The 56,810-nt window shown below is 73.5% G+C and carries 53 protein-coding genes, 2 tRNA genes and 1 riboswitch (1 of these 56 running past the window's edge); of the genes, 34 read left to right on the top strand and 21 right to left on the bottom strand.

From position 1 onward, the window contains the following. Positions 1-1,247, top strand: the 3' portion of a protein-coding gene (locus tag LPA54_RS26970) for a dipeptidase (protein ID WP_228982346.1). The gene continues 160 nt to the left of window position 1, outside the view; only the last 1,247 of its 1,407 coding nucleotides appear in the window; the start codon falls outside the window, past its left edge; its stop codon occupies positions 1,245-1,247. Positions 1,248-1,297: 50 nt separating this feature from the next. Continuing rightward, positions 1,298-2,248: an NAD(+) diphosphatase gene (gene nudC, locus LPA54_RS26965; RefSeq protein ID WP_228982344.1), complete on the top strand. Its 951-nt coding sequence runs from the start codon at positions 1,298-1,300 to the stop codon at positions 2,246-2,248. A gap of 218 nt (positions 2,249-2,466) precedes the next feature. Here nudC and LPA54_RS26960 read toward each other — a convergent pair whose 3' ends face one another. Beyond that, positions 2,467-2,724, bottom strand: a complete 258-nt coding sequence (locus LPA54_RS26960; protein WP_228982342.1) for a mycoredoxin — start codon at positions 2,722-2,724, stop codon at positions 2,467-2,469. Positions 2,725-2,877: 153 nt separating this feature from the next. Between LPA54_RS26960 and LPA54_RS26955 the strand changes: the two genes are divergently transcribed. The 5 genes from LPA54_RS26955 to LPA54_RS26935 all read left to right on the top strand — a co-directional run bounded on the left by LPA54_RS26955 (position 2,878) and on the right by LPA54_RS26935 (position 6,751). Next, entirely contained in the window at positions 2,878-5,058 is a 2,181-nt protein-coding gene (locus LPA54_RS26955; protein WP_228982341.1) for an ATP-dependent DNA helicase UvrD2, read from the top strand. Between the two features lie 171 nt (positions 5,059-5,229). Next, positions 5,230-5,577 carry a hypothetical protein gene (locus LPA54_RS26950; RefSeq protein WP_228982339.1) on the top strand — a complete coding sequence of 116 codons (348 nt, stop codon included), beginning with the start codon at positions 5,230-5,232 and terminating at the stop codon, positions 5,575-5,577. 169 nt (positions 5,578-5,746) lie between these two features. Continuing rightward, on the top strand, positions 5,747-6,115 hold the full coding sequence (locus LPA54_RS26945; RefSeq protein WP_228982338.1) for a WhiB family transcriptional regulator: 369 nt from the start codon (positions 5,747-5,749) through the stop codon (positions 6,113-6,115). Continuing rightward, a complete protein-coding gene (locus tag LPA54_RS26940; RefSeq protein ID WP_228982336.1) occupies positions 6,112-6,438 on the top strand; it encodes a hypothetical protein in 327 nt (108 codons plus the stop codon). The genes LPA54_RS26945 and LPA54_RS26940 overlap by 4 nt, the downstream gene beginning before the upstream one ends. A 115-nt stretch (positions 6,439-6,553) precedes the next feature. Continuing rightward, positions 6,554-6,751 carry a hypothetical protein gene (locus LPA54_RS26935; RefSeq protein ID WP_228982335.1) on the top strand — a complete coding sequence of 66 codons (198 nt, stop codon included), beginning with the start codon at positions 6,554-6,556 and terminating at the stop codon, positions 6,749-6,751. A gap of 98 nt (positions 6,752-6,849) precedes the next feature. On the opposite strand, the gene LPA54_RS26930 is transcribed toward LPA54_RS26935, so the two are convergent. Further along, complete coding sequence (locus LPA54_RS26930) at positions 6,850-8,199, bottom strand: AarF/ABC1/UbiB kinase family protein (protein WP_228982332.1); 1,350 nt, start codon at positions 8,197-8,199, stop codon at positions 6,850-6,852. Positions 8,200-8,260: 61 nt separating this feature from the next. Beyond that, on the bottom strand, positions 8,261-9,403 hold the full coding sequence (locus tag LPA54_RS26925) for a ThiF family adenylyltransferase (RefSeq protein ID WP_228982330.1): 1,143 nt from the start codon (positions 9,401-9,403) through the stop codon (positions 8,261-8,263). 227 nt (positions 9,404-9,630) lie between these two features. Here LPA54_RS26925 and LPA54_RS26920 point away from each other — a divergent pair, with 227 nt between their 5' ends. From LPA54_RS26920 to LPA54_RS26905, 4 genes are all read left to right on the top strand, one after another. Beyond that, positions 9,631-10,161, top strand: a complete 531-nt coding sequence (locus LPA54_RS26920; protein WP_228982374.1) for a M48 family metallopeptidase — start codon at positions 9,631-9,633, stop codon at positions 10,159-10,161. A 119-nt stretch (positions 10,162-10,280) separates the two neighbouring features. Further along, a complete protein-coding gene (locus tag LPA54_RS26915) occupies positions 10,281-12,083 on the top strand; it encodes a TerD family protein (RefSeq protein WP_228982328.1) in 1,803 nt (600 codons plus the stop codon). A 13-nt stretch (positions 12,084-12,096) separates the two neighbouring features. Next, the gene (locus LPA54_RS26910; protein WP_228982326.1) at positions 12,097-12,777 is read left to right on the top strand and encodes an AIM24 family protein; all 681 of its coding nucleotides are present in this window, start codon (positions 12,097-12,099) and stop codon (positions 12,775-12,777) included. Between the two features lie 22 nt (positions 12,778-12,799). After that, positions 12,800-13,555 carry an AIM24 family protein gene (locus LPA54_RS26905; protein WP_228982323.1) on the top strand — a complete coding sequence of 252 codons (756 nt, stop codon included), beginning with the start codon at positions 12,800-12,802 and terminating at the stop codon, positions 13,553-13,555. A gap of 149 nt (positions 13,556-13,704) precedes the next feature. Here LPA54_RS26905 and LPA54_RS26900 read toward each other — a convergent pair whose 3' ends face one another. Further along, positions 13,705-14,220: an NUDIX hydrolase gene (locus LPA54_RS26900; RefSeq protein WP_228982322.1), complete on the bottom strand. Its 516-nt coding sequence runs from the start codon at positions 14,218-14,220 to the stop codon at positions 13,705-13,707. Next, on the bottom strand, positions 14,217-15,737 hold the full coding sequence (locus LPA54_RS26895; RefSeq protein WP_228982320.1) for a zinc-dependent metalloprotease: 1,521 nt from the start codon (positions 15,735-15,737) through the stop codon (positions 14,217-14,219). The genes LPA54_RS26900 and LPA54_RS26895 overlap by 4 nt, the downstream gene beginning before the upstream one ends. A 191-nt stretch (positions 15,738-15,928) precedes the next feature. Here LPA54_RS26895 and LPA54_RS26890 point away from each other — a divergent pair, with 191 nt between their 5' ends. From LPA54_RS26890 to LPA54_RS26875, 4 genes are all read left to right on the top strand, one after another. Further along, on the top strand, positions 15,929-17,038 hold the full coding sequence (locus LPA54_RS26890) for an SDR family oxidoreductase (RefSeq protein WP_228982318.1): 1,110 nt from the start codon (positions 15,929-15,931) through the stop codon (positions 17,036-17,038). Positions 17,039-17,142: 104 nt separating this feature from the next. Next, the gene (locus tag LPA54_RS26885) at positions 17,143-17,604 is read left to right on the top strand and encodes a molybdenum cofactor biosynthesis protein MoaE (RefSeq protein WP_228982317.1); all 462 of its coding nucleotides are present in this window, start codon (positions 17,143-17,145) and stop codon (positions 17,602-17,604) included. A 366-nt stretch (positions 17,605-17,970) separates the two neighbouring features. Beyond that, complete coding sequence (locus LPA54_RS26880) at positions 17,971-18,141, top strand: hypothetical protein (protein WP_228982315.1); 171 nt, start codon at positions 17,971-17,973, stop codon at positions 18,139-18,141. A 63-nt stretch (positions 18,142-18,204) separates the two neighbouring features. Next, positions 18,205-19,293 (top strand): PDZ domain-containing protein, encoded by a 1,089-nt coding sequence (locus LPA54_RS26875; RefSeq protein ID WP_228982313.1) that lies wholly within the window; start codon positions 18,205-18,207, stop codon positions 19,291-19,293. A gap of 198 nt (positions 19,294-19,491) precedes the next feature. Here LPA54_RS26875 and LPA54_RS26870 read toward each other — a convergent pair whose 3' ends face one another. Beyond that, complete coding sequence (locus LPA54_RS26870) at positions 19,492-20,049, bottom strand: PPA1309 family protein (protein ID WP_267487668.1); 558 nt, start codon at positions 20,047-20,049, stop codon at positions 19,492-19,494. Positions 20,050-20,201: 152 nt separating this feature from the next. Here LPA54_RS26870 and LPA54_RS26865 point away from each other — a divergent pair, with 152 nt between their 5' ends. The 4 genes from LPA54_RS26865 (at position 20,202) to LPA54_RS26850 (ending at position 25,639) form a co-directional block, all read left to right on the top strand. Beyond that, positions 20,202-23,243 carry a UPF0182 family protein gene (locus LPA54_RS26865; protein WP_228982364.1) on the top strand — a complete coding sequence of 1,014 codons (3,042 nt, stop codon included), beginning with the start codon at positions 20,202-20,204 and terminating at the stop codon, positions 23,241-23,243. Positions 23,244-23,343: 100 nt separating this feature from the next. Next, positions 23,344-23,417: transfer RNA gene (locus LPA54_RS26860), tRNA-Met, on the top strand. A 197-nt stretch (positions 23,418-23,614) separates the two neighbouring features. Continuing rightward, positions 23,615-25,516: a tetratricopeptide repeat protein gene (locus LPA54_RS26855; protein WP_228982311.1), complete on the top strand. Its 1,902-nt coding sequence runs from the start codon at positions 23,615-23,617 to the stop codon at positions 25,514-25,516. A 49-nt stretch (positions 25,517-25,565) separates the two neighbouring features. Further along, positions 25,566-25,639: transfer RNA gene (locus LPA54_RS26850), tRNA-Met, on the top strand. A gap of 292 nt (positions 25,640-25,931) precedes the next feature. On the opposite strand, the gene LPA54_RS26845 is transcribed toward LPA54_RS26850, so the two are convergent. Further along, positions 25,932-26,348, bottom strand: coding sequence for a Fur family transcriptional regulator (locus tag LPA54_RS26845; RefSeq protein ID WP_058940667.1), 417 nt, complete (start codon positions 26,346-26,348; stop codon positions 25,932-25,934). A gap of 143 nt (positions 26,349-26,491) precedes the next feature. On the opposite strand from LPA54_RS26845, the gene LPA54_RS26840 reads away from it, so the two are divergent. Then, positions 26,492-27,943 (top strand): catalase, encoded by a 1,452-nt coding sequence (locus tag LPA54_RS26840; protein ID WP_228982309.1) that lies wholly within the window; start codon positions 26,492-26,494, stop codon positions 27,941-27,943. Between the two features lie 84 nt (positions 27,944-28,027). Here the strand turns inward: LPA54_RS26840 and LPA54_RS26835 are convergent, their stop codons facing one another. Both LPA54_RS26835 and hisN read right to left on the bottom strand, forming a co-directional pair. After that, positions 28,028-28,444 carry a cyclic nucleotide-binding/CBS domain-containing protein gene (locus LPA54_RS26835; RefSeq protein ID WP_228982307.1) on the bottom strand — a complete coding sequence of 139 codons (417 nt, stop codon included), beginning with the start codon at positions 28,442-28,444 and terminating at the stop codon, positions 28,028-28,030. Positions 28,445-28,780: 336 nt separating this feature from the next. Beyond that, a complete protein-coding gene (hisN, locus tag LPA54_RS26830; protein ID WP_228982305.1) occupies positions 28,781-29,605 on the bottom strand; it encodes a histidinol-phosphatase in 825 nt (274 codons plus the stop codon). A gap of 97 nt (positions 29,606-29,702) precedes the next feature. On the opposite strand from hisN, the gene LPA54_RS26825 reads away from it, so the two are divergent. Next, entirely contained in the window at positions 29,703-30,422 is a 720-nt protein-coding gene (locus LPA54_RS26825) for a TetR family transcriptional regulator (RefSeq protein WP_228982303.1), read from the top strand. Here the strand turns inward: LPA54_RS26825 and LPA54_RS26820 are convergent. The 4 genes from LPA54_RS26820 to LPA54_RS26805 all read right to left on the bottom strand — a co-directional run bounded on the left by LPA54_RS26820 (position 30,388) and on the right by LPA54_RS26805 (position 33,991). Next, positions 30,388-30,711, bottom strand: a complete 324-nt coding sequence (locus LPA54_RS26820) for a multidrug efflux SMR transporter (protein ID WP_058940672.1) — start codon at positions 30,709-30,711, stop codon at positions 30,388-30,390. The two genes, LPA54_RS26825 and LPA54_RS26820, sit on opposite strands and share 35 nt — an antisense overlap. Before the next feature lie 182 nt (positions 30,712-30,893). Next, entirely contained in the window at positions 30,894-31,907 is a 1,014-nt protein-coding gene (gene rsgA / locus LPA54_RS26815; RefSeq protein ID WP_228982301.1) for a ribosome small subunit-dependent GTPase A, read from the bottom strand. A gap of 5 nt (positions 31,908-31,912) precedes the next feature. Beyond that, complete coding sequence (gene aroA / locus LPA54_RS26810; RefSeq protein WP_228982300.1) at positions 31,913-33,259, bottom strand: 3-phosphoshikimate 1-carboxyvinyltransferase; 1,347 nt, start codon at positions 33,257-33,259, stop codon at positions 31,913-31,915. Between the two features lie 27 nt (positions 33,260-33,286). Then, a complete protein-coding gene (locus tag LPA54_RS26805; protein WP_228982297.1) occupies positions 33,287-33,991 on the bottom strand; it encodes a M50 family metallopeptidase in 705 nt (234 codons plus the stop codon). 50 nt (positions 33,992-34,041) lie between these two features. Here LPA54_RS26805 and LPA54_RS26800 point away from each other — a divergent pair, with 50 nt between their 5' ends. The 9 genes from LPA54_RS26800 (at position 34,042) to LPA54_RS26760 (ending at position 42,764) form a co-directional block, all read left to right on the top strand. Continuing rightward, a complete protein-coding gene (locus LPA54_RS26800) occupies positions 34,042-34,857 on the top strand; it encodes an SOS response-associated peptidase (RefSeq protein ID WP_228982296.1) in 816 nt (271 codons plus the stop codon). Between the two features lie 127 nt (positions 34,858-34,984). After that, positions 34,985-35,626, top strand: coding sequence for an alpha/beta family hydrolase (locus LPA54_RS26795; RefSeq protein ID WP_228982294.1), 642 nt, complete (start codon positions 34,985-34,987; stop codon positions 35,624-35,626). Between the two features lie 267 nt (positions 35,627-35,893). Next, positions 35,894-36,550, top strand: coding sequence for a sigma-70 family RNA polymerase sigma factor (locus LPA54_RS26790; RefSeq protein WP_058940678.1), 657 nt, complete (start codon positions 35,894-35,896; stop codon positions 36,548-36,550). Beyond that, positions 36,547-36,900 (top strand): mycothiol system anti-sigma-R factor, encoded by a 354-nt coding sequence (gene rsrA, locus LPA54_RS26785; protein WP_228982292.1) that lies wholly within the window; start codon positions 36,547-36,549, stop codon positions 36,898-36,900. The genes LPA54_RS26790 and rsrA overlap by 4 nt, the downstream gene beginning before the upstream one ends. A 241-nt stretch (positions 36,901-37,141) precedes the next feature. Continuing rightward, positions 37,142-38,680: an HD-GYP domain-containing protein gene (locus LPA54_RS26780; RefSeq protein ID WP_228982290.1), complete on the top strand. Its 1,539-nt coding sequence runs from the start codon at positions 37,142-37,144 to the stop codon at positions 38,678-38,680. Between the two features lie 41 nt (positions 38,681-38,721). After that, the gene (locus LPA54_RS26775) at positions 38,722-39,918 is read left to right on the top strand and encodes an HD domain-containing protein (protein ID WP_228982288.1); all 1,197 of its coding nucleotides are present in this window, start codon (positions 38,722-38,724) and stop codon (positions 39,916-39,918) included. A 97-nt stretch (positions 39,919-40,015) separates the two neighbouring features. Further along, positions 40,016-40,996 carry a hypothetical protein gene (locus LPA54_RS26770; RefSeq protein ID WP_058940697.1) on the top strand — a complete coding sequence of 327 codons (981 nt, stop codon included), beginning with the start codon at positions 40,016-40,018 and terminating at the stop codon, positions 40,994-40,996. Between the two features lie 73 nt (positions 40,997-41,069). Beyond that, positions 41,070-41,720: a peptide deformylase gene (def, locus tag LPA54_RS26765; protein ID WP_228982287.1), complete on the top strand. Its 651-nt coding sequence runs from the start codon at positions 41,070-41,072 to the stop codon at positions 41,718-41,720. A gap of 306 nt (positions 41,721-42,026) precedes the next feature. Beyond that, positions 42,027-42,764, top strand: coding sequence for a D-Ala-D-Ala carboxypeptidase family metallohydrolase (locus tag LPA54_RS26760; protein WP_228982285.1), 738 nt, complete (start codon positions 42,027-42,029; stop codon positions 42,762-42,764). A 4-nt stretch (positions 42,765-42,768) separates the two neighbouring features. Here the strand turns inward: LPA54_RS26760 and LPA54_RS26755 are convergent, their stop codons facing one another. The 7 genes from LPA54_RS26755 to LPA54_RS26725 all read right to left on the bottom strand — a co-directional run bounded on the left by LPA54_RS26755 (position 42,769) and on the right by LPA54_RS26725 (position 50,715). Next, positions 42,769-43,173 (bottom strand): DUF2809 domain-containing protein, encoded by a 405-nt coding sequence (locus tag LPA54_RS26755; RefSeq protein WP_228982363.1) that lies wholly within the window; start codon positions 43,171-43,173, stop codon positions 42,769-42,771. Further along, positions 43,170-44,183: a ribonucleotide-diphosphate reductase subunit beta gene (locus LPA54_RS26750; RefSeq protein ID WP_228982283.1), complete on the bottom strand. Its 1,014-nt coding sequence runs from the start codon at positions 44,181-44,183 to the stop codon at positions 43,170-43,172. Before LPA54_RS26750 ends, LPA54_RS26755 begins: the two co-directional genes overlap by 4 nt. Next, positions 44,183-46,546, bottom strand: a complete 2,364-nt coding sequence (locus LPA54_RS26745) for a ribonucleoside-diphosphate reductase subunit alpha (RefSeq protein WP_228982282.1) — start codon at positions 46,544-46,546, stop codon at positions 44,183-44,185. Before LPA54_RS26745 ends, LPA54_RS26750 begins: the two co-directional genes overlap by 1 nt. A gap of 145 nt (positions 46,547-46,691) precedes the next feature. Beyond that, positions 46,692-46,829: riboswitch (cobalamin riboswitch) on the bottom strand. 188 nt (positions 46,830-47,017) lie between these two features. Further along, positions 47,018-47,761, bottom strand: coding sequence for a hypothetical protein (locus LPA54_RS26740; protein WP_228982281.1), 744 nt, complete (start codon positions 47,759-47,761; stop codon positions 47,018-47,020). A 96-nt stretch (positions 47,762-47,857) separates the two neighbouring features. Then, positions 47,858-49,480 carry a monocarboxylate uptake permease MctP gene (gene mctP / locus LPA54_RS26735; RefSeq protein WP_228982280.1) on the bottom strand — a complete coding sequence of 541 codons (1,623 nt, stop codon included), beginning with the start codon at positions 49,478-49,480 and terminating at the stop codon, positions 47,858-47,860. Beyond that, entirely contained in the window at positions 49,477-49,740 is a 264-nt protein-coding gene (locus LPA54_RS26730; RefSeq protein WP_058945426.1) for a DUF3311 domain-containing protein, read from the bottom strand. Before LPA54_RS26730 ends, mctP begins: the two co-directional genes overlap by 4 nt. Positions 49,741-49,929: 189 nt before the next feature. Beyond that, positions 49,930-50,715, bottom strand: a complete 786-nt coding sequence (locus LPA54_RS26725) for a GntR family transcriptional regulator (RefSeq protein WP_228982362.1) — start codon at positions 50,713-50,715, stop codon at positions 49,930-49,932. Positions 50,716-51,006: 291 nt separating this feature from the next. On the opposite strand from LPA54_RS26725, the gene LPA54_RS26720 reads away from it, so the two are divergent. The 4 genes from LPA54_RS26720 (at position 51,007) to LPA54_RS26705 (ending at position 55,822) form a co-directional block, all read left to right on the top strand. Continuing rightward, positions 51,007-52,284 carry an extracellular solute-binding protein gene (locus LPA54_RS26720; protein WP_228982279.1) on the top strand — a complete coding sequence of 426 codons (1,278 nt, stop codon included), beginning with the start codon at positions 51,007-51,009 and terminating at the stop codon, positions 52,282-52,284. Positions 52,285-52,368: 84 nt separating this feature from the next. Next, positions 52,369-53,379 (top strand): carbohydrate ABC transporter permease, encoded by a 1,011-nt coding sequence (locus LPA54_RS26715; protein WP_228982277.1) that lies wholly within the window; start codon positions 52,369-52,371, stop codon positions 53,377-53,379. Positions 53,380-53,501: 122 nt separating this feature from the next. Then, positions 53,502-54,290, top strand: coding sequence for a carbohydrate ABC transporter permease (locus LPA54_RS26710; RefSeq protein ID WP_228982361.1), 789 nt, complete (start codon positions 53,502-53,504; stop codon positions 54,288-54,290). An 8-nt stretch (positions 54,291-54,298) separates the two neighbouring features. After that, positions 54,299-55,822, top strand: coding sequence for a glycoside hydrolase family 3 protein (locus LPA54_RS26705; RefSeq protein WP_228982275.1), 1,524 nt, complete (start codon positions 54,299-54,301; stop codon positions 55,820-55,822). Between the two features lie 77 nt (positions 55,823-55,899). Here LPA54_RS26705 and nagB read toward each other — a convergent pair whose 3' ends face one another. Continuing rightward, entirely contained in the window at positions 55,900-56,685 is a 786-nt protein-coding gene (nagB, locus tag LPA54_RS26700) for a glucosamine-6-phosphate deaminase (RefSeq protein WP_228982360.1), read from the bottom strand. Between the last annotated feature and the right edge of the window lie 125 nt (positions 56,686-56,810).

Below are 56,810 nucleotides of genomic sequence, written 5' to 3'. Positions count from 1 at the left end.
CCGCGCGGCTCAAGGGGACGGGCTTCCCGGTCGCCGAGGTCTGGGAGACGGACGGCGCCCCCGCGGTCTTCGCCGAGTGGCCCTCCGACGACCTCGGCGCCCCCACGGTCCTCGTCTACGGCCACCACGACGTGCAGCCCGCCGCGCGCGAGGACGGCTGGCACACCGACCCCTTCGAGCCGGTCGTCCGCGACGGACGGCTCCACGCGCGCGGGGCGGCCGACGACAAGGGGCAGGTGTTCTTCCACACCCTCGGCGTCCGCGCCCACCTGGAGCTGACCGGCCGCACCGCCCCCGCCGTCAACCTCAAGCTGCTCGTCGAGGGTGAAGAGGAGTCCGGCTCCGCGCACTTCCGCGCCCTGGTCGAGCACCACCGCGACCGTCTCGCCGCCGACGCCGTGATCGTCTCCGACACCGGCATGTGGAACGAGACGACGCCCACCGTCTGCACCGGCATGCGCGGCCTCGCCGACTGCGAGATCGAGCTGTACGGGCCCGACCAGGACGTCCACTCCGGTTCCTTCGGCGGCGCCGTGCCCAACCCGGCCACCGTCGCCGCCCGCCTGGTCGCCGCCCTCCACGACGAAAACGAGCGGGTGACCGTCCCCGGCTTCTACGACGGCGTCGCCGAGCTCTCCGCGACGGAGCGGGAACTCATCGCCGAGCTGCCCTTCGACGAAGCGGCGTGGCTCGCCACCGCCCGCTCCCACGGCACCCTCGGCGAGGCGGGCTACTCCACCCTGGAGCGCGTCTGGGCCCGCCCGACCGCCGAGGTCAACGGCATCGGCGGCGGCTACCAGGGCGCCGGCGGCAAGACGATCATCCCCTCGTCCGCCCAGCTGAAGCTCTCGTTCCGGCTCGTCGCCGGACAGGACCCGGACCGGATCGAGCAGGCGGTGCGCGACTGGGTCGCCGCCCGCGTCCCGTCGGGCATCCGCCACCGGATCACCTTCGGCGCGGCCACCCGCCCCTGCCTGACGCCCCTCGACCACCCCGCCCTGCGGGCCGTGGCCCGCTCCATGAGCCGCGCCTTCGACGGGGCGAAGATCCGCTACACCCGGGAGGGCGGCTCCGGACCCGCCGCCGACCTCCAGGACGTGCTGGCCGCGCCCGTCCTCTTCCTCGGCATCTCCGTGCCGTCCGACGGCTGGCACGCGCCGAACGAGAAGGTCGAGCTGGACCTGCTCCTCAAGGGCGTGGAGACCACCGCCCACCTGTGGGGCGAGCTGTCCACCGCACTCCGCTGAAGACCACGCCTGACGGACACCCATCACACCCGGGGGAGTTGGAAGCACCAGTGAGCACCATCAGCAACGAGGCCGGTCACCGCCCGATCGGCTTCACCGCCCCGAGCGGTATCGACCGCGCCGCCCACCACCGCCTGGACGAGGCGTGGCTCGCGGCGGCGTGGAGCCACCCCACCACGCGCGTGTTCGTGGTCTCCGGTGGGCAGGTGCTGGTCGACGACACCCCCGACGGCCGGACCGAACTGGTCATGACGCCGGCCTTCGAGGCACCGCTCACGGAGACCCACCGCTACTTCCTCGGCACGGACACCGACGGCGTCAGCTACTTCGCGCTGCAGAAGGACGCGCTGCCCGGCCGGATGGACCAGTCGGCGCGCCCCGCCGGACTCCGCGAGGCCGGCCTCCTGCTCGACGGGCGCGACGCCGCCCTGATGGTGCACGCCGTCGCCCTGGAGAACTGGCAGCGCCTCCACCGCTTCTGCTCCCGCTGCGGCGAGCGCACCGTGATCGCCGCGGCCGGCCACATCCGCCGCTGCCCGGCCTGCGGCGCCGAGCACTACCCGCGCACCGACCCGGCCGTGATCATGCTGGTGACGGACGAGCACGACCGCGCGCTGCTCGGCCGGCAGGTGCACTGGCCCGAGGGCCGCTTCTCGACGCTCGCCGGCTTCGTGGAGCCCGGCGAGTCGATCGAGCAGTCCGTCGTCCGCGAGGTCTTCGAGGAGGCGGGCGTCACCGTCGGCGCGGTCGAGTACGTCGCCAGCCAGCCCTGGCCGTTCCCCTCCAGCCTCATGCTGGGTTTCATGGCGCGTGCCACGTCGTCCGAGATCGACGTCGACGGCGACGAGATCGAGGAGGCGCGCTGGTTCTCCCGCGAGGAGCTCACCGCCGCCTTCGCCTCCGGCGAGGTCCTGCCGCCGTTCGGGATCTCGATCGCGTCGCACCTGATCGAGCTCTGGTACGGCAGACCGCTGCCGAAGCCGGGCGGCCCCGCGGCCTGACCCCGCTCCGCGCGCCGGGCGCCCCGGCGCCCGAGCACGCACCGCGGCGCCGGGCTGCCCCGCGGCCCTGGCCGTACCGCGTCGGGCGACCCCGCGGCCGGAGCTCCCACCGCGCCGGGCTGCCCCGCGGCCCGAGCCCGCCCCCTCCGGTACGCACGCGGACGCCCCCGCCGGTCGGTCGGCGGGGGCGTCCTGTCAGGGGAGCGGCGCGGCGGCCGTCAGCCGGCCAGCGCCTGCTGGACCTGCTTCAGGCTCGGGTTGGTCATGACGACGTCCTCGCCACCGCCGGTCGGCGCCACGAGCACCGTCGGGACGGTCTGGTTGCCGTTGTTGACCTTCTCCACGAACGCGGCGGACTCCGGGTCCAGCTCGATGTTGATCTCCGTGTAGGCGATGCCCTCGCGGTCCATCTGGCTCTTCAGCCGTCGGCAGTAGCCGCACCAGGTGGTGCTGTACATCGTCACAGAACCCTGCATCGTCTCTTCCGCTCCTCGGATCGCTGGAGTGCGTGATCGCACCCGGGAGAACGTACGGGGAGCCGCCGGGCATTCCCACCCCCGGTATGACCGGCGTCGCACCCCTGTGGACGGCCGGGCCGCGCCCCTCCGCCGACCTGGCAGCATGGCAGGGTGACACCAGCGACGCACTCCACCCTCTTCCCGCAGGTCCCGGACTCGGCCGACGCGGTGCTCGACGGGCTCGACCCGGAGCAGCGCGAGGTCGCCACGGCCCTGCACGGACCGGTGTGCGTCCTGGCCGGCGCGGGCACGGGCAAGACCCGGGCCATCACCCACCGCATCGCCTACGGCGTCCGCGCGGGCATCCTCCAGCCCTCCAGCGTGCTGGCCGTCACGTTCACCAACCGCGCCGCCGGGGAGATGCGCGGCCGGCTGCGGCAGCTCGGCGCGGGCGGCGTCCAGGCCCGCACGTTCCACTCGGCGGCCCTCCGCCAGCTCCAGTACTTCTGGCCGAAAGCCGTCGGCGGCGACCTGCCCCGGCTCATCGACCGCAAGGCCCAGCTCGTCGCCGACGCCGCCACCCGCTGCCGCGTCCGGCTCGACCGCTCCGAGCTGCGGGACGTCACCGCGGAGATCGAGTGGGCGAAGGTCACCCAGACCGTCCCCGCCGACTACCCGGCGGCCGTCGCCAAGACCCAGCGCACGGCCCCCCGCGCCCCGGCCGAAACCAGCCAGATCTACGCCATGTACGAGCAGCTGAAGCGGGAGCGCGACGTCCTCGACTTCGAGGACGTCCTGCTGCTCACGGTCGGCATCCTCCAGGACCGCCACGACATCGCCGACCAGGTGCGCCGCCAGTACCAGCACTTCGTGGTCGACGAGTACCAGGACGTCTCCCCGCTCCAGCAGCGCCTCCTGGACCTGTGGCTCGGCGACCGCGACAGCCTCTGCGTCGTCGGCGACGCCAGCCAGACGATCTACTCCTTCACCGGCGCCACCCCCGACTACCTGCTCGACTTCCGCACCCGCCACCCGCGGGCGACGGTCGTCAGACTCGTCCGCGACTACCGCTCCACCCCGCAGGTCGTGCACCTGGCCAACGGCCTCCTCGCCCAGGCGTCCGGCCGCGCCGCCGACCACCGGCTGGAACTGGTCTCCCAGCGCGAGACCGGACCCGAGCCCGCCTACGCGGAGTACGGCGACGAGCCGACCGAGGCCGAGGGCACCGCCCGCCGCATCCGCGACCTGATCGCCTCCGGCGTCCCGGCCGGCGAGATCGCCGTGCTGTACCGCATCAACGCCCAGTCCGCCGTCTACGAGCAGGCCCTCGCGGACGCCGGCGTGCCCTACCAGCTGCGCGGCGCCGAGCGCTTCTTCGAGCGGCAGGAGGTGCGGGAGGCGGGCGCCGCCCTGCGCAGCGCCGCCCGGTTCGGCGCGAACGACCCGCTCCTCGACGACGTCGTCGACCTGCCCTCGCAGGTCCGCGCCGTCCTGTCGACCAAGGGCTGGACGACGGAGCCGCCCGCCGGGTCCGGGGCCGTCCGGGACCGCTGGGAGTCGCTCGCCGCGCTGGTCCGCCTCGCCGAGGACCTCACCCGCGCCCGCCGGGACGCCACCCTCGCCGACCTCGTCACCGAGCTGGACGAGCGGGCCGCCGCCCAGCACGCCCCCACCGTCCAGGGCGTGACGCTGGCCTCCCTCCACGCGGCCAAGGGCCTCGAATGGGACGCCGTCTTCCTCGTCGGCCTCGCCGAGGGCACGCTGCCCATCACGTACGCGCGGACCGACGAGCAGATCGAGGAGGAGCGGCGCCTCCTCTACGTCGGCGTGACGCGCGCCCGCCGCCACCTGAGCCTGTCCTGGGCGCTGTCCCGCTCGCCGGGCGGCCGGGCGCACCGCGAGCCGTCGCGGTTCCTGAAGGGGCTGCGTCCCGGCAGCGGCGGGCAGACCGCCCGGGTCCCGCACGCGGGCGGGGTCGACCGGGCGCCCGCCGCGGGCGCCCGGGCCCGGCGCGCCCGCGGGCCGGTGCGGTGCCGGGTGTGCGGCACGACGCTGACGGCCGCCGGCGAGATGAAGCTGATGCGCTGCGAGGACTGCCCCTCCGAGATGGACGAGGGCCTGTACGAGCGGCTCCTCGCCTGGCGCGCCCACCAGGCGCGCCGCACCGGCCAGCCCGACTACTGCGTCTTCACGGAGAAGACGCTGATCGCCATCGCGGAGACCGTCCCGTCCACCGACGGCGAGCTCGCCGCCATCCCCGGCGTCGGCGTCCGCAAGCTCAATCGTTTCGGCGCCGATGTCCTGGCCATCTGCGCAGGTCAGGAAGGCGTCGGGGACGACGCCGAAGACTGATCGCAACTCGTCGCAAAAATAGTTTGCGCCCGCCCCGGGGAGCCCCATAGGTTCTTAACCACGCGAACAGCGGCTTCCTCGAAGCCCTGTCCTCGTGCTGTACTTATCCGAATACGTGCGGGACCGGCTCCGGTCGATCCCCCCCCGAGACGCCGAGAGGAGGCGATTCCAGTGATCAGCATCAAGACCCGCTTCGTCAGCACCGCCAAAATGACCGATCGCTCGGTCGTCGCCTCCACCTGCTCGCTCGGCCTCTCCGGTTCGGCGTTCCCCGGCACCGGTCTGTGCGGTCTCCGGGCCGTCCGTCCGTCGTCCTCCCTGGCGGCTCTCCCCGTCATCGAGGTCTTCGCGGCCAATGAGCGACCGACCAAGGCACTGGAAGCAGGAGTAGCAGCGGCGCAGGCCCCGGCCTATGCCCTTGCGGCGACCGGTGCCGACCTGATGGAGCAGACGCAGCAGCACCAGCACCACACGATGTGGGCCTTCCGTGGGCTCGAACCCTGGAGTGATCCAGCCTGATCCAGCATCAGGCCGGCGCCTTCAGGGCCGCGGAACCCCACCCGGGATCCGCGGCCCTTCTGTTTTGCCCGAACGGGCGGACCAGAGCGAAGGGGCCTCGGGACCAGCAGAACCCGGTACCAGCCCACCGGCACACCCGCCGGACCGACAGACGAGGAAACACACCACCGTGCATCTCGAAGCGCACGCCCCGTCCGTACCGCCTTCCGACACGATCTCCCCGCCCGGCCTGATGAAGGACCACGACGTGACCGCCCTCACCGCGCTCACCGCGCTCGACGACGCCATCGAGAACCTCGGCGTACCCGTACCGTGCCGCTCCTACGACCCGGAGGTCTTCTTCGCCGAGTCGCCGGCGGACGTCGAGTACGCCAAGTCCCTCTGCCGCACCTGCCCGCTCATGGCCGCCTGCCTCGCGGGCGCCAAGGAGCGCCGCGAGCCGTGGGGCGTCTGGGGCGGTGAGCTCTTCGTCCAGGGCGTGGTCGTCGCCCGCAAGCGGCCGCGCGGCCGCCCGCGCAAGAACCCGGTCACGGCATGAACACCGGCACCGGAACGATCGACCGCCCCCTCACGCACGAACCCCAGAAGCAGGCCCCGATGACCTCTTCCACCAACGAGCCCCTGGGCTCCGCGACTTCTGACGTCACCACCCTCGGTGCGCACGCCGCGCGCCAGAACAGGACCCGAGAAATGCAACTCATCCCAGAAGCCCTGGCACGTGCACATATGCACGACCGCCTCCGGGAGGCCGACGACCAACGGGCGGGTGCCCGCCTGATCGCGGCCCGGCGCATGCAGAGGCGTGCGGAGCGCGCCTCACTCCGTGCGCGCCGCGCGCTGGCCATGGCGGTCATGCAGTAGCCGACCGGCCGCGGCACCCGTAACCCCAGCCCTTCCCACGGGGGCCGGTCCACCGACCGGCCCCCGCGGTGCGTCCGTCCGCGGATCCGGCGGCCGGTGGGGTTATCGTCTCGTGGTGAACGAGCGGACACCCGAACCCGCGCAGCCCCGCACGCCCACCACGGTGTGCTCACGCTGCGGCACGACCGCCGGCGGCCTCCCCGTCACCTGGACCTGCTCCGTCGAGAACGGCACCCGGCTGTACTTCTGCGAGACCTGCGCCCGCGACCACCTGCGGTCCATCGAGAGCAGGCTCGACTCGGCCTGGTGGTGACCCGGCGGGCCCCCACCCCCGCACCGGTCCACGGCTCGCACGCCGCGACCGGCCACCGGCCGCCGCGGCCATCCCCGGCCGCCGCCACGGCCGTCGTGTCAGGCCGGCTCCTCCACCGGCTCTTCCGGCAGGAATCCCGGCAGCCACTCCTCCAACTCGTCGCGCAGCCGCACCGACGCGTTCAGCTGGCACAGCACACCGATCGTGCTCAGCGTCACCCGGTGGATCAGCAGGTACGCCGGCGGCAGGTTCAGCTGCTTTCCCAACTGGTGTGCCGGGGAGCGCGGGTCGGCTATCCGCGCCGCCTGCGAACGGATCCACTCGCGGGTGAAGAGGAACTCGTCCGCCTCGGCCGGCTCGATGATGGGCAGCAGGTATTCGAGCACCGCCTCCGGGTCCAGCTCTATGGACTCCTTCACGAAGCCCTCGTCGCACAGCAACTCGTAGACGGTCTCGGCCTCACCTTCCAGGGCCATGCGCAGACACACGCCGATGGTCTCCGGCAGCCCGCCCGGGAGCCGGTCCACCGTCCCGAAGTCCAGCACCCCCAGCCGTTCCTGCCCACCGTCCTCGCCGGGCAGCAGCCGGAAGTTCCCCGGGTGCGGGTCGGCGTGGAGGAGGCCCGTCCGGGCCGGACCCGAGAACAGGAACCGCGCCAGCAACTGGCCCGCCCGGTCCCGCTCCTCCGGCGTGCCGTCCGCTATGACCTGCGACAGCGGCACCCCGTCGATCCACTCCGTCACCAGCACCTGGTCCGACTGGTGCACCACGTCCGGCACCACCACGTCGGGGTCGTCCGCGAACTCCGCGGCGTGCTCCCGCTGCGCCCGCGCCTCCAGGTCGTAGTCCAACTCCTCCGACACCCGCTCGCGCATCTCCGCGATCAGCGGCTTGATGTCCATGCCCGGGACCAGCGGCCCCAACAGCCGAGCGAACCGGCTCAGCTGCGCCAGGTCCGACAACAGCGCCTCACCCGCCCCCGGGTACTGCACCTTCACGGCGACCTCGCGCCCGTCGTGCCACACCGCCCGGTGCACCTGCCCGATCGAGGCGGCGGCCGCCGGCTTCTCCTCGAACTCCAGGAACAACTCCCGCCAGTCCTCGCCCAACCGCTCGGCGAGCGCGGCGTGCACCGCCTTCGTCGGCATCGGGGGCGCCGCCTCCTGGAGCTTGGTCAGGGCGGCCCGGTACGGCCCCGCGACCTCCTCGGGCAGCGCCGACTCGAAGACGGACAGCGCCTGCCCCAGCTTCATCGCACCGCCCTTCAGCTCACCCAGCACCTTGAACAGCTGGTCGGCCGTGCGCTGTTGCAACTCCCGCGCGACGATCTCGGCGGACTTGCCCCCGATCCGCTTGCCCAGCCCCCACGTGGCCCGTCCCGCGAAACCCAGTGGCAGAGCGGCCAACTTGGCGGTCCGGGTGACCGCCTTCCGGGGAAGATCAGACATACGCCCCTCCAAAGCCCAGACTCCCGTGCCGCCTTGCCCTGACACGCGCCGCCGACGGCGGTTACCCCGCCATTGTGTCCTGCCCGCCGCGGACCCCCGAGGGCCGCTCCCGTTCCCCCTCCGACGGCGCCCGGTCCGCCGCTCCGCACGGGCATCCCCCGTGCGGCGGCAGCAGCCGCGCCCGCCACTCCAGCAGAGGCGACGACACCTCCCACCGCGCCCCCGCGCTGGCCGCCACCTCCCCGTCCAGGAACGCCAGCGCGTGCGCCGCGGCCAGCCCCGCCACGGCCGCCGCCAACCCCACGTCCCCGGCCGGTACCGCACCGCGGCGCCCCGACCGCCACTGCGCCAGCAGACGAGGCCACGCCGGATCCGCGTCCGTCCGCCCCAGATCCACGCACCGCGCACACGCCGTCTCGCCCGGCAGGACCAGCGGCCCCAGCACCCCGGTGGCCTCCAGCACCCCGGCGAACAGATGCGGCGTGCCCGTGCCCACCCAGGTGTCCGCCGTCACCGGGTCCGGCGCGTACGCCGCCAGACCGTCCCGGGGCGCGACCACCATCAGTGACAGACCGGGCTCCGGTCCGGTAGGCGTACGGGGTGCCCGTCCGCCCGGCGCCGACCGCCCCACCAACCGCCGGGCCGCCGCGTCCCGCCGCTCCCCGACCGCCTCCGCCGGGAAGCCGCCAGGAGCCACGTCCCACGGCTCGACCCGCCCGCCGTCCACCACCTCCACCCGGCCGACACCGGCCGCCGAGAGCAGTCCGGCCACCGTCGCCCCCACCCGGCCCGCACCCCTCACCTGCACCCGCATGCCGCGGCGCGCGGCCAGGCGCCGTATCGCACCGCCCGGCTCACGGTGCACCACCGAGAGCGATCCGAGGTCGGCACGCATCCGGTCGAGCACGCCGGCCTCCTGCCGGATCGCCTCCACCGCCCGGTCGCCGGGAGCCGTGTCGTCCAGCAGGCCCGCCGCGGCCAGCCGATCGAGCAACGCCTCCAGCCAGCCGTCCGGCACCCCGAGCGCCCGCGCCTCCTCCCGCAGCAGACCCACCCCGCGCGTGCCGTCCAGCAGCGCCAGCAGGCTCCCGGTCGTCGTGTCCACCGGGCCCACCACCACCGCGTGCGCGGGCGCCACCCCGAACTGCACGTACTGCAGATCACGCCATGCGCGCCGCAGTGCCGGCTTCACCATCGGATGCATCCTCGCCACCTCCCTCGCTCGTCACGTGGATGCAGCATGCCGCCGTCGGCGCCATCACCTCCGGTCGTCGTCCACAGGGAGGCCGATCAGTCATACGAATGCTGCGGGCTGTGGACGGACCGCCGGGGTCACCGCCGCCGAGTGGCTTCAATGAGCCGGTCGGCAGGTACCGTCGGGTCGTGCCCGCCGACCCCCAGCCCACCCCCACCACCAGCGACCCGTCCCGCGTGGACCGGACACCCGCCGTCGAGGTGCGCAGGAGCACCCGCCGCCGCAGGACCGTCTCGGCCTACCGCGAGGGCGACCGCACCATCGTCCTCATCCCCGCCCGGATGTCGCAGGCCGAGGAGCGGCGCTGGGTGACCCAGATGCTCGACAAGCTCGCCGCGCAGGAGAGCCGCCGCCGCCCCGGCGACTCCGAGCTGGCCGAGCGCGCCGAGCGGCTGTCCGCGCAGTACCTCGGCGGCCGGGCCCGGCCGGCGTCCGTCCGCTGGGTCACCAACCAGAACACCCGCTGGGGCTCCTGCACCCCGGCCGAGGGCAGCATCCGGTTGTCCCACCGGCTCCAGGGCATGCCCGAGTACGTCGTCGACTACGTGCTGCTGCACGAGCTGGCCCACCTGCTCGTCCCCGGGCACGGGCCCCGGTTCTGGCAGCTGCTCGACGCCTACCCGCGGACCGAGCGGGCGCGCGGCTACCTGGAAGGGGTGGTCGCCGCCGGCCGCCTGCCGCACCCTCCGTATCCGTCCGGCGACTGACCTCACCGATCCTGTACCGAGTACGTACCGAGGCGGTCGCCGACATGGTTCACCGTCGTGGCCAGCCGTTAGCCTGGCGCGACGCACACACATTCCGGGATGGGGGACGGTCTTCACGCATGGCCAGGGAATTCCAACGGGGCCACAAGGCCCGGATCAGTGACCTGACAGCCGGGACCGATCTGTACGTCGGCGTGCAGATCGCGGGGCCGGGACTGTCCTTCGACATCAGCTGCTTCGGTCTCGACGCCGACGAGCGGCTCTCGGACGACCGTTACTTCGTCTTCTTCAACCAGCCCAAGTCCCCCGAGGAGTCCATTCAGCTGCTCGGCGCGCAGGCCGGCGACACCGAGTCCTTCCGCGTCACGCTGGACCGGGTGCCCGAGGGCATCCGGAGGCTGTCCTTCACCGCCACCATCGACGGCTCCGGGCAGATGTCGCAGGTGGGGCCCGGTTACCTCCGGATCGTCGCGGGCGGCGAGGAGGTGGCCCGGTACGCGTTCAGCGGCTCCGAGTTCACCACCGAGCGAGCGGTGATGCTGGGTGACTTCTACCGCAAGGACGGCTGGCGCTTCGCCGCGGTCGGGCAGGGCTTCGACGGCGGTCTCGACGCGCTGCTGAAGAACTTCGGCGGCGAGGTCCTGGAGGAGGAGCCCCAGCAGCCGCAGCCCCCGCAGCCCTCACAGGCCGCACCGTCCTTCGCGCCACCCGCCGGTCCGGCCGCCCCGGCTCCGCCCGCGCCGGCCTTCGCCGCCCCGGGGGCCGCACAGCCGGCCCCGGTCCCCACCCCCGCTCAGCAGCCGCAGCCGCAGCCGATGCACGCGGCTCCCACGATGGCCGCGCCCCTGGGGGCCGTGGCCCCGCAGCCGCCGACACCCCAGGCCCAGGCGCCGGCCCCGCAGGCGCCGACGCCGCCGCCCGCACCGTACGGCCAGCAGCAGCCCAGCCCCTATGGGCAGGTTCCCGGGCAGACGCCTCCGCACGGTGCCCCCGCCCCGGGCCCGTACGGGCAGACGCCTCCGCACGGTGCCCCCGCCCCGGGCCCGTACGGGCAGACGCCTCCGCACGGTGCGCCCGTCCCGGGCCCGTACGGGCAGACGCCTCCGCACGGTGCGCCCGCCCCGGGCCCGTACGGTCAGGCGGCCGGGTACGGGCAGCCGGCGCCCGGCGCGTACGGGCAGCAGCCCCCCATGGGGATGCCGCCCGTCGGTGCCCCGCCCGCCGTCCCGCACGGCGGCGTCCCGCACGGCGCCCCGCAGGGGGCCGGGCTGGGGGCCGCGCTGCAGAAGTACCGCGAGACGCCGACCGGGCAGCGCTGGACCTCGCAGAACCCGCAGCTCATGCGGGTCGACCTCGCCATGGGCCAGACGCCCGTCCTCGCCCGGCAGGGCAGCATGGTCATGTACCAGGGCAAGGTCGACTTCAGCTACAAGGGCGCCGGCTTCGCCGGGCGCATCGTCGGCAACGCCACCGGCCAGGAGATGCAGCTCATGCGCTGCACCGGCCGCGGCCAGCTCTTCCTCGCCGAGAACAACGCGCAGCTGCACCCCATCGAGCTCCAGGGCGACGGAATCTGCGTCTCCGCCGAGAACGTCCTCGCCTTCGACGAGTCGCTGCACCACGAGGTCCGCCGCATCGAGGGGCACGGCATCCCCGGCGGGGCGCTGTTCACGATGCTCTTCCAGGGCACCGGCACCGTCGTCGTGAAGACGCAGGGCACCCCGGTGGTCCTGCCCGTCACACCTACCACCTTCGCCGACTGCAACGCGGTCGTCGCCTGGTCGGCCGCCTCCCAGGTGGTGCTCTCCACCCAGGTCCGGCTGCGCCGCAACGCCTACCCGGGCCACAGCGGCGAGACCGTGAACCTGCAGTTCCGGGGAGCCCCCGGCAACTTCATCGTCGTCCAGCCCTACGAGGTCTGAGGGAGCCCGAAGAATGAACCAGCAACTCGCGGGCTACGCCCCGACCCCCGTCACGGCCCGCATGGAGAACCACGGCAACGCCATGCTGAAGGTCGCCATGGCCACCGGACAGGACCTGTTCGCCCGCACCGGTTCCGTCGTCGCCTACGAGGGCTTCGTCCAGTACGAACCGAACCCGCCGGCCGTGCGGCAGATCGCCTCCTCCTGGGTCACCGGTGAGGGCGCGCCCCTGATGAAGTGCTCCGGCGACGGACTGCTCTACCTCGCCGACTACGGCGCCGACGTCGTCGTCGTGCACCTGGACGGCGACGCCCTGTCCGTGAACGGCACCAACGTCCTCGCCTTCGACGCGCACCTCCAGTGGGGCGTCGAGCGGGTCAAGGGCATGGCGAAGTTCGCCGGCCAGGGCCTGTGGAACGTCCAGATCGGCGGCACCGGCTGGGTCGCGCTCACCTCCCGGGGCACGCCCGTCGTCGTCGACTGCGGCCGGGGTGACGACGAGACGTACGTCGACCCGGACGCGCTCATCGCCTGGTCGCCCTCGTTGAAGGTCAAGGGCAAGCGGAGCTTCAAGGCGTCCTCCCTCATCGGGCGGGGCAGCGGAGAGGCGTACCAGATGGCCTTCTCGGGCCAGGGCATCGTCGTCGTACAGCCGAGCGAGGACAGCACCGACCGGCTTCGGGTCCGGAACTGAGCCGGGGGAGCGAGAACACACCATGCAGAGTCCGCTTTTCAGCCACACGGAACAGCAGAGCCAGGACCGGTACACGGTGCAGAATCCGCAGCTGCTGCGGGTCTCCCTCACCGGTCACGACGACGTCCTCGCCCGCAAGGGGGCCATGGTCGCCTACCAGGGGCTGATGGACTTCGACGGCGAGATCCAGAACCAGAGCCAGCGCACGGCCCACGCCCACACCGGCGAGGGGCTCGACCTGATGCGCTGCTCCGGGCAGGGCACCGTCTACCTCGCCAACCTGGCCCAGTACATCCACGTCGTCGACGTCGACCAGGACGGGTTGACCGTCGACAGCGCGTACGTGCTGGCGCTCGACTCGACGCTGCACACCGAGGTCATCGCCGTGGACAGCCAGTACGGCATCTCCGGCTCCGGGAAGTACCAGCTGAACATCTCCGGCCGCGGCCAGGTCGCCCTGATGACCTCCGGGCAACCGCTGATGATGCAGGTCACCCCCGACAAGTACGTCAACGTCGACGCCGACGCGATCGTCGCCTGGTCCTCGTCGCTGCGGGTGCAGATGCAGGCCCAGACGCACTCGTCGAACGTCCGCCGACGGCGCGGCAACACCGGCGAGGGCTGGGAGCTGAACTTCCTCGGCCAGGGCTTCGCCCTCGTCCAGCCCAGCGAGGTCATGCCGCCGCAGGGCGCGCAGATCGGGCAGGGCGTGGCGGCGCAGTTCGGCGTCGGCCAGCACGGCGCGCACGCGCAGAACCAGAACAACGCCTGGAACTGAAAGCGCGCACCACCGGCCGGGCCGGGCAGTACGCGCGCGAAGGGCGCCCGCCTCCACGGCGGGCGCCCTCCCGACTCCGGCTCCCCGGACTCCCCGGCTCCGGCCGGCGCCAGAGCGGCTCCGGCCGGCCCCAGAGGGCCCGGCTGCGGCTACAGCCGCGTCAGCGTCCGTTCGACGAGCCGGACCACCGACGCGTCGGCCACGTCCGCCACGTCGTCGTACGCGTACCAGCGCAGGTCCAGGGACTCGTCGCTGATGGCCTCGACGGCGCCGGGCGGCGCCACCGCCGCGTACTGCACGTCGAGGTGCCAGGCGCAGGGCGTGGCGTGCCGGTCCAGCCGGACCGGACCGCCCGGCAGCAGGGCCAGCCCCGGGACGCCGGACTCCTCCGTCGCCTCCCGCAGCGCGGCCTCCGCCACCGTCCGGTCACCGGGCTCGCAGTGCCCGCCCATCTGCAGCCACATGCGCAGCTTGCGGTGCAGGGTCAGCAGCACCCTGCCGCGCTCCGGGTCGACGACCAGTGCGCTGGCGGTGAGGTGGCCCGCGGCGCACGCCTTCCACATCGCGTCCTCGTGCGCGGCGAGGTGGTCGAGGTACGTACGGCGCAGGTCGTCCTGGTCCCCGTACCCCTCCAGTACGCGGACCGCGTCCGTGTGCAGGCTCACTTGTCCTTGTCGCCCTGCCCCGAGGCGCCGCCCTCACCGGAGGCGTCGTCGCCCTGCCCCGCGCCGCCGTCGCCCTGCCCCGAGGCGCCGGCCCCGCCCGAAGCGCCGGCCTCGCCCGGTGCGCCGCCCTGACCGGGGGCGCCCTCGGAACCGCTGCCGTGGGGCCGGCCGGCCGCCTCGCCGAGCATCTTGTCGAGCTCGGAGAAGTCCATGTGCTCCCGGTGGACGAAACCGTCCGGGTCGTCCAGGTCGGAGGCGGTGGGCAGCATGTCGGGGTGCTCCCACAGCGCGTCCCGCCCGTCGACGCCGCGCGCGTCGGTGAGCGAGGCCCACAGCCGAGCGGCGTCCCGCAGCCGCCGCGGCCGCAGCTCCAGGCCGATCAGCGTCGCGAAGGTCTGCTCGGCGGGGCCGCCCGAGGCGCGGCGCCGCCGCAGCGTCTCGCGCAGCGCGTCCGCCGACGTCAGCCGGGATCCGGCCGCGGCGTGGACCACCGCGTCCACCCACCCCTCGACCAGGGCGAGCGCGGTCTCCAGACGGGCCAGCGCCGCCTTCTGCTCCGCCGTGTCCTCGGGCTGGAACATGCCCTGCTGGAGCGCCTCCTGCAGCTGCTCCGGGCTGCTCGGGTCGAGCTGCGCGACCGCGTCCTCCAGCTTCGAGGTGTCGACCTTGATCCCGCGCGCGTACCCCTCGACCGCGCCGAACAGGTGCGAGCGCAGCCACGGCACGTGGGCGAAGAGCCGCTGGTGGGCGGCCTCCCGCAGCGCCAGGTAGAGCCGCACCTCGTCCTCCGGGACGCTGAGGTCCCGGCCGAACGCGGCCACGTTGAGCGGCAGCAGCGCCGCCTTGCCGGCCGGGCCGAGCGGCAGCCCGACGTCCGTCGAACCGACGACCTCGCCGGCGAGCGCGCCCACGGCGTGGCCGATCTGCTGGCCGAACATGGCGCCGCCCATGGAGCGCATCATGCCGATCAGCGGGCCCGCCATGGCCTGCATCTCCTGCGGCAGCACGTCGCCCATGGCCGTGCCGACGCGCTCCGCGACCGGGTCCACGAGCTGCTGCCACGCCGGCAGCGTCGCCTCGACCCACTCCGCCCGCGACCAGGCGACGGCGCCGGCCGCACCGGACGGCAGCGACGTGGCGCCGTCCAGCCAGAGGTCGGCCAGGCGCACGGCGTCCTCGACGGCCTTCCGCTCGGCGGGGCCCACGCTGCTGTCCTTGCTGCCGTCGGGCGCGCCCTGGGCGACGGTCTGCCGGGCGATCTGCTTGGCCATGTCCCAGTTGACGGGGCCGCCCTCGTAGCTCAGCATCTGGCCGAGCTGCTGGAAGGCCGCGCCCAGGTCGGCGGGGTTGAAGGACCCGAACATGGCGGCGAACGGATTGTCCGCGCCGCCCTGGCCGCCGGGCAGCCCGCCGAACCCCCCGAAGGGGTTGGCACCACCCTCGGGCTTCTTCTTGCCCTGGTCGCCGTCGTCCGGCTCCTCCGGGGGAAGGCCGAATCCGAATGGGGTGTCGCTCACGGGTTTCCTCGGCTCGTTGGGCCGCCGGCTTCCTGCCGGCGGCGGCTGCCCTGCATCACACCCAGCGTAGACATCCGGGCCGGGTCTGGGCCTCGGTGCTCCACTGGCGCAGTGCCTGCGGCAGGATGGACGCCACCTGGTGCGTGCGCGTTGACCGCGTACGTACTGAAGACAACCGCTGGAGACGCCTGGTGAGTTCCCCAGATCCGCAGGTTCGCGCAGCGCGAAACCGTTCAACCCCGTCCGCCGCCCGGGGCCCCGTCGTCGCGGTCACGGGCGCCGCGTCCGGCATCGGCGACATGCTGACCCGGCGCCTGGCCGCCTCGGAGGAGATCCGGCAGGTCATCGCCATCGACGAGCGCCGCGGCGAGGTGGCCGAGGCGCAGTGGCACATCCTGGACGTACGGGATCCGGCCATCGCCGAGAAGCTGCGCGGCGCGGACGTCGTGGTGCACCTCGCCCTCGACCTGGACCTGGAGACGGACGCCGCCGCCCGTACCGCCTACAACGTGCGCGGTACGCAGACCGTGCTGACCGCCGCCGCGGCCGCGGGGGTCCGCCGGGCGGTGCTGTGCACCTCCGCCATGGTCTACGGCGCCCTCCCGGACAACGACATCCCGCTGTCCGAGGACGCCGAGCTGCGGGCGACGGCCGAGGCGACCGGCGTGGGCGACCTCCTGGAGATCGAGCGCCTGGCCCGCCGGGCACCCCGCGCCCACCCCGGCCTGCACATCACGGTCGTGCGCCCCGCCGTGCTCGTCGGCGGCACCGACACCGCCCTCACCCGCTACTTCGAGTCGCCGAGGCTGCTCGTCGTCGCCGGGTCCCGCCCCGCCTGGCAGTTCTGCCACGTGGAGGACCTGGTCAGCGCCCTGGAGTACGCGGCGCTGGAGAAGGTCGAGGGGGAGTTCGCGGTCGGCTGCGACGGCTGGCTGGAGCAGGAGGAGGTCGAGGAGCTGAGCGGCATCCGCCGCATGGAGCTGCCGTCGGCCGTCGCGCTCGGCGCCGCCGCCCGGCTCCACCGCATCGGGCTCACCCCCTCGCCGGCCGGTGACCTCGCGTACACGATGCACCCGTGGGTGGTGAGCGTGGGCCGGCTCCACGACGCCGGCTGGCGGCCGAGCTGGACGAACGAGGAGGTACTGGCCGCGCTCCTGGAGGAGGTCGCGGGCCGCCACACCGTCGCGGGCCGCCGCCTCGGGCGCAAGGACGCCACGGCGGCGGGCGCCGCGGGCGCCACCGTCGCCCTGCTCGGCACGGCCGCCCTCGTCCGCCGCGCCCGCCGGCGCCGCGGCCTGTAGCGACCGACGTCCGGCGCCCGCTGTAGGAGGCTCCAACGCGGGGGCGCGTCCACCGGTCGAACAGGCAATACCGCGTCGCCGGGGTGTGCGGCACGATGGGTGGCATGGCACCCACCCATGACCACCCCGGCGAGCGGGCCGCCGACGACCCGATCCGGTTGCTGGCCGTCCGCGACACCCCGCTCTCCCTGGACGAGGTGTTCCGGGCCGTCGGCGACGACGCCGCGGGCGGTACCGCGCTCTTCGTGGGGACCGTGCGCAACCACGACGGGGGCGCCGACGTCGACGCCCTCGGCTACTCCGCCCACCCCTCCGCCGAGGCGGAGCTGCGGCGGGTCGCCGAGAAGGTCGTCGCGGAGTACCCGGTGCGCGCCCTGGCCGCCGTGCACCGGGTGGGCGACCTGGCCGTCGGCGACCTCGCGGTCGTCGTCGCCGTGTCGTGCCCGCACCGCGCGGAGGCCTTCGCGGCCTGCCGCAAGCTGATCGACGACCTCAAGCACGAGGTGCCCATCTGGAAGCACCAGCGCTTCTCGGACGGCACCGAGGAATGGGTCGGCTCCTGCTGACCGGCTGACCGGCTGACCGGCTGACCGGCTGACCGCGGGTTCACCGGTCCGGCGGTACCCGTCGGAGCGGCGACGGCCCCTTGGCAGCGCCACCGGCCTGCCGCACCGTCCGCGGCCCAGGGCCTGCCGGCGGCCTCCCCGCCATGGGTCCGGTCCGTCGACAGGGCCGCGGCGGGGCGGCACTCGGCCCTGTCGGCGAGCCCCCGACCGGGCGGCGCCCACCCGGGGCAGCACCGCCCCCGGTACCGGCCCCGTGACCGCGGGTCAGCCGATTTGCGTAACCGCCTCCCCGGTACGAGCGTGGGTAGCGCAGACCGTTAATCTGCTCATCGTCACTTGCTTCGCTCTAGGGGACGGGAGGCCGCGATGGCAGCGCTCGCCTGGTTGCTCATCCCGCTGTTCGCCGCCGTCGGCGCCGCGATATGGGGCGTATGGGCCGCGCGTAGCCGCACGACCGAGGACATAGCCGAGCTCGCCGGGTACGCGCGTTTCCGCGACGCCATGGACCGGACCCACTCGCGCGGCGAATCGGTCTGACGATCACCACGGACGGACCGGCCCCGCGAGTGCACTGACAGACCCGTCCCGTACTGTCGTTCCATGCCACGCCGCACCGTGACGATGCTCGCAGCCACCCTCTCGCTCATCGCGCTGCTCTGTGCGGGCGTCCTCATCCCGGTGCCCTACTCCGAGATGAGCCCGGGCCCCACCGTCAACACGCTGGGTGACGCGCGGGGCGAACCGGTGCTGCGGATCTCCGGCCACGAGACCTACCCGACCTCGGGCCACCTGAACATGACCACCGTCAGGGTCACCGGTGCGGAGTACCGGATGAACCTCGTCGAGGCCGTCGCGGGATGGCTCGCCGAGGACGCCGTGGTCGTACCGCACGACACGCTCTACCCCGACGGCAAGACGGCGGAGCAGTCCACGCAGGAGAACGCCGAGGAGTTCAGCCAGTCCCAGGAGAGCGCCCGCGTCGCCGCCCTCCGCCAGCTGGACATCCCCGTCTCCGCGCGGGTCGTGGTCTCCTCGGTGCAGAAGGACAGCCCCGCCGAGGGCAGGCTCCACGCCGGCGACGTGATCAAGACCGTCGACGGCACGCCGGTGCGAGACCCCCAGGACGTGGCGAAGATCGTCACCAAGCGGCGGCCGGGCAAGCCGGTCGCCTTCACCATCGTCCCCGCGAAGGACGCCGCCGCGGCGGAGAAGGCGGGCCGCGCGCCCACGACCACCGAGACCGTCACGGTCCCCACCAAGCGGGCGCCCGACGCGGACCGGGCGATCGTCGGCATCCAGGCGGGCCGGGACCACACCTTCCCGTTCGCGATCGACATCAAGCTGGAGGACGTGGGCGGCCCGAGTGCGGGTCTGATGTTCGCGCTCGGCATCGTCGACAAGCTGACGCCCGGCGCGCTGACCGGGGGCCGCTTCGTGGCCGGTACCGGCACCATCGACGACACCGGCAAGGTGGGCCCCATCGGCGGCATCGAGATGAAGCTCGTGGGGGCGCGCGAGGCCGGCGCGCGCTACTTCCTGACGCCCGCCGCCAACTGCCCCTCCGCCGCGACGGCCACCCCCGAGGGCCTCACGCTCATCAAGGTCGACACCATCGCCGACGCTGTGAAGTCCCTGGAGAAGGTGCGCAAGGGCGACACGGCCGGCCTTCCCGCCTGCTCCAGGGGCTGACGCCCACCGCGGCGGCACTCTTGCCGGGCAGCCGCTTGGAAGCGAGCGGGCCGGCACAGGGATGCGGGCCGGCAGGGGAGCGGGCCGGCAGGGGTGCGGGCCGGCAGGGGTGCGGGCCGGGCCGGGGCCGTCTCCCCCGCGGCCCCGGCCCGCCCGCCCCACGGTCGTGCGGCGGTCAGCGCCCCCCGTACCCGGCGGTCAGCCCTCGAACGTGGCCGCCAGCGCCTCCGCGAGGCCCGGCACCAGGTCGGCGCCGGTGAGGACCTCCGTCGGGGAGTCCTTCTCCCGGAGCCGGATGGCCGACTCGCGGGCGCCGTCCCGCAGCACGGCCACCGTCATGCGGACCTCCTGGCGCTTGGGGTGGGAGGCGACCCACCGGGCGAGGCCGGCCTCGTCGAGGCCGTCCGGGACGGAGCCCTCGGCGGACGGCGGCAGCATGAGCCGCTCCACGGTCAGGGCGCAGCCGGTGACGGCGTCGGGCCAGGCGACCGTGGCGAGGAACTCGTCGAGCGGCGCCCCGGAGGGCAGCTCGTCCTGCTCGACGGGGGTGAGGGGGGCGGCGTCCGCGTCGCCGCCGAGACCGAGCTGTGCCGCCAGCTCCGGCTCGTCGGCGCGCAGCCTGACGGTGTCGACGAGGGCGAAGAGGCGGGCCGGCTGGTCCCAGCCGAGGCCGGCGGCGTACTCGTCGATCTCGAGGACCGCGCGGGTGAGCGGGCTTGCGGCCATCGGAGGGCCGGAGGGAGAAACATTGGGCATGGTCAATATCCTGCCTCTTCTCGACCCGGAGACGGGAACCAGGTAAAGCTTCAGTAAGTTGCATCAGTGGGGCTCCGGAAAATCCGGGGCCACAGCACGACACCCGCAGCACACACGACGCGAACTTCGAGGGGCGCACGTTGGCTTTCCAGATGCCGGACCGCGGCGGAGGCCCGACCGGGCCACGGATCAGAGTCGGCCGGCCGTCCCGGCGGGCCCGCACCCTGCTCATGACGCTGGGGGTGCTGGCCGTCCTGGCCATGCTCTTCGTCATGTTCGCCGGGTTCTGGACGGACTGGTTGTGGTACCGGTCCGTCGAGTACTCGTCGGTCTTCACCACCACCCTGTGGACGAAGGTCGGCATGTTCGCCGTCTTCGGCTTGCTGATGGCCCTGGCCGTCGGGCTGAACATCTGGCTCGCGCACCGGCTGCGGCCGCCGCTCAGCGCCATGTCGCTGGAGCAGCAGAGCCTCGACCGGTACCGCATGGGCGTGGCGCCGTACAAGAAGTGGGTGCTGCTCGGGATCACGGCGCTCGTCGGCCTGATCGCCGGCGCCTCGGCCTCCGGCCAGTGGCGCACCTGGCTCATGTGGGTGAACGGCGTCGCCTTCGGCCAGAAGGACCCGCAGTTCGGGATGGACGTGTCGTTCTTCGCGTTCGACCTGCCCTGGTACCGGTTCCTCCTCGGCTTCGGCTTCGCGGCCACGGTGCTCTCGCTGATCGCCGCCGCGCTCACGCACTACCTGTACGGCGGGCTGCGCGTCACGAGCCCCGGCGCGCGCGCCACCGCGGCGGCCACCGGCCACCTCTCCGTGCTCCTGGGCGTCTTCGTGTCGCTGAAGGCCGTGGCGTACTGGCTCGACCGGTACGGCCTCGCCGTGAAGTCCAGTGACTTCAAGGCGGCGGGCAACTGGACGGGCCTGCGGTACGTCGACGCCAACGCCTACCTCCCGGCGAAGACGATCCTGTTCTGCATCGCGGTCATCTGCGCCCTGCTGTTCTTCGGGACGCTGTGGCGGCGCACCTGGCAGCTGCCGGTGATCGGCTTCGGTCTGATGGTGCTGTCGGCGATCCTGATCGGCGGCCTCTACCCGGCGATCGTGCAGAAGTTCCAGGTCCAGCCGAACGAGCAGGCCAAGGAAGCGCCGTACATCAAGAAGAACATCGAGGCGACGCGCAAGGCGTACGACATCGACCGGACCGTCCCGGAGAACTACTCGGGCAAGGCGACGGTCAAGTCGAAGGAGAAGCTGCGCGCCGACGCGACGACCGCGGCCAGCTACCGGCTCGTCGACCCGAACATCGTCTCGCCGACGTTCCAGCAGCTGGAGCAGCGGCGGAAGTACTACCAGTTCCCGGTGACCCTCGACGTCGACCGGTACAAGGGCCAGGACACGGTCGTCGGCCTGCGCGAGCTCAACATCAAGGGCATCCCGAAGCGGAACTGGATCAACGACCACTTCACCTACACCCACGGCTACGGCGCGATCATGGCCGCGGGCACCTCGGTGGACTCCACGGGCGCGCCGCAGTTCACCGAGAGCGGCCTGCCCACCACCGGCACGCTGCCCAAGTACGAGCAGCGGATCTACTACGGCGAGAAGACCGAGCAGTACTCGATCGTCGGCGGCCCGCAGAAGGAGCTCGACTACGAGGCCAACGGCGAGCGGATGACGAGCTACAAGGGCGACAGCGGCGTCAGCCTCGGCAACGCCTTCAACCGCGCCGCGTACGCCGTCGCGTTCAGCGAGCCGCAGATCCTCTACTCGGGGGCGATCGGGGACGGTTCGCGGATCCTGTACAACCGCACGCCCAAGCAGCGCGTCGAGGCGGTCGCCCCGTGGCTGACCATCGACGGCGACGCCTACCCGGCGGTCGTCGGCGGCCGCGTCCAGTGGATCGTCGACGCCTACACGACGACGAACGGCTACCCGTACGCGTCGCGGACGACGCTCGGCGACACCACCGCCGACTCGCTGACCGCGGGCAACCAGACCCGCACGGTCGTCGCCCAGCAGAACCAGGTCAACTACATCCGCAACTCGGTGAAGGCCACCGTCGACGCGTACGACGGCTCGGTCAAGCTGTACCAGTGGGACACCGAGGACCCGGTACTGAAGACCTGGATGAAGGCGTTCCCCGGCACCGTGGAGCCGAAGAGCGCCATCAAGGACGAGCTGAAGTCGCACCTGCGCTACCCGCAGGACATGTTCAAGGTCCAGCGCGAGCTGCTGACCCGCTACCACGTCCGGGACGCCGCGCAGTTCTACAGCGGCAGCGACGCCTGGCAGGTCCCCGCCGACCCGACGAAGAAGGACGGCAACGCGGTCCCGCCGTACTACCTGAGTCTGAAGATGCCCGGCGACGAGCAGCAGCGGTTCTCGCTGACGACGACGTTCACGCCCAACGGGCGGCCCAACCTGGGCGCCTTCATGGCCGTCGACGCCGACGCGACCAGCAAGGACTACGGCCGTATAAGGCTGTTGCGCGCCACGTCGGACGTGCCCGGCCCGGCGCAGGTGCAGTCGAAGCTGAACAGCCTCCCCGACGTGGCGACGTTCGTGCGCGACATGAAGGGCGCCGACTCGGAGATCGAGTACGGCAACCTCCTGACGGTGCCGATGGACGGCGGGTGGCTGTACGTCGAGCCCGTCTACGCCCAGGGCCGCAGCGCGCTCTACCCGCTGCTGAAGAAGGTGGCGGTCTCGTACATCGACGCCAGCAAGCCGGAGGGCGACGCGACGAAGGACACCACCCGGTTCGAGAACACCCTCGGGGAGGCGCTCAACGCGGTCTTCGGCGTGGACGGCGAGTCCCCCACCCCGGAGCCGCCGTCGACGGACCCGGACCCGGATCCGACGAAGCCGCCGGCGACGGGCGAGGCCGCCCTGAAGCAGGCCATCGCGGACGCCCAGAAGGCGTTCACGGACGGCGAGGCGGCGCTCAAGCGCGGTGACTGGCAGGCGTACGGCAAGTCCCAGCAGGAGCTCGCCAAGGCGCTCGAGCGCGCCGCGGCGGCCGACGCCCAGCGCAAGGCCGGCGGGCAGACGCCTCCGGCGAGCACCCCGACGCCCGCCCCGGGTGCTTCGGCGCCCGCTCCCGGCGCGTCGAAGCCGGCCGCGTCGGCGGCACCGGACGCGTCGAAGCCGGCCGCGCCCGCCGCGTCGCCGCCCACGGCGCCGGACGCCGGCTGACCCAGCCCTGACCGGCCCCCGGAACCGGGGGCCGGTCAGGGCGGCCGGTCGGGTGGCGGAGAGCCCGTCCCGCGCCGTGGTACGGTGGATCACACAACGGCGCGGGGTGGAGCAGCTCGGTAGCTCGCTGGGCTCATAACCCAGAGGTCGCAGGTTCAAATCCTGTCCCCGCTACTGAAAGACCAGGGCCCGGATCCTTCGAGGATCCGGGCCCTGGTCATGTGTACGGCCGGCCCAAGGCCGTGTCCGGGGTGGGGAGTTGACACGCCTTGTGTTTGACTTGTCTCTCTGTGGGCATGTCGACAAAACGCTGAAGTGACCTCACTGGGCTGCGGTATACCAGGTGTACGCGGGTTGCGGGTGGTGCGACGATGGGACGTATGGGGGACAGGGCGACGCTGTTGGAGAGTGGGCGGTACGAGCGACAGCACGCCGGCCCGGACGCGGAGGCGTTCGACGAGGCCGACGCGGCACCCGACCTCACGGGCGCGTGGAACACGGCCGGCGTGGACTTCGTGGAGGCCGCCGCCGACACCGTCGAGGCCGAGGCACGGCACCGCCGCGCCGCCGACGGCGGTGACACCGCGGCCATGAGCGTCCTCGGCGCCATGCTGCTGCGCCGCGGCGACCTCGACGCCGCCGAGCCCTACCTGCGCGCCGCGACCGCCGACGGCGACCGCGCCGCCGCGAACAACCTCGGCGTCCTCCTCCACCAGCGCGGCTACCCCGACGAGGCCGCCGGCTGGTGGCGGGTCGCCGCCGTCGCCGGCTCGGCCGCCGCCGCGCACGCCCTCGGCCGCCACCACCGCGAGCGCGGCGACGAGCCCGCCGCCGAGTACTGGCTGCGCCAGTCCGCCGAGCAGGGCCACGCCCTCGGCGCGTACGCCCTCGCCGACCTCATGGAGCACCGCGGGGACGCCGGCGCCGAGCGGTGGCTGCGCGCCGCCGCCGAGCAGGGGCACCGCGAGGCCGCGTACCGGCTGGCCCGCGCCCTGGAGAAGCGGGCCCCGCGGGAGGGCGCCGAGCCCGCCGCGACCGAGCAGCCGACCGAGTCCGGCGCCGCCGGCGCGGACGGCGCCGAGCAGTGGTACCGGCAGGCCGCCGCGCGCGGCCACCGCAGGGCCGCCCTGCACCTGGGGGCGATCCTGGAGAAGCGAGGAGAGCTCAAGGAGGCCGGCCGCTGGTACCTGATGGCCGCCAAGGGCGGCGAGCCCCGCGCCGCCTGCGCGCTCGGCTTCCTGCTGCGCGACGCCGGCGACGAGGACAGCGCTGCCGTCTGGTGGCTGCGCGCCGCGCAGGAGGGCGACGGCAACGCCGCCAACGCGCTCGGCGCGCTGCACGCCGCGCGCGGCGAGTACCAGACCGCCGAGCGCTGGTACCGCGCCGCCACCGACGCGGGCGACGTCAACGGCTCGTACAACCTCGGCCTGCTCTTCGCCGCCCAGGGCCGCACCGCCCAGGCCGAGCAGTGGTACCGGCGCGCCGCCTACGCCGGGCACCGCGAGGCGGCCAACGCCCTGGCCATCCTGCTCCTCCAGGCCGACGACCCGCACGGCGCCGAGCCGTGGTTCTCCAAGGCGGCCGAGGCGGGCAGCGTGGACGCCGCCTTCAACCTCGGCATCCTCTACGCGGGCCGCGACGACGACCGCGCGGCGCTCGGCTGGTACGAGCGCGCGGCGGCGGCCGGCCACACCGAGGCGGCGCTCCAGGTCGGCATGGCCCGGCTGCGCGACGGCGACGAGCGGGAGGCCGAGCGGCACCTGCGGTGCGCCGCGGGCGGCGGCAGCGCCGAGGCGGCGTTCCGCCTGGCCACCGTCCTCGACGCCCGGCAGCCCCGGCCCGAGCCGCACACCCTCGGCCAGCCGCAGACGCCGAAGAGCGAGTGCGAGGAGTGGTACGAGCGCGCCGCCGAGCAGGGCCACCGGCGCGCCCAGGTCCGGGTCGGCATGCTCGCCGCCGCGCGCGGCGACGTCGCCGAGGCGGCGCGCTGGTACCGCGAGGCCGCCGAGGCGGGCAGCCGCAACGGCGCCTTCAACCTCGGCCTGCTGCTCGCCCGTGACGGCAACGAGCGCGAGGCCGCCCTGTGGTGGAGCCGCGCCGCCCGCGCCGGGCACGGCCGGGCCGCCCTGCGCCTGGCGCTGCTCGCCGCCCGCCGGGGCGAGCTGGCCGAAGGGCGACGCTGGTGCGCCCGCGCGGTGGAGCTCGGACCCGCCGAGGTGGCGGAGCGCGCGGCGCGGCTGAGCGAGGCCCTGCACCAGGAGCTGACCGCGTGAGAACGGATTTGCGCTGGTCCACGCCGTCCCGTAAAGTGGTGTTCACCGACGCGGGGTGGAGCAGCTCGGTAGCTCGCTGGGCTCATAACCCAGAGGTCGCAGGTTCAAATCCTGTCCCCGCTACTGAAGGCCCAGGGCCCGGATCATCAGATCCGGGCCCTGGGTGTTTTCCGGCCATCAGGCGCAGGGGTCGGTCGAGCCGGTCGCCACGGACCGGCCACCCGTCACCGCCGCCCCCTCGCCGCCGTCCGTCACCGTCACCCCTCAGCAGCCACCCCTCATCAGCCGCCGGTCAGTCGCCGGGGGCTGCCCGCGCGTGGCGGGTACGGCGGGAAGCCCCCGGCGCGTTCTGCGCCGGGGGCTTCGCCGTGCGGGGTGACGGGTGGCCGGGGTGTCGGTGTCCGGGCGGCGGACCTCAGGCGGTCGCGCAGTGCGGGCAGAGGCCGCGGTAGGTGACCTCCACGTCCGAGACCGTGAAACCGAAGCGCTCCGAGTCCGGCAGGTCCGCCAGCGGGTTTCCCTGCGGGTGGACGTCCCGTATCGCGCCGCAGCGGGCGCACACCAGGTGGTGGTGCGGACGGTGGGCGTTCGGGTCGTACCGCTTGGCGCGGCGGTCCGTGGAGACCTCGAGGATCTCGCCCAGGCTGACCAGCTCACCGAGCGTGTTGTACACGGTCGCGCGGGAGATCTCCGGGAGCCGCTCCGCCGCCCGGGCGTGGACCTCGTCGGCGGTCAGGTGGACGTGCTCTCCGTCGAGGACCTCCGCCACGACGCGCCGCTGTGCGGTCATCCGCCAGCCGCGGCCGCGCAGGCGCTCCAACAGGTCACTCATGCGATTCAGCCTAACAGGCGGGGGACTCAGTCCCGAACGGGTGTGGCTTTGGATGCGGGCTTGACTTAGACAATGTCCATTGTAGGATCGGGAATGGCTTTGGCCAAGGGACAGGATTGAGTGCTGAGACGCAGGAGGCGCACGTGACGCAGGGACCCCTCACCACGGAGGCCGGCGCGCCGGTCGCCGACAACCAGAACAGCGAGACCGCGGGCGTCGGCGGTCCGGTTCTGGTGCAGGACCAGCTCCTGCTGGAGAAGCTCGCGCACTTCAACCGCGAGCGCATCCCGGAGCGCGTGGTCCACGCCCGCGGCGCCGGGGCGTACGGCACCTTCACGGTGACCGGCGACGTCACCCCCTACACCCGGGCGCACTTCCTCGGCGAGGTGGGCCGGCAGACCGAGGTCTTCCTGCGCTTCTCGACCGTCGCGGGCAACCTCGGCTCGGCGGACGCGGTCCGCGACCCGCGGGGCTTCTCGGTGAAGTTCTACACCGAGGAGGGCAACTACGACCTCGTCGGCAACAACACCCCGGTGTTCTTCGTCAAGGACGCCATCAAGTTCCCCGACTTCATCCACACCCAGAAGCGCGACCCGTACACCGGTTCGCAGGAGGCGGACAACGTCTGGGACTTCTGGGGCCTCTCGCCGGAGTCCACGCACCAGGTGACCTGGCTCTTCGGTGACCGCGGCATACCCGCGAGCTACCGCCACATGGACGGCTTCGGCTCGCACACGTACCAGTGGAACAACGAGGCCGGCGAGGTCTTCTGGGTCAAGTACCACTTCAAGACCGACCAGGGCATCAAGAACCTCACCCAGGACGAGGCCAACCGGCTCGCCGGCGAGGACCCGGACTCCCACCAGCGCGACCTGCGTGAGTCCATCGAGCGGGGCGAGTACCCGACCTGGACCGTCGGCGTGCAGATCATGCCCGCCGCGGACGCCGCGACCTACCGCTTCAACCCGTTCGACCTGACCAAGGTGTGGCCGCACGCCGACTACCCGGTCATCGAGTTCGGCAAGCTGGAGCTCAACCGCAACCCCGAGAACGTCTTCGCCGAGGTCGAGCAGTCGATCTTCTCCCCGGCGCACTTCGTGCCCGGCATCGGCCCGTCGCCCGACAAGATGCTCCAGGGCCGGCTCTTCGCCTACGGCGACGCCCACCGCTACCGCGTCGGCATCAACGCCGACCACCTGCCGGTGAACCGCCCGCACGCCACCGAGGCGCGCACCAACAGCCGGGACGGCTTCCTCTACGACGGCCGCCACAAGGGCGCGAAGAACTACGAGCCGAACAGCTTCGGCGGTCCGACGCAGACCGGCCGCCCGCTGTGGCAGCCCGTCCCGGTGACCGGGGTGACCGGTGACCTGGAGGCGCCCGTGCACGCCGAGGACAACGACTTCGTCCAGGCCGGCAACCTCTACCGGCTGATGACGGAGGAGGAGAAGGAGCGTCTGATCTCCAACCTGGCGGGCTTCATCGCGAAGGTCTCGCGCGACGACATCGCCGAGCGGGCCATCAACAACTTCCGCCAGGCGGACGCTGACTACGGCAAGCGGCTGGAGGCCGCGGTCCAGGCCCTGCGCGGCTGACAGCACTGGATCGCCTGCCGTGGACGGAGGGCCGGCTCCCCGGAGGGGGGCCGGCCCTCCCGCGCGTCCGTACCGGCCGGCCCCTCAGCCGGCCACCGCGGCCGCCGGGACGACCGCCGCGCGCCGGCGGACCGGGGCCCAGCAGCGCAGCAGGTCGCGGACGGAGACGACGCCGACCGGGCCGGTGTCGTCCAGGACGACGAGGTGCCGGAAGCCGCCGTGCGTCATGGCGGCCGCCGCCTCGTCCAGGGTCCAGTCGGGCGCCGCGAACACGACGTCCGTGGTGGTGTGCGCGCTGGCGGGCTCCAGGTCCGGATCCTGCCCGGCGCCCAGGGAGTTGAGGATGTCGCGCTCGGTGAGGATGCCGGGCTGGCTGCTGTCGTGGTCGAGGACGATGGCGGCGCCGACGCGGCGCGCCGACATCAGCGTCGCCGCCTGGCGCAGGGTGTGGGCCGGGCCGATGGTGAGGACCAGGGTGCTCATGGCGTCGCGGACGAGCATGGGGGAGCCACCTCCTTGGTGATCCCTTGCATGCGAAGGGATTCACAAGAGCACAAGCGGGGGGATGCCCAGAGTGGCAGGGACGGGGTGGCCCGACAAGGGGGCGCGGCACGGCTCGCGCACCGCCGCCGGCACCCCGCCGCACACCGAGCGCCGGGCCCGGTACGCCGGGCGCCGAGGCCGTACCCCGGGCGCCGTACACCGAGCGCCGGGCCCCGTACGCCGTACGCCGCGCACCGAGGGTCGTACGCGCCGCCCCCCGGGCGCCGCGCACCGCCGCATCGCGCGCCGTGACACCGCGCCCCCGCCCGGGCGTCGTCGGGGCCGGCCCACGGGTCAGTGCCGGTCGTCGCCCAGGTACCCCAGCAGGTCCGCGTGGAGCAGACCGTTCGACGCGGCGGCGTTCCCGCTGTGCGGTCCCTCGCGGCCGTCCAGGCCGGTGAAGCGGCCGCCCGCCTCCTGCACGACGACGGCGGTCGCGGCCATGTCCCAGAGCGACAGCTCCGGTTCGGCGCAGAAGTCCACCGCACCCTCGGCGACCAGCATGTACGGCCAGAAGTCGCCGTAGGCGCGGGTGCGCCAGCAGGCGCGCGTGAGGTCGAGGAAGCCGTCGAGGCGGCCGCGCTCCTCCCAGCCGCTCAGCGAGGAGTAGGCGAACGACGCGTCGGACAGCTCCGCGACCCCCGACACGTGGATGCGTGTCGCCGAGGTGAGGCTGCGGCCCGTGTACGCGCCCAGCCCCTCGGCCGCCCACCAGCGGCGGCCCAGTGCGGGGGCGGAGACCACGCCGACCACCGGGCGGAAGCCGTCGCCGCCGTCCCCCGGGTCCTCGTCGGTCTGCTCCATGAGGGCGATCAGCGTCGCCCAGACGGGGACGCCCCGCACGTAGTTCTTCGTCCCGTCGATCGGGTCGACGACCCAGCGGCGCGGCCCCGAGCCCTCCACGCCGTACTCCTCGCCGAGGATCGCGTCCCGCGGCCGGGCCCGTTGCAGGTGGCCGCGGACCAGCTCCTCGGCGGCCCGGTCGGCCTCGCTGACGGGGGTCATGTCCGGCTTCGTCTCGACCTTGAGGTCCAGCGCCTTGAACCGTTCCATCGTGGCGGCGTCCGCGGCGTCCGCCAGTACGTGGGCGAGGCGCAGGTCATCGTGGTAATCGGCCATGCGCCCGACTCTATCCCGCAGGCTGGTCCGCGCCCTTGACAGCCCGTGGGGGCGACCCGACCCTGGCCCCCAGTGCTGCCTGCCCCGGGAGGCGCCGGTGCCCACCGCGCGAGAGGCCCTGCTCGACGCCGCCCACGAGGCCCTGCGGGCCCGGCCCTGGGCGGCCGTCCGCATGGTCGACGTCGCGGCGGCCGCCCGGGTCTCGCGCCAGACGCTGTACAACGAGTTCGGCGGCAAGGACGGCCTCGCCCGCGCCCTTCTGCGGCACGAGGCCGAGGGCTGCCTGGAGCTGGTCGCGTCCGCGGTGGCCGCCGGTACGGGCACCCCCGCCGACCCGGCCGGTGACGCCGACCCGGCCGGTGACGCCGTCGAGCGCCTCGCCGTCCTCGCCGACCGGCTCGTACGCCGCGCCGACGCCCGGCCCCTGCTGCGGGCGCTGCTGACGGGCTGCCGGTGCGCGCACCTCCCCGCCCCGCGCCCGGCCCGCAGCGGCCCGCGCGGCGGCCCCCTCCCGCACCGGACCGCCGCGGCCCCGGTCGTCACGGAACCGCTCACCACGCACCCGGCCGTCACGGAAGCCCCGCCCGCGTCCGGCACCCCGCCCGCCCCCGCCGTCCCGCCCGGGACCGGAGACCTGGTGGCGCGGATACGGGACCGGGCGCAACGGGTCACCGGCGCGCCACCGCTCGCCGTCGAGATCGCCGTGCGCCTCGTCGTCGGTCAGCTCGTCGTGCCGCATCCCGACGGGGCCGGGGCGCTGGTACGGGCGGCGCTGGGCCGGATCAGTGCGAAGAGCCCGACAGCTGGAGGCCGATGACGCCGACGATCACCAGCGTGATCGAGACGATCTTCAGCGCCGACACCAGGTCACCCAGGAAGACCATCCCGTAGATCGCCGTGCCGGTCGCGCCGATCCCCGTCCACACGGCGTACGCGGGCCCGATGTCGAGCTTGCGGAGCGACAGCGTCAGCAGGCCGAAGCTGCCCAGGGCGAACGCCGCGAACGCGACCGTCGGCCACAGCCGGGTGAAGCCGTGCGACAGCTTCAGACAGACCGCGAACCCCGTCTCCAGCAGGCCGGCGACCACCACCAACAGCCACGCCATCGTCCGTGCCTCCCACGCCCTCGCCGTCGGCGGGGTGACGGTCCGTCCCCTCGCGCGCCGCGTGCCCGCGCCGTGCTCCGCGCGCCGTCCGAGCGCCGTGCGCGCCCGCTCCGGGCGCCGTCGGCGCGCCGCCTGGGTGTGATTATGCACTTACTCACCGTCAGGCCGGCGCACCGGACGGATCAGTCGCCCTCGCGTCGCTCCCGCGTGGACAGCAGCCGCCGCAGCGAGTAGAGCCGCGCCGGATCGGCGTGCCCCGCCTCGACCCACGCGTCCAGCGCGCAGTCCGGCTCGTCGTGGCTGCACGCCCGCGGGCAGCCGTCCGTGCCGCGCTCCAGGTCCGGGAAGGCGTTGATGACGCGCGAGGGGTCGACGTGGTGCAGCCCGAACGACCGCACGCCCGGGGTGTCGACCACCCAGCCGCCCCGATCGCCGCCCAGCGGCAGCGCCAGCGCGGACGTCGTCGTGTGGCGGCCGCGGCCCGTGACGGCGTTGACGTGGCCCGTCGACCGCCGCTGCTCCTCGGGCACGAGCGCGTTCACCAGGGTCGTCTTGCCCACGCCGGAGTGGCCGACGAAGGCCGTGGTGCGGCCCCACAGATGGGCGCGCACCCGGTCCGCCGCGCCCCCGTCGTACAGCTCCTCGCGGCTGGTCACGACGTAGGGGATGTCGAGGGCGCCGTACAGCTCCAGCAGCGCCGACGGCGGCGCCAGGTCCGACTTGGTGAGCACCAGCAGCGGCTCGAGGCCGCCGTCGAACGCGGCGACCAGGCAGCGGTCGATCAACCGCGGGCGGGGCTCCGGGTCGGCGAGGGCGGTGACGATGGCCAGCTGGTCGGCGTTGGCGACGACGACCCGCTCGTAGGGGTCGTCGTCGTCGGCCGTCCGGCGCAGCACCGAGGAGCGCTCCCCGATGCGCACGATCCGCGCGAGGGAGTCCTTCCCGCCCGACAGGTCGCCGACGAGCGACACCCGGTCTCCCACCACCGCCGCCTTGCGGCCCAGCTCCCGCGCCTTCATCGCGACGACCGCGCGGTCCTCCACCAGGCAGGTGATGCGGCCGCGGTCCACGGTGAGGACCATGCCGTCCGCGGCGTCCTCGTGCTTGGGGCGGATGCTGGTGCGGGGGCGGTTGCCCTTGCGGTTGGGGCGGACGCGGATGTCGTCCTCGTCGGCGTTCCTGCCGTAGCGGCGCATGTCGTTCAGGCCTCGGTCGCGAGCATCTCGGTCCACATCTGCGGGAAGTCGGGCAGGGTCTTGGCGGTCGTCGCCACGTTCTCCACGCGCACCCCGTCGACGGCGAGGCCGATCAGGGCGCCGGCCGTCGCCATGCGGTGGTCGTCGTACGTGTGGAAGACGCCGCCGCGCAGCGGGCGGGGCCGGATGTGCAGCCCGTCCTCCGTCTCGGTCACGTCACCGCCGAGGCCGTTGATCTCCTTGGTCAGCGCCGCCAGCCGGTCCGTCTCGTGCAGCCGCAGGTGCGCCACGCCGCGCAGCGTCGACGGCGAGTCGGCGAGGGCCGCGACCGCCGCGATGCCGGGGGTCAGCTCGCCCACCTCGCCGAGGTCCACGTCGATGCCGTGGATCCGACCCGAACCGGTGAAGGTGAGACCGGCGTCGTCCAGGGTGCAGGAGCCACCCATCTCGGTGAAGATCTCCCGCAGCGCGTCCCCCGGCTGCGTCGTCCGCGCGGGCCAGTCGGGCACGGTGACCCGGCCGCCCGTGACGAGCGCCGCCGCCAGGAAGGGCTGCGCGTTGGACAGGTCCGGCTCGATGACCAGGTCCCGGCCGAGCAGCGCCGACGGGGAGACCCGCCACACGTTCGGCTCGCCGCCCGTCTCCGGCTCGTCGACCTGCGCGCCCACCGCGCGGAGCATGTCCACCGTCATCCGGATGTGCGGCATCGAGGGCAGCCGCGGGCCCGTGTGCCGCACCTCGACGCCCTGGTTGAAGCGCGGCGCCGACAGCAGCAGCGCGCTGACGAACTGCGAGGACGACGACGCGTCGATGGCGACCTTGCCGCCGTCCAGCGCCCCGGCCCCGTGCACCGTCAGCGGCAGCGCGCCGCGCCCCTCGTCGTCGATCCGGGCGCCCAGCACGCGCAGGGCGTCGATCACGCCGTGCAGCGGACGCTCGTACGAGCGCGGGTCGCCGTCGAAGCGGACCGGGCCGTCGGCGAGGGCGGCCACCGGGGGCAGGAAGCGCATGACCGTGCCGGCGTTGCCCACGTCGACCGCGGCGGGGCCGTGCAGCCCGGCGGGGATGACACGCCACGCCTCGCCCGTACCGGACGGGGCGCCCGCGGCGGAGGAGCTGGAGGACACCGTCTCCTCGATGCCGACGCCCAGCGCGCGCAGCGCCTCGGCCATCAGCAGCGTGTCCCGGGAGCGCAGCGGGCGTCGCAGCCAGCCCGGCTCGGAGGCGAGGGCGGCCAGGACCAGGGCTCGGTTGGTGACCGACTTGGACCCGGGCACGGCGACGGTGGCATCGACGGGGCCACTCGCGTGCGGTGCGGGCCAGAGGTCACGGTGCGCGGGGGTATCGGTCATGCCCCTCACTTTAGTGGGCCGAGCAGGTCACAGACCGAGCAGCCAGCGGCCGCCGCCGATCAGCGAGCAGAGCGCCACGGAGTGGAAGAGGAACAGCCACAGCGCCGCCGGGGCGTGGGTCAGCCGGGCGAGCTGGTCCGCGTCGGAGTCCCACGCCTCACCCCGCCGCCGCTTCGTCTGGAGCTCGAAGACCGGCCGCACGCCGCCCAGCAGCAGGAACCACACCACGCTGTACGCGAACGCCGCCTGCACCTGCGGTTCGGTCAGCCACGACACCAGCAGGAACGTCCCGCCCGTCAGCAGGACCGTCAGCGCCCCGTAGGCGTTGCGGACCATCAGCAGCATCGCGATCAGCAGGGCCGTCGCCACCCACAGCAGCAGCGTGATCCGGTGGTCGGCGAGGAGCCACGCGCCGCCGAGTCCCAGCAGCGACGGCGCGGTGTAGCCGGCGGCCGCCGTCAGGATCATGCCGAGGCCGGTCGGCCGGCCCCGGCTCACGGTCAGCCCGCTGGTGTCGGAGTGCAGCCGGATGCCCTCCAGGCGGCGGCCGGTGAGCAGCGCCACCAGGCCGTGGCCGCCCTCGTGGGCGATGGTGACCGCGTTGCGCGACAGCCGCCACAGCGTCCGCGGGACGGTCACCGCCAGGGCGGCGGCGGCGGTCGCGAGGACCAGCCACAGCTCGGGCGCCGGCTGGGTGCCGAGCACGTCGGACAGGAACTTCGTGGTGGCCATGGAGTGGAGGGCTCCTCGGGGGACGCGGGGACGTGGCAGGGTGGGACAGTATGTGCGGACGTTACGCGGCCAGTCGACGGCCGGAGGACCTCGCGGGGGTCTTCGGGATAGAGAAGTGGGAGCCCGACGAGGCCCTGGAGCCCGACTGGAACGTCGCTCCCACCAAAGAGGTGTACGCGGTGCTGGACCGCCCCCTCAAGGACGCCGGATCGCCCCGCCCGGTTCGCCAGCTGCGCACCCTGAAGTGGGGGCTCGTGCCCTCCTGGGCCAAGACGCCGGAGGGCGCCGCCCGGATGATCAACGCGCGGGCGGAGACCGTCCACGAGAAGCCGGCCTTCCGCCGCGCCTTCGCCTCCCGCCGCTGCATCCTCCCCGCCGACGGCTACTACGAGTGGGTCACCGGCGCCGCCGAGCGCGAGCTGGAGGTCGAGGGCAGGAAGAAGCGGCCCCGCAAGCAGCCGTACTTCGTGACCCCCGCCGACGGCTCCGTCTTCGCGATGGCGGGCCTGTACGAGTTCTGGCGCGACCCGACGCTGCCGCCCGACCACCCCTCCGCCTGGTGGGCGACCTGCTCGGTGATCACCACCGAGGCCGAGGAGGGCCCCCTCGGCGTCGCGCCCGCCGAGGGCCCCCGCTCCCTCGCCGACATCCACCCCCGGATGCCGCTCATGCTCACCCCCGACCGCTGGGACGCCTGGCTCGACCCGGCGCGCACCGACGTGGAGGAACTGCGCGGCCTGCTCGCCCCGCCCCCCGAGGGGCTGATGCGGGCCTACCCGGTGCCCACCGCCGTCAGCAACGTCCGCAACAACGGGCCCGAGCTGCTGACCGAGCTCGACGCCCCGGAGGAGAGCACCCTCTTCTGATCCGACGGCGGGCGCGGCGCGGAAGCGGGAGCGCGGCGCGGAAGCGGGCGCGGGCGGCGGGCGTGCGGCGCGGCGGCGGAACGTGCGGCGCGCGCCCCGGGGCGGCACCGCGCGCGAGGATGGGCCCGTGACCCAGACCGAGACCATCCCCACGGACGCCGGCGACGCCCGGATCACCTGGTACGGCGCCGGGACCGGCGCGCGGTTCGTCGTCGCCCTCGGCCACGGCGCCGGCGGCGGGATCGAGGCGCGCGACCTCCAGGCCCTCGCCGCGCACCTGCCGGGCGCCGCGGCCGCGACCGTCGCCCTCGTCGAGCAGCCCTGGCGGGTGGCGGGCCGCAAGCTCGCCCCCGCCCCGAAGACCCTCGACGCCGCCTGGCGCGCGCTGTGGCCCGCGCTGCGCGCCCCCGGCCTGCCCGTCGTCGCCGGCGGGCGCAGCGCCGGGGCCCGCGTCGCCTGCCGCACCGCCCGCGCGCTGGGCGCGCACGCCGTGCTCGCCCTGTCCTTCCCGCTCCACCCGCCCGGCCGGCCGGAGCGGTCCCGCGCCGACGAACTCCTCGGCACCGGCCTGCCCACCCTCGTCGTCCAGGGCGGCAACGACCCCTTCGGCCGGCCGGACGAGTTCCCCGCGGACGGCCACGAACTCGTGGAGGTGGCCTGGGCCGACCACGCGTTCGCCGTACCGAAGCGGGCCGCCACCACCCAGGAGGAGGCACTCGCGACGATCACCGCGGGGGCGGCCCGCTGGCTCGCGGACCTCCCCTCCTGACCGGGAATGACGGGCGGACCACCGCTGTTGTCCCGTACGTCGAAGAACGACACAGGAGAGCCAGGAGAGGAAGTCCGCCGCATGGGTTCGACCATCTGCCCCGACCGGTCGCGCACCGCCGAGCTGGACTGGACCGTGCTGCCCGGCCCCGCGACCGGCTCCCCGAGGGCCTCGGCCGAGGGAAATCGGAAGGGACGGCCGGCGGCCGGTCGACTATTCTCCGATTCGAGCGGGTCCGCACTCGGTCTCGCCACCGCGCTGGAGGAGGTGGGTCCGGTCACTGGGACCGACAGGGGAACCGACGAAGGCCCCGAGGAGACGGACCGCGAGCGCAACGCGCGCTTCGAGCGGGACGCCCTCGGCTACCTCGACCAGATGTACTCGGCAGCCCTGCGGATGACGCGGAACCCGGCGGACGCCGAGGACCTGGTGCAGGAGACGTACGCCAAGGCGTACGGCTCGTTCCACCAGTTCCGCGAGGGCACCAACCTCAAGGCGTGGCTGTACCGGATCCTCACCAACACCTTCATCAACTCCTACCGCAAGAAGCAGCGCGAGCCGCAGCGCAGCGCGGCCGAGGAGATCGAGGACTGGCAGCTCGCCCGCGCCGAGTCGCACATGTCGACCGGTCTGCGCTCGGCCGAGTCCCAGGCGCTGGACCACCTCCCGGACTCCGACGTGAAGGAAGCCCTCCAGGCGATCCCGGAGGAGTTCCGCATCGCGGTGTACCTCGCGGACGTCGAGGGCTTTGCGTACAAGGAGATCGCGGACATCATGGGGACGCCCATCGGCACGGTGATGTCCCGCCTCCACCGTGGGCGCCGCCAGCTGCGCGGCATGCTGGAGGACTACGCCCGTGAGCGCGGGCTGGTGCCCGCGGGCGCCGGAGAGTCCACGAACGACCGGAAAGGCTCGGGCTCATGAGCTGCGGAGAGCCGCACGAGACGGACTGCTCGGAGGTCCTGGACCACCTCTACGAGTTCCTCGACCGCGAGATGCCCGACAGTGACTGCACCAAGTTCGAGACGCACTTCGAGGAGTGCTCGCCGTGCCTGGAGAAGTACGGGCTCGAACAGGCCGTGAAGAAGCTCGTCAAGCGGTGCTGCGGACACGATGACGTCCCCAGCGACCTGCGCGCGAAGGTCATGGGGCGGATCGAGCTGATCCGGGCGGGCGAGCCCGTCCCGGCGCACGACGTCCACACCACCGCCCAGGACGCCCCCGCGGACGTACCCGCCGCCGGCCAGGACGTCCCCGCCACCGCGCAGGAGTGACGGCCCGGCTGCCGACGCCTCCGACGGGGCGCCACCGCTGACCGCAGCGGGGGCGCCCCGTCGCACGTTCCCGGGCCGCGCCGCGCCTCCGCCGTACGGCGTCCGGCGGCGGCCCGCACAAGCGGCCGCCCCCACCGTCACCCGAACGTGCTAATCGGTTCCGTCCCGCCGCCCGTCCCCGACCCGCTCGTTAGCCTGGCCAGCCCGGCGTCCGGCCGGGCGGACGGGAGGCGGGACAGCGGTGGCGGCGATTCCGGGAGCGGCACGCGCGTACGTCGCCTGCGCCGCGCTGGGCGCCGCCGCGAGCGCACTCCCGGCGGTCACGGCGCCCGACGCCACCCCGTGGGGCCCCCTCGCGCTCCTCGCCGGGCTGTACGGCGTGTGCGAGCGGCCCGGCGTCCGGCCCCGCGCCGACCGGCCCGGGAGCGCGGGCCGCCCGGGGAGCGCAGGCCGGCTCGGGGACGGGGACCCGCCGGGCGGCCACGGCTTCTCCTTCCCCGTCCTCCTCGCCGCCGCGCTGCTGCTCCCACCGGCCGCCGCCGCGCTCGCCGTCCTGCCGGGAGCGCTGGCCGCACCGGTCGAGCGGCGCCCCGCGCCGCGGACCCGCCGGATCTGGCGGGCGGCCCGGCTCGCCCTCGCCGCCCACGCCGCCGCCCACGCCGCCGCCCTCCTCCAAGGCCCCGCCGCCCTCGGCGGCCCCGGGCCCGGCGGGCCGCTCCCGCCCGACCTGCCGTACGCGCTGCTGCCCGCCGGCGCCGCCGTCCTCGCCTTCTGCGCCGCGCTCACCGTCCTCGACGGCGGGATCCTCGCCACCGCCGAACGGGTGCCGCCGCGCGCCGCCTGGCGCGGACTGCTCGGCCGCTCCCTCGCCGGCCACGCCGTGCACGGCCTCGTCGGCCTGGTGATGGCCGTGCTCTGGCGCGGCCCGTACGGCTGGCCCGCCGCCTTGCTGCTGCTCCTGCCGATGTACACGACGAGCTGGGCCTTCACCCAGTACCACCGCGAGCGCGCCGCCCACCACGCGACCATCCGCGCGCTCGTCCAGGCCGTCGACCTCAAGGACGCCTACACGCGCGGCCACAGCGAACGCGTCGGCCGCGCCTCGGTGATGATCGGCCGCGAGCTGGGCATGGCGGAGGAGCGACTGGAGGTGCTGCGGTTCGCGGGGACCCTCCACGACGTGGGGAAGCTGGGCGTCCCCACGCGCGTCCTGCGCAAGAACGGGCCGCTGACCCCGCAGGAGCGCCGGATCATCGAGCTCCACCCCGAGTACGGGCACGAGATGACCCGCGGCATCGGCTTCCTCGGCGAGGCCCGCGCCGCGATCCTCCACCACCACGAACGGCTCGACGGCGGCGGCTACCCCTACGGCCTGCGCGGCGCCCAGATCCCCGAGGTCGCCCGGGTCGTCGCCGTGGCGGACGCCTTCGACGCGATGACGTCCACGCGCTCCTACCGCCGCGCCCGGCCGGTGGAGGCGGCGCTCGCCGAACTCGACCGGTGCTCCGGCAGCCACTTCGACCCGGACATGGTGCGGGCCCTCGCCCGCGCCCTCGCCCGGCACGGCTGGCAGACGGCCGTGACGTCCGACGAGCCGACCCCGCCCGAGGGCCCGGCCCCCGGGCCCGCGCCCGGCCCCCTCCCCGCCCTTCCCGGCCAGCCCGCCCGGCCCACCGCGGGACCGGGCGACCCCCCGCGCCGCACCGGAGCGGCCCCCGCCCCCGGCTCCGGGCGCGGACCCGGTGCCGGGCCGGGGCGGGCCGCCGGGGGCGGGCGGTGAGCGCGGCCCGCGGCCCGCGCCCGCCCCGCACCGTCCTCCTCGTGCACGCGACCGCCGGCGCCGCGACCGCCGCGTCCCTCGGATGGACCCTCTGGCACGGACTGGCGGACCCCGGCACGGCCCTGGCCTTCGGCGTGCTGATCGCGGTCGGCGAGCTCGCGCGCCGCGGCGGACCGCCCCGCGAGCGGGAGCCGGCGCCGCTCGGGGCGGCGGGGGCGCTGGCGTACGCCCTCCTGGGGGACCCGGCCGGAGCGCCCGCGGGGACCGGGGTGGGGCAGGTCGTGACGGTCGCCGCCGCCGGGGTGCTCGTGGGCGCCGTGCCGCACGTGGCGCGGGGCCGGGGGCCCGACCCCGACCAGACCGCCCGACGGGTGCTGACCGTCGCCTTCGCCGCCGTCTGCGCCGGACCCCTGCACGGCGACGCCCCGTCGCCCCGGCACGTGCCGCTCCTGCTCCTGGTCCTCGCCCTGACCGCGCTGTGCGACGCCGTCCTCGCCGCCCTGCTGCTGCGCGCCCGCACCGGCTACCCGTACGGGCCGCTGCTCCGCGACGAGCTGAGGGCCCTGCCGGGGGTCACGTCCGCCGTCTGCGCCACCGGCGCGGTGATGGCCCTGGCGGTGGCCGTCGCGGGCCTGTGGGCCCTGCCCGTCCTGTGCGTACCGCTGCTCCTGACGCAACTGGCGTTCCGCCGGTACGCCGCCGTGCGCCGCACCTACCGGCAGACGATCGCCTCCCTGGCCCGCGCCACCGAGATCGCCGGGTACACCCCGCCTGGCCACGCCCACCGCGTCGCCGCGCTGAGCCGGGCCGTGGGGCGGGAGCTGGGCCTGTGCCGCGAGGACCTGACCGTCCTGGAGTACGCGGCCCTCATGCACGACATCGGCCAGCTCTCGCTGGTCGACCCGGTTCCCGCCGGGGCCACGGCCCTGCTGCCCGCCGCCGAGCAGCGCCGCATCGCCCTGCTCGGCGGGGCGGTGGTCCGCCAGACCGGGGTCCCGCCGGCCGTCGCCGTGGTCGTCGAGCGGCAGGCCGACCCGTACCGCGAGCAGCCCCTCGCCGCCCGCATCGTCCGGGCGGTCAACGCGTACGACGACCTCTCGGGGGAAAGCGCCCACCGGGCGCTCGCGGCCCTGGAGCACCTGAGGCTCGGGACCGCCCGCGACTACCACCCGGCGGTCGTGGAATCCCTCGTCAGAGTCCTCGCCCGGGGCGGCGTCGAGGGGCGGGCACCGGGGTAACCCATGGGTAATGAGCGGGCGTGCGACCGGGCATGGTTGGATGCCAACGAGAGGGTGTCCGGGGGCAGTGACCTTCAGCGACCGGCAGGCGGGAATCGTGAGGATCTTCGGGAAGGTACGGCATCGGCCCTCCGCCTCGTGGCGGCAGGCCACCGACCGCGCGTTCACGCTGATCGGGGACGGGCGGTACGAGGACGCGGGCGCGCTGCTGACGCGCGCGGCCGATCTGGAACCCTGGCTCTCGGAGTCCTGGTTCAACCTGGCGCTCCTCCACAAGTTCCGGCACGACTGGGAGCAGGCCCGCGCCGCGGGTCTGCGCGCCGTCGCGCTGCTGGACAAGGAGACCGGGGCGCCCGACTGGTGGAACGTCGGCATCGCCGCGACCGCCCTCCAGGACTGGCCGCTGGCCCGCCGCGCCTGGCAGGCGTACGGGCTGAAGGTGCCCGGCGGCACCGCGCCCGGCGGGGAGCCGGTCGGCATGGAGCTGGGCAGCGCCGCGGTGCGGCTGTCGCCGGAGGGCGAGGCCGAGGTGGTGTGGGGCCGCAGGCTCGACCCGGCCCGGATGGAGGTGCTGTCCATCCCGCTGCCGTCCTCCGGGCGCCGCTGGGGCGAGGTGGTCCTCCACGACGGCGTGCCCAACGGCGAGCGCACCACCGCGTCGGGGCACAGCTTCCCCGTGTTCGACGAGATCGAGCTGTGGGCCCCCTCGCCCGTGCCGACCTGGGTGGTGCTGCTGGAGGCGGCGACCGAGGCCGACCGGGACGCCCTGGAGCGGCTGGCCGCCGACGCCGGGTTCGCCGCCGAGGACTGGTCCTCGTCCGTGCGGCTGCTGTGCCGCACCTGCTCGGAGTCCCGGATGCCGAGCGCCGAGGGCGACGGCGAGCACCTCGACCCGCACGACCACAGCGAGCCGGGGCACCCGGGCCCGCTCGGCCACCGCACCGCCGGGGACCTGTGGGTGCCCGAGCGGGAGTGCGGCATCGCCGCGCCCGCCGGCCTGGTGCGGGGGCTGCTGGACGGCTGGGTCGCCGACAGCCCCGACAGCCGCGAGTGGCGCGATCTGGAGGAAGTCTGCTGATGCCCGCCGCAGGGGCCCCTTAGGCTGTACGGGCACACGGCAACGGGTACTCAGGGAAGGCGCGAAACCGGACATGGCGCAGCAGGAGACGGACCAGCAGGGCTTCGACGCCCTCCCCGTCGACGACGAGGGGTTCGTCGTCGACACGGAGCAGTGCGAGGAGCGCGAGCAGGCGCACCGCGAGCGCGGCACGTCGCGTCCGATCACGGTGGTGGGCAACCCCGTGCTGCACAAGGAGTGCAAGGACGTCACCTCGTTCGACGACGACCTCGCCCGGCTCGTCGACGACATGTTCGCCAGCCAGCGCACCGCCGAGGGCGTGGGCCTCGCCGCCAACCAGATCGGCGTCGACCTGAAGGTCTTCGTCTACGACTGCCCCGATGACGAGGGCGTGCGGCACGTCGGCGCCGTGTGCAACCCGGTACTGGAGGAGCTGCCGGCGGACCGGCGCAACCTCGACGACTCCAACGAGGGCTGCCTGTCCGTGCCGACGGCGTACGCCTCGCTGGCCCGGCCCGACCACGCGGTGGTGCGCGGCCAGGACCTGAAGGGCAACCCGATCAAGGTGCGGGGGACCGGGTACTTCGCCCGCTGCCTCCAGCACGAGACGGACCACCTGTACGGGTACCTGTACATCGACCGGCTGTCCAAGCGGGACCGCAAGGACGCGCTGAGGCAGATGGCCGAGGGCACGCCCCGCTACCCGGTCGTCGCCAACGACTGAGCGCCAACGGCTGAGCGCGGCCGGCCGAGCCGTCCGCCGGCCGAGTGCCGTCCGCCGGGCTCCGGCGACCGGGCCGCCGGCCGAGCGGCGCCGGGCCGGCCCCGCCGCCGGGTCCCGGTCCGGTCACGCCGCGGTGACCGGGGCGGGACCCGTCCGCGTCCGGCGGGGGACGGGCGGGTGAAGGGCGCCGAGGCCCTGTTGACGCGCGTCGACCGCCCCGCCAGTCTCGGGAGCGGGACGGCGCCCGCGCCGTCCCGCCCGCCCCGGCCGGCACCGCCGGGACACCCGCTCGGAGACGGAGGCACGATGCTCGGACGGACCGGACGACTCCTGCTGTCGCTTGTCATGCTCATGTCGGCACTGACGGTCGGGGTGGTGGCCACCGCGGGCACGGCCCACGCCGACGGCTGCTACACCTGGTCGCGCACGCTCTCCCAGGGGGCGTCCGGCGCCGACGTCACCCAGTTGCAGATCCGCGTCGCCGGCTACCCCGGCCACGGCGCCGTCCTCGCCGTCGACGGCGCCTACGGCCCGGCCACCACCGCGGCGGTCAAGCGGTTCCAGGCGGCGTACGGCCTCACCGCCGACGGCGTCGCCGGACCGGCCACCTTCAGCAAGCTGTACGCCCTCCAGGACGACGACTGCACGCCCGTCCACTTCAGCTACGCCGAGCTGAACGACTGCAACACCACCTGGTCCGGCGGGGCCGTCAGCGCCGCCACCGCCAAGTCGAACGCGCTGCGCACCATGTGGAAGCTGGAAGCCCTGCGCCACGCGCTCGGCGACCAGCCCATCAGGGTGACCAGCGGCTTCCGCTCCCACGCCTGCAACGACGCGGTCGGCGGCGCGTCGAGCAGCCGCCATCTGTACGGGGACGCCGCCGACCTCGGCGCGGGCCCGCACTCGCTGTGCCGGCTCGCCCAGCAGGCCCGCAACCACGGGTTCAACGGCATCCTCGGCCCGGGCTACCCCGGGCACGGCGACCACACCCACCTGGACCACCGGGCCGACCGCTTCTGGTCCGCGTCGAGCTGCGGCATCTGACGCGTCAGGCGCGGCGGCGGCAGGCGGCGCGGCAGAAGGCGTGCACCGCCCCGCCGGCCGCCGCGCCGACCGCATACCAGAGCAGGTCCGGTGCGTGGAACGACGTGCCGAGGACCAGCGGCGCGAGCCGGCTGTGCGCGGCCAGCGCGGCCGGCACGCCCGTCAGCTGGAACAGCTCCACCGCGCACGAGAACGCCAGCGCCGCCCCGGCCGCCGCCACCGGCCGCGTACGGGGCGCGACCAGCACCACCAGCGCCACGACCAGCACCGTGTACAGCGCGTCGCCGGCGTACCCCGCCCACGCGCCCGTCGCCGCGGACCTGGCTCCCAGGCCCGCGGCGACGGTCAGCGCGGCGGCGGCGCCGGCCGCCGAGCGCGTGGCCAGCGGCGTGCCGGCGCCCGCCGTCAGAAGTCCTCGTCCAGGTCGACGGAGCCCTCCACGGCCACCTGGTAAGCGGACGGGCGGCGCTCGAAGAAGTTCGTCAGCTCCTGGACGCCCTGGAGCTCCATGAACGCGAACGGGTTCTCCGAGCCGTACACCGGGGCGAAGCCCAGCCGCGTCAGGCGCTGGTCGGCGACGCACTCCAGGTACTGGCGCATCGACTCGGTGTTCATGCCCGGCAGCCCGTCGCCGCACAGGTCGCGGCCGAACTGCAGCTCCGCCTCGACGGCCTCCTTCAGCATGTCGACGACCTGCTGCCGCAGCTCGTCGTCGAACAGCTCCGGCTCCTCCTTGCGGACGGTGTCGACGACCTCGAACGCGAAGTTCATGTGCATCGTCTCGTCGCGGAACACCCAGTTGGTGCCGGTCGCCAGCCCGTGCAGCAGGCCGCGCGAGCGGAACCAGTAGACGTACGCGAAGGCGCCGTAGAAGAAGAGGCCCTCGATGCACGCCGCGAAGCAGATCAGGTTCAGCAGGAAGCGGCGGCGGTCCGCCTGCGTCTCCAGCCGGTCGATCTTCTCCACCGAGTCCATCCAGCGGAAGCAGAACTGCGCCTTCTCGCGGATGGAGGGGATGTTCTCCACGGCGTCGAACGCGGCCGCGCGGTCCGCCGGATCGGGGAGGTAGGTGTCGAGCAGCGTCAGGTAGAACTGGACGTGCACGGCCTCCTCGAACAGCTGGCGCGACAGGTACAGGCGCGCCTCGGGGGAGTTGATGTGCTTGTACAGCGTCAGCACCAGGTTGTTCGCGACGATCGAGTCGCCCGTCGCGAAGAACGCGACCAGGCGGCCGATCAGGTGCTGCTCGCCCGGCGTGAGCTTGGCGAGGTCGGCCACGTCGGAGTGGAGGTCGACCTCCTCCACGGTCCAGGTGTTCTTGATGGCGTCCCGGTAGCGCTCGTAGAAGTCCGGATAGCGCATGGGGCGCAGAGTCAGTTCGAAGCCCGGGTCGAGCAGGTTCTTCTCGGTGGTGCTCATCACTGACAGGCCTCGCAGGACTCGGGGTTCTCCAGGGAGCAGGCGACGGCGTCGGGCTCGGACACCTGCTGGGCGGGTACGGGGGCGGTGGCCGCGCCGGACGCCTGGGCGGCGCGGGCGATCCGGGTCGCCGGGCGGGAGCGCAGGTAGTACGTCGTCTTCAGCCCCTGCTTCCAGGCGTACGCGTACATCGACGACAGCTTGCCGATGGTCGGCGTCTCCAGGAACAGGTTCAGCGACTGCGACTGGTCCAGGAACGGGGTGCGGGCGGCGGCCATGTCGATCAGGCCGCGCTGCGGGATCTCCCACGCCGTGCGGTACAGGGCGCGCACGTCGGCGGGGACCCAGGTGAAGCCCTGCACCGAGCCGCTGGACTCGCGCAGCGCCTCACGGGTCTGCGCGTCCCACACGCCGAGCTTCTTCAACTCGTCCACCAGGTAGGAGTTGACCTGGAGGAACTCGCCCGACAGCGTCTCGCGCTTGAAGAGGTTGGAGACCTGCGGCTCGATGCACTCGTAGACGCCCGCGATGGACGCGATCGTCGCCGTCGGCGCGATGGCCAGCAGCAGCGAGTTGCGCATGCCGACCTCGGCGACGCGCGAGCGCAGCGCCGCCCACCGCTCGGGCCAGGCCAACTCGACGTCGTAGTGGTCGGGGTGGAGCACACCGCGCGCGGTCCGCGTCTTCTCCCACGCGGGCAGCGGGCCGTGGCGCTCGGCGAGGTCGGTGGACGCCTCGTACGCGGCGAGCATGATCCGCTCGGCGATCCGCGTCGACAGGGCACGCGCCTCGGGGGAGTCGAACGGCAGCCGCAGCTGGAAGAAGACGTCCTGGAGGCCCATCGCGCCCAGGCCCACCGGACGCCAGCGGGCGTTGGAGCGCCCCGCCTGCTCGGTCGGGTAGAAGTTGATGTCGACGACCCGGTCGAGGAAGGTGACGGCCGTGCGGACGGTCGCGTCCAGCCGCTCCCAGTCGATGGAGTCGCCGGCCATGAACGCGCCGAGGTTGACGGAGCCCAGGTTGCAGACCGCGGTCTCACCGTCGTCCGTGACCTCCAGGATCTCCGTGCAGAGGTTGGAGGAGTGGACCGTGTGGCCGGGCTCGGCGGTCTGGTTGGCGGTGCGGTTGGCGGCGTCCTTGAACGTCATCCAGCCGTTGCCGGTCTGCGCCAGCGTCCGCATCATCCGGCCGTACAGGTCGCGGGCCGGCATCGTGCGGCGGGCCAGGCCCTTCGCCTCGGCGGCCCGGTACGCGGCGTCGAACTCCTCGCCCCACAGGTCGACCAGCTCGGGGACGTCCGACGGCGAGAAGAGCGACCACTCGGCGTCGGCGTTGACGCGGCGCATGAACTCGTCGGGGATCCAGTGCGCCAGGTTGAGGTTGTGGGTGCGCCGGGCGTCCTCGCCCGTGTTGTCGCGCAGCTCCAGGAACTCCTCGATGTCCGCGTGCCAGGTCTCCAGGTAGACGGCGGCCGCGCCCTTGCGCCGGCCGCCCTGGTTGACGGCGGCGACGGAGGCGTCCAGCGTCTTCAGGAACGGCACGATGCCGTTGGAGTGCCCGTTGGTGCCGCGGATCAGCGAGCCGCGGGCACGGATGCGCGAGTACGACAGACCGATGCCGCCCGCGTGCTTCGAGAGCCGGGCCACCTGGTGGTAGCGGTCGTAGATGGAGTCCAGCTCGTCCTGCGGGGAGTCCAGCAGGTAGCAGGAGGACATCTGGGGGTGGCGGGTGCCCGAGTTGAACAGGGTCGGCGAGGACGGCAGGTAGTCCAGCCGGCTCATCAGCCGGTACAGCGCCTCGACCTCGTCGAGGGCGTCCGCCGACGCGTCGGCGGACAGGCCGCAGGCGACGCGCAGCAGGAAGTGCTGCGGCGTCTCGACCACCTTGCGGGTCAGCGGGTGGCGCAGCAGGTAGCGGGAGTACAGGGTGCGCAGCCCGAAGTAGCCGAACCGGTCGTCCGCCGTGGGGTCGATCGCGGCGTCCAGCCGGTCGGCGTGGTCGGCGACCAGCTCGGCGGTGCGGTCGGCGATGAGCCCCTCGCGGTGGCCGACGGCGACGGAGGCCGAGAAGCACACCGCGCCCTGCCCCGCCGCCTCGTCGGCGATGGTCCGGGTCAGGAGCCGCGCGGCGAGCTTCGAGTACGCGGGGTCCTCGGCGATCAGTCCGGCGGCCGCCTCGGTGGCGAGCTCCCGCAGTTCCGCCTCGTCGGACCCGGCGTGCCGGCCGCGCAGGGCGGCGGCGGCGACCCGGCCGGGGTCGGCGTCGGGGAGGTCCGCGGTGAGGTCGGTCAGGGTCCGCAGCAGCGCGGTCCCGGGCGCGTCGACTTCGGTGGCTGAGGCCGGATCCGCTGGCGCGATGGTCACGTGGGGGCTCTCCCTCGCTCGGCTCGGGGCCACGCGGGGCGGGGGCGGGGGAGCGGGGCGCGCCTCACCCCGGGCACAGGGGCGTGCGTGACCGCGTCCACCGGCCCACTCCGCGAGGCCCGGACGTCTGGGCACCCGGGCCGGTCGGTCCGGGCGCGCTGCCGGCAGGTCGTCGGACTCGCGGGTACGCGAAAGGCACACCGGTACACCGTTGCGGGACAGTTCCGGACTCTCACCGGATTCCCCTGCTGCGACAGCGAGGACGAGCATACATGTGGGGGGCACTCCTCACGGCACACCCCACATGTTGTGTCAGAGTGTCGGCTCGTACGCGAACCGTGGCAGGCGCCGGGAGGGCTTCCGGGCCCGCCGGCAGGGCCTCGAAGGCCGGTGCGGGCGGGCGTGGGGCGGGCGCCGGGCGGGCGCGCCGTGCGGGTGCGGGGCGGGTGCCTGCCGGGTGCGTCGCGCCGGTCAGCCGCTGACGCCCACGCCGTTGTCGGGCGCGCCGTCGCCCACGGGCGGCAGGTCGCCGCGCTCCACGGGCGCGCCGGCCGCACCCCCGGTGCCGCCCGTTCCGCCCGTGCCTCCCGTACCGCCCGTGCCGGCGGCGCGTTCGGGCAGGACCGCGTCCAACTCCGCGTCCGAGGCGCGGTGCGCCCGCTCGGCGGCGGCGCGCAGGGTGGCGCGGTCCACGGCGGCGCGGTCGGCGCTGACGCGGATGCGCAGTCCGCCCTCGACGCGCAGGTACGCGTGGCCGGTGTCGCCCGAGCGGTACCAGAGGGCGCCGTCCTTCTCGCACGGCGCGTCACCTTCCGCGCCGGTACCGGTCGCCGGGGCGGACCGGGTGGACCGGGCGGACGGGGTGGCGGCGCAGCCCGCGTCCTCCAGCGTGCCCCGCTCGACGCCGACGGTGAGGAAGCCGCCGCTCTTCGAGACGTACGACGCGGAGAAGCCGTCGTCACCGAGGACGCCCACCGACTGCTCGGCGAGGGCGAAGCCGTCCGCCTCGGTCACGTACACGTGCTCCGCCCTGGTCTGCAGGGCGGCGGCGCGGGACTCCGACTCCGCCCGGTCCGGGGTCCCGGAGCCGACCGTCTGCGTGCCGCAGCCGGCGAGGAGCAGCAGCGGGCACGACAGGGCGGCCGCGGCCGCCGGGGCCCGGCGGGTGCGCGGGCGGAGCGGGGGCGGCGGGGCGGGCGCCGTACGTCGTGTCATGCGCACATCCTCGCGTACCGGCACGGCGGACGGACGAGGGCCCCCGCCGCCCTGCCGGGACGGTGCGGGGGCCCTCGCCGCGGGGCGGGTTCCGGCTCAGTGGCCGGTGCCGACCTTCGGGACCGTCGGGCGCACGCCCGCGTCGCCCACGTCGGCGGTGTAGTCGCCGGCGGTCGTCTCGTCGACCCCCTCCGGCGCCCGCAAAGCCCGCAGCGCGAACGTGAGGGCCACCGTGACCAGGACGTTCAGCACGAAGGCGGTGAGGCCGATGTAGCCGATCTCCCCGATGCCCGGGATCGCCGCCGACGAGCCGCCGAAGTGCTTCTGCGTGGGTCCGGCGACGTTGTACGCGGTCCACGTGCCGTACACCATGCCGACCGCCCAGCCGCCGAGCAGCGCCCAGCGGTGGAACCAGCGGGTGAACAGGCCGCCGACCAGCGCCGGGAAGGTCTGGAGGATCCAGATGCCGCCGAGGAGCTGGAAGTTGATGGCGACCGTCTTGTCCATCGTCAGGACGAACGCCAGCGCGCCCACCTTGACCAGCAGCGACACCAGCTTGGACACCTTGGTCTCCTGCTCCGGGGTGGCGTCCGGCTTCAGGAAGTCCTTGTAGATGTTGCGGGTGAAGAGGTTGGCCGCGGCGATCGACATGATGGCGGCCGGCACGAGCGCGCCGATGCCGATGGCGGCGAAGGCGACCCCGGCGAACCAGTCGGGGAACATGTCCTCGAAGAGCTGCGGGATGGCCAGTTGCCCGTTCTGCACCTTGATGCCCGCGGCGATCGCCATGAACCCGAGGAACGCCAGCAGGCCCAGCATCAGCGAGTACAGCGGCAGGATGGTGGTGTTGCGGCGGATGACGTCGCGGCTGCCGGAGGACAGCGTCGCGGTGATGGAGTGCGGGTACATGAACAGCGCCAGCGCCGAGCCGAGGGCCAGCGTCGCGTACGTCCACTGGCCGGCCTCGTTCGGCACCAGCGCGCCGCGCGGTTTGTCGGTCGCCGGGTTGACCTGGGCGTAGGCGTCGCTCGCGGCGCTGAAGATCGCGTCGAAGCCGCCCAGCTTGATCGGGATGTAGATGATGGCGACCGCGATGACCAGGTAGATGAGCGTGTCCTTGACGAACGCGATCAGCGCGGGGGCGCGCAGCCCGGAGGAGTACGTGTACGCCGCGAGGACGCCGAAGGCGATCAGCAGCGGCAGGTCCTTGATGAACCAGTGCGTGGACTCGCCGCCTCCGACGCCCATCACGTCCAGCACGGCCTGGATGCCGACGAGCTGGAGCGCGATGTACGGCATGGTGGCGAGGATGCCGGTGAGGGCGACCGCCAGCGACAGGCCCTTGGAGCCCCAGCGGCCGCGCACGAAGTCGGCGGTGGTGACGTAGCCGTGCCGGTGCGACACCGACCACAGCCGCGGCAGGAAGGTGAAGATCAGCGGGTAGACGAGGATCGTGTACGGCACGGCGAAGAAGCCGGCCGCGCCCGCCGCGTAGATGGCCGCGGGGACGGCGACGAAGGTGTAGGCCGTGTAGAGGTCGCCGCCGAGCAGGAACCAGGTGACCCAGGTGCCGAAGGACCGGCCGCCCAGGCCCCATTCGTCCAGGCTCTGCTCGTTCTCGGCCCGCCGCCAGCGCGCGGCCATGAAGCCCAGGACCGTGACGAGCAGGAAGAAGAAGACGAAGACGGCGAGCGCGACGCCGTTGACACCGTCCTTCATCGCTCCGCACCCCCGTCCCGGGAGGCGCGGGCCCGCTGGTCACGGTGCCAGAGCCGGTACGCGAGCATGGTCAGCGCGGTGGAGAGCACGACCCAGAGCATCTGGTACCAGTAGAAGAACGGGATCCCGATGAGCACCGGTTCGGTCCGGGCGTAGGAGCCCACCCAGAGCATCGCGACGAACGGGGCGACGAGACAGAACGCGATCACCACCCGCACGGGGGTGACGACGGGTGGTTTCTCTTGCGACATCTCCGGCATACGGCGGCACCGTCCCCTCAAGATCAGCCGTGCGATGCGGTGAATCTAGGGGACGGCCCGGCGGGAGGGAACCCGTTGCTTGATAACGGTGTGACTGCTGTGACCACTGTGGCCGGCGGGAACCGTGCGCCGATCGGGTCAGGGTCGAGGTCCGGGCCAGGATCCGGATCCGGGTCCGCTCCCGCGGGCCTACTCGTCGCGCGGCCGCTTGAGCCGGGCCACGAACTTGTACCGGTCGCCCCGGTACACCGACCGCACCCACTCGACGGGCGCGCCGTCCTCGTCGATGGAGTGCCGGGAGAGCATCAGCATCGGCAGGCCCACGTCCGTGCCGAGCAGGCCCGCCTCGCGGGGCGTGGCCAGCGAGGTCTCGATGGTCTCCTCCGCCTGGGCCAGCCGGACGTCGTAGACCTCGGCGAGCGCGGTGTAGAGGGACGTGTACTTCACCAGCGAGCGGCGCAGCGCGGGGAAGCGCTTGGCCGACAGGTGGGTGGTCTCGATGGCCATGGGCTCGCCGCTGGCCAGGCGCAGGCGCTCGATGCGCAGGACGCGCCCGCCCGGCTGGATGTCGAGCAGCCCGGCGAGGGTGTCGTCGGCGGTGACGTAGCCGATGTCGAGCAGCTGGGAGGTGGGTTCGAGGCCCTGGGCGCGCATGTCCTCGGTGTAGGAGGTGAGCTGGAGCGCCTGGGAGACCTTGGGCTTGGCGACGAAGGTGCCCTTGCCCTGGATCCGCTCCAGCCGCCCCTCGACGACCAGCTCCTGGAGGGCCTGGCGCACGGTGGTGCGGGAGGTGTCGAACTCGGCGGCGAGCGTGCGCTCCGGCGGCACGGGGGTACCGGGGGGCATGGTCTCGGTCATGTCCAGCAAGTGCCGCTTGAGTCGGTAGTACTTGGGCACGCGAGCGGTCCGCGTCGCCGTCCCGTTCTCGGACGGGAGCGCCTTCCCGAGCTCCGTACCGCCACTGTCCGTGGCCATGGCCTGCCTCTCCGACTCCTGTGCTGTTGCCGTCACCGGCTCCTCCGTCTGTCGCGGCTCACATGGTGGCACGGACCGGTCACGGGTCGTCGCCCCTCCTCAGGTGTCGGTCCGATAACGGACGCAACAGCCCCTCTTATACACCCTTGACACCCCCAAAGGTCTAGGCCAAGCTCCGGGTTACTGGTCTAAACCATTAAAGATCAGGTCCCAGTCCCACGAGCAAGATGCGTCGTACGTCGCACGTCTCCGCGGTGGGCAGGGGTTGCAGGCATCCCTGAGGAGGGTGGCGTGAAGCGCAAGCTCATCGCGGCGATCGGCGTCGCGGGCATGATGGTCAGTCTCGCTGCTTGCGGCGGTTCCGACAACGGCGGCGACAAGGCGGGCGGCGCCAAGGAGCTGACCGTCTGGCTGACCGTCGACGCGCAGAACAACTGGCCGGACCTGGTCAAGGCGGCCGACGACGCGATCGCCAAGAAGTACCCGGGCATCAAGATCAAGCACGAGTACTACGGCTGGCCCGACAAGAACACCAAGCTCGACGCCGTCCTCGCCACGGACAAGGCACCCGACGTGGTCGAGATGGGCAACACCGAGATGATCGGCTACATGGCGAAGGGCGCCTTCGCCGAGGTCGACCCCGCCAAGTTCGAGAACTCGGACAAGTGGCTGGACGCCCTGAAGGAGTCCGTCACCTACAACGGCAAGACGTACGGCGTCCCCTACTACGCGGGCGGCCGCATCGGCACCTGGCGCAAGGACGTCGCCGCGGAGGCCGGCGTCACGGCGGCCCCCAAGACCTGGGCCGAGCTCACCGCCGCCCTCGACAAGATCCAGGCGAAGAAGGGCGACAAGTTCAGCGCCTGGTACCAGCCGGCCCCCGACTGGTACGCCGCGATGTCGTTCGTCTTCGACGCCGGCGGCTCCATCGCCGAGCAGGACGGCGAGAACTGGAAGGCGAACCTCTCCTCGCCGGAGTCCGTCAAGGGCCTCACCGAGTACAAGAAGGTCCTCGACGCCTACATGCACGGGGACAAGACGAAGGACGAGGCCGACCGCCCCGTCGTCTTCGGCCAGGGCAACGCGGCCACGATCTTCGCCGCCGCCTGGGAGGGCGCCACCGCCGCCGACCCCAAGAACGACAAGGTGGGCGGCCTGAAGGGCAAGCTGGAGAACTTCGTCATGCCCGGCCCGTCGGGCAAGAACCTCCCCGTCTTCCTCGGCGGCTCCGACCTGGCCGTGCCGGTGAAGTCCAAGTCCCAGGACGTCGCCGCCGAGTGGATCGCCGCCTTCACCGGCCCCCAGGGCCAGAAGGGCCTCGTCGCCAAGGGCAACCTGCCCAACAACAAGGCCGACCTCGCCCCGCTGAAGGCCGACCCGGCGACCGCCGTCCCGGCCACCGCCGCCGAGTCCAGCTGGTTCGTCCCGACCGCGCCCGGCTGGGGCCAGGTCGAGAAGGGCCAGATCCTCAAGACGATGCTCGTCGAGATCGCCAACGGCAAGAAGTCCGTCGAGGCCGCCGCCAAGGACGCGGACGCCGCGATCGACAAGGTCATCAACACCAAGTGACCTGTGGGCGGGGCCCCGTCACGGCCGGACCGCGACGGGGCCCCGCCGGCCCGCACCACGAGAGGGATCGCTGAGGAGCACGGGATGAGTGCCGCTGAGACAACCACCGCGAAGGCGCCGCCGGTGCGGCAAGCGCCACCACCCGGCCCGGGCGCCGGACGCCACCCGGGGAAGCCGGCCGGGAAACCGTCCGCGTCCGCCGCGAGGACCGGGGCGTCGGTCCCGTGGCTGCTGCTCGCTCCCTGCCTGACCGTCCTGGTCCTGGTCCTGGGCTACCCGCTGTACCGGCTGGTGGCCCTCTCCTTCCAGAAGTTCGGCCAGCCGCAGCTGTGGGGCTTCCAGGAGGCCGAGTCCGTCGGCTTCGCCAACTTCGCCAGGATCCTCGGCGACAGCGAGTTCTGGGCCGTCGTCCTGCGCACGGTCATCTTCGCCGGCGGCGCCGTCGTACTGACGATGGTCCTCGGCATGCTCATCGCCCTGCTGCTCCAGCGGGTCTCGCGGTGGGTGAAGGCGCTGATCAGCGTCGTCCTCGTGGCCAGCTGGGGCATGCCCATCATCGTCGCCACGGCCATCTTCAAGTGGCTCTTCGACGCCGACTACGGCGTCCTGAACTGGCTGATCGACAAGCTCCCGGGCATCGACATGATCGGCCACAACTGGTTCGCCAGCGGCTCCCAGGGCCTCGCCGTGATCATGCTGCTCGTCGTCTGGGGCGCCGTGCCCTTCGTCGTCATCACCCTCAGCGCCGGCCTCACCCAGGTGCCCAAGGAACTGGAGGAGGCCGCCAGGCTCGACGGCGCCGGCGCCTGGGGCGTCTTCCGCTTCGTCACCCTGCCGATCCTCAAGCCGATCATCGTGATGCTGACGACCCTCTCCGTCATCTGGGACATGGGCGTCTTCCCGCAGGTCTACGTGATGCGCAACGGCCACCCCGAGCCCGAGTTCCAGGTGCTCACCACCTACTCGTTCGACAAGGCGTTCGTCGTGAACGACTACGGAACCGGCTCGGCCATCGCCCTCGTCACGGTCTTCCTGCTGCTCGGCGCGGTCGCCGTCTACATGCGTCAGATGCTCAAGATCGGAGAGGTGGAGTGAGCGCCAACGCCACGGCCGCCCCGGCCAACCCCGTGGCCCCGGCCGCCCCGACGGCCCCGGCCGCGAAGGCCCCCCGGGCCGTCACCCGCCGCCGGCGCCCCGCGAAGCTCGGCTGGAACCTCGTGGGCCTGCTCGTCTTCGTCGTCCTCGGCTTCCCCGTCTACTGGATGGTGAACACGGCCTTCAAGCCGGCCAAGGACGCCATCGACCCGGACCCGCACTTCTTCCCCTCCACCTTCACCCTGGAGAACTTCAAGCGCGCCCTGGAGGTCGCCGACTTCTGGGGGCCCGTCGGCCGCAGCCTCGTCGTCTCGCTGGTCGTCGTCGTCATCGGCATCGCCGTCGGCATGCTCGCCGCCCTCGCCATCTCGCGGTTCGCCTTCCGCGGCCGCAAGATCGTGATCGTCGGCATCCTCGCCGTCCAGATGGTCCCGCTGGTCGCCATGATCATCCCGGTCTTCCTGCTCCTCAACGACCTGGGCCAGTACGACCGGATCACCGGCCTGATCATCACCTACCTCACCTTCATCCTGCCGTTCACGGTGTGGACCCTGCGCGGCTTCATCGTGAACATCCCGAAGGAGCTGGAGGAGGCGGCCATGGTCGACGGCTGCACCCGCACCGGCGCCTTCATCCGCGTCGTCTTCCCGCTGCTCGCCCCGGGCATGGTCGCCACGTCGGTCTACGGCTTCATCCAGGCGTGGAACGAGTACCTCTACGCGCTGATGCTGATGAGCCAGCAGAACCAGACCGCCACCGTCTGGCTCGGCAACTTCATCACCAAGAACGGCACCGAGTACGCCCCCATGATGGCGGGCTCCACCATGATGGCCGTCCCCATCGTGATCCTCTTCCTCCTCGTCCAGCGCAAGATGGCCGCGGGCCTCACGGCCGGCGCAGTGAAGGGATGACCGGGCCCATGACCACACTCGTACGCGACACCTCCGACACGCTGACCCGCGACGCCCTCACCGTCCTCCAGCCCGGCTTCGTCGGCACCACGCCCCCCGACTGGCTGCTGCGGCGCGTCGCCGAGGGACTCTCCTCCGTCGGGCTCTTCGGCCGCAACATCGCCACCCCCGAGCAGCTGACCGCGCTCACCGCGCGGCTGCGCGCCGAACGCGAGGACGTCCTCGTCGCCATCGACGAGGAGGGCGGCGACGTCACCCGGCTGGAGGTCCGCACCGGCTCCTCCTTCCCCGGCAACCTCGCACTCGGCACCGTCGACGACCCCGAGCTCACCCGGGCCGTCGCCCACGAGCTGGGCCGCCGACTCGCCGCCTGCGGGGTGGACTTCAACTGGGCGCCCTCCGCCGACGTCAACTCCGACCCGGACAACCCGGTCATCGGCGTGCGGTCCTTCGGCGCCGACCCGGAGCTCGCCTCCCGCCACACCGTCGCCTACATCGAGGGCATGCAGGCCGCGGGCGTCGCCGCGTGCACCAAGCACTTCCCCGGCCACGGCGACACGAACGTCGACTCGCACCTGGCGATGCCCCGCATCGATGTGGACCCGGACACACTGCACGCCCGTGAGCTGGCCCCCTTCCGGGCCGCCATCGCGGCGGGTTCCAAATCGGTGATGAGTGCGCATATCCTGCTGCCCGCGCTCGACCCCGACCGCCCCGCCACCCTGAGCCCGCGGATCCTCACCGGACTGCTGCGCCGGGAGCTGGGCTTCGAGGGCCTGATCGTCACCGACGGCATGGAGATGCAGGCCATCGCGTCGACGTACGGGATCGAGCGCGGCTCCGTCCTCGCCGTGGCGGCGGGCGCCGACGCCATCTGCGTCGGCGGCGGCCTCGCGGACGAGGGGATCGTCCTGCGCCTGCGCGACGCGCTCGTGGCGGCGGTACGGAGCGGGGAACTGCCCGAGGAGCGGCTGGCCGACGCGGCGGCGCGGGTACGCGCGCTGGCGTCCTGGACCCGGTCGCACCGGGCCGGGGGGGCCGGAACGGAGCCGGGCGCGGCTGTGCAGGAGGGGACCGCGCCCGGCACCGGCATCGGCCTGGTGGCGGCCCGCCGCGCACTGCGCGTGACGCCCGGCCGGACGCCGTACGCGCCGCCGACGGGACCGGTCCACGTGGCGTCCTACGCGCCGGAGGCGAACATCGCCGTCGGCGACGAGACCCCGTGGGGCGTCGGCGTGGAGCTGGAGCGGCTCCTGCCGGGCACCCGGACCGGGACCTACGGCGCCGAAACCGGCGCCGAGGACGTGCTGCGGGCGGCGGGGGAGCGCCGGATCGTGGCCGTCGTGCGCGACGCGCACCGTCACGCCTGGATGAGGGAGGCGTTGGACGGACTGCTCGCGGCCCGCCCCGACACGGTCGTGGTGGAGATGGGCCTGAACCAGGCTCCGCCGCGCGGGGCGCTGCACATCGCGACGCACGGTGCGGCGCGGGTCTGCGGCATCGCGGCGGCGGAGGTCGTCGCGGGCGCGTAGCGCACACGACGGAGGGGCCGGGCACCCGTGAGGTGCCCGGCCCCTCCGTCGTCCGCGGCCGCCGCGGCGCTACCGGCTCACAGGCCCTGCCAGGCCGGCTTGTTGGCGTAGGTGTGGCGGAAGTAGTCCGCGAGCTTCAGCTTCGACGCGGCGGCCTCGTCGACGACGACCGTGGCGTGTGGGTGGAGCTGGAGCGCGGACGCCGGGACGAGCGCGGCGACCGGGCCCTCGACGGTCTGGGCCACGGCCTCCGCCTTGCCCTCGCCGGTGGCCAGCAGGACCAGGTGGCGGGCTTCCAGGATGGTGCCGATGCCCTGGGTGATGACGTGGTGGGGCACCTGGTCGATGTCGCCGTCGAAGAACCGGGCGTTGTCGATCCGGGTCTGCTCGGTGAGCGTCTTGATCCGGGTGCGGGAGGCGAGCGACGAGCACGGCTCGTTGAACCCGATGTGGCCGTCGGTGCCGATGCCGAGGATCTGGAGGTCGACCCCGCCCGCCTCGGCGAGCGCCCGGTCGTACGCCTCGCACGCCGCCTGCACGTCCTCGGCGGAGCCATCGGGGCCCATGAAGGCGTCCGCGTCCAGCCCGAGCGGCTCGACCACCTGGCGCAGCACGGTCGAGCGGTACGACTCGGGGTGCCCGGCGGGCAGACCGACGTACTCGTCGAGCTGGGCGATCCGGGCGCGGGAGACGTCCACGGCGCCCGAGCGGACCTTGGCGGTCAGCGCGTCGTAGATGGGCAGCGGCGTCGAGCCGGTGGCCACGCCGAGCAGAGCGTCGGGCTTGCGGCGCAGGAGGTCGGCGATGCCCTCCGCGATGAGCGCGCCGCCTGCCTGGGCGTCCTGGACGATGACAACTTCCACGCTGGGCCTGCCGATCTGGGAGGAGGGGAAAGGGGTCACACTAGCTAAGGTGGTATAGACCAATCTAGCAGAATCGATTCGCCCAACCCATGGCCCGGGCCACCCTCCCGCCCCCGCCCCGAACC

Source organism: Streptomyces sp. DH12 (assembly GCF_020873895.1).
GTDB lineage: Bacteria > Actinomycetota > Actinomycetes > Streptomycetales > Streptomycetaceae > Streptomyces.
The sequence above is the reverse complement of the archived record's forward strand: the minus strand, read 5'-3'. Positions and strand labels throughout refer to the sequence as shown.

Excerpts from the sequence above, each read along its gene's own strand:
- LPA54_RS26960 (WP_228982342.1), bottom strand. The coding sequence starts at position 2,724 with ATGCAGGGTTCTGTGACGATGTACAGCACCACCTGGTGCGGCTACTGC.
- LPA54_RS26940 (WP_228982336.1), top strand. The coding sequence starts at position 6,112 with ATGAACACCGGCACCGGAACGATCGACCGCCCCCTCACGCACGAACCC.
- LPA54_RS26930 (WP_228982332.1), bottom strand. The coding sequence starts at position 8,199 with ATGTCTGATCTTCCCCGGAAGGCGGTCACCCGGACCGCCAAGTTGGCC.
- LPA54_RS26925 (WP_228982330.1), bottom strand. The coding sequence starts at position 9,403 with ATGCATCCGATGGTGAAGCCGGCACTGCGGCGCGCATGGCGTGATCTG.
- LPA54_RS26915 (WP_228982328.1), top strand. The coding sequence starts at position 10,281 with ATGGCCAGGGAATTCCAACGGGGCCACAAGGCCCGGATCAGTGACCTG.
- LPA54_RS26910 (WP_228982326.1), top strand. The coding sequence starts at position 12,097 with ATGAACCAGCAACTCGCGGGCTACGCCCCGACCCCCGTCACGGCCCGC.
- LPA54_RS26905 (WP_228982323.1), top strand. The coding sequence starts at position 12,800 with ATGCAGAGTCCGCTTTTCAGCCACACGGAACAGCAGAGCCAGGACCGG.
- LPA54_RS26885 (WP_228982317.1), top strand. The coding sequence starts at position 17,143 with ATGGCACCCACCCATGACCACCCCGGCGAGCGGGCCGCCGACGACCCG.
- LPA54_RS26880 (WP_228982315.1), top strand. The coding sequence starts at position 17,971 with ATGGCAGCGCTCGCCTGGTTGCTCATCCCGCTGTTCGCCGCCGTCGGC.
- LPA54_RS26875 (WP_228982313.1), top strand. The coding sequence starts at position 18,205 with ATGCCACGCCGCACCGTGACGATGCTCGCAGCCACCCTCTCGCTCATC.
- LPA54_RS26870 (WP_267487668.1), bottom strand. The coding sequence starts at position 20,049 with ATGCCCAATGTTTCTCCCTCCGGCCCTCCGATGGCCGCAAGCCCGCTC.
- LPA54_RS26865 (WP_228982364.1), top strand. The coding sequence starts at position 20,202 with ATGCCGGACCGCGGCGGAGGCCCGACCGGGCCACGGATCAGAGTCGGC.
- LPA54_RS26855 (WP_228982311.1), top strand. The coding sequence starts at position 23,615 with ATGGGACGTATGGGGGACAGGGCGACGCTGTTGGAGAGTGGGCGGTAC.
- LPA54_RS26845 (WP_058940667.1), bottom strand. The coding sequence starts at position 26,348 with ATGAGTGACCTGTTGGAGCGCCTGCGCGGCCGCGGCTGGCGGATGACC.
- LPA54_RS26835 (WP_228982307.1), bottom strand. The coding sequence starts at position 28,444 with ATGCTCGTCCGCGACGCCATGAGCACCCTGGTCCTCACCATCGGCCCG.
- hisN (WP_228982305.1), bottom strand. The coding sequence starts at position 29,605 with ATGGCCGATTACCACGATGACCTGCGCCTCGCCCACGTACTGGCGGAC.
- LPA54_RS26820 (WP_058940672.1), bottom strand. The coding sequence starts at position 30,711 with ATGGCGTGGCTGTTGGTGGTGGTCGCCGGCCTGCTGGAGACGGGGTTC.
- rsgA (WP_228982301.1), bottom strand. The coding sequence starts at position 31,907 with ATGCGCCGCTACGGCAGGAACGCCGACGAGGACGACATCCGCGTCCGC.
- aroA (WP_228982300.1), bottom strand. The coding sequence starts at position 33,259 with ATGACCGATACCCCCGCGCACCGTGACCTCTGGCCCGCACCGCACGCG.
- LPA54_RS26805 (WP_228982297.1), bottom strand. The coding sequence starts at position 33,991 with ATGGCCACCACGAAGTTCCTGTCCGACGTGCTCGGCACCCAGCCGGCG.
- LPA54_RS26800 (WP_228982296.1), top strand. The coding sequence starts at position 34,042 with ATGTGCGGACGTTACGCGGCCAGTCGACGGCCGGAGGACCTCGCGGGG.
- rsrA (WP_228982292.1), top strand. The coding sequence starts at position 36,547 with ATGAGCTGCGGAGAGCCGCACGAGACGGACTGCTCGGAGGTCCTGGAC.
- def (WP_228982287.1), top strand. The coding sequence starts at position 41,070 with ATGGCGCAGCAGGAGACGGACCAGCAGGGCTTCGACGCCCTCCCCGTC.
- LPA54_RS26760 (WP_228982285.1), top strand. The coding sequence starts at position 42,027 with ATGCTCGGACGGACCGGACGACTCCTGCTGTCGCTTGTCATGCTCATG.
- LPA54_RS26750 (WP_228982283.1), bottom strand. The coding sequence starts at position 44,183 with ATGAGCACCACCGAGAAGAACCTGCTCGACCCGGGCTTCGAACTGACT.
- LPA54_RS26740 (WP_228982281.1), bottom strand. The coding sequence starts at position 47,761 with ATGACACGACGTACGGCGCCCGCCCCGCCGCCCCCGCTCCGCCCGCGC.
- mctP (WP_228982280.1), bottom strand. The coding sequence starts at position 49,480 with ATGAAGGACGGTGTCAACGGCGTCGCGCTCGCCGTCTTCGTCTTCTTC.
- LPA54_RS26730 (WP_058945426.1), bottom strand. The coding sequence starts at position 49,740 with ATGCCGGAGATGTCGCAAGAGAAACCACCCGTCGTCACCCCCGTGCGG.
- LPA54_RS26725 (WP_228982362.1), bottom strand. The coding sequence starts at position 50,715 with ATGGCCACGGACAGTGGCGGTACGGAGCTCGGGAAGGCGCTCCCGTCC.
- LPA54_RS26715 (WP_228982277.1), top strand. The coding sequence starts at position 52,369 with ATGAGTGCCGCTGAGACAACCACCGCGAAGGCGCCGCCGGTGCGGCAA.
- LPA54_RS26705 (WP_228982275.1), top strand. The coding sequence starts at position 54,299 with ATGACCACACTCGTACGCGACACCTCCGACACGCTGACCCGCGACGCC.